Annotated in this window: 44 protein-coding genes and 1 tRNA gene (1 of these 45 running past the window's edge); 14 read left to right on the top strand and 31 right to left on the bottom strand. The window is 45.1% G+C overall.

Annotated features, from left to right (window positions below):
- Positions 1-458 carry the 5' end (the start) of a lysine--tRNA ligase gene (gene lysS, locus QUB04_RS11565; RefSeq protein ID WP_333284282.1) on the bottom strand. It extends 1,096 nt beyond the left edge of the window, so 458 of the gene's 1,554 nt are visible here — the first part of the coding sequence; it begins with the start codon at positions 456-458; its stop codon lies off the left edge, out of view.
- A gap of 540 nt (positions 459-998) precedes the next feature.
- Here lysS and tkt point away from each other — a divergent pair.
- From tkt to QUB04_RS11530, 7 genes are all read left to right on the top strand, one after another.
- Positions 999-3,014 carry a transketolase gene (gene tkt / locus QUB04_RS11560; RefSeq protein WP_333284280.1) on the top strand — a complete coding sequence of 672 codons (2,016 nt, stop codon included), beginning with the start codon at positions 999-1,001 and terminating at the stop codon, positions 3,012-3,014.
- A gap of 31 nt (positions 3,015-3,045) precedes the next feature.
- A complete protein-coding gene (locus tag QUB04_RS11555) occupies positions 3,046-3,180 on the top strand; it encodes a hypothetical protein (RefSeq protein ID WP_333284278.1) in 135 nt (44 codons plus the stop codon).
- 669 nt (positions 3,181-3,849) lie between these two features.
- Entirely contained in the window at positions 3,850-6,648 is a 2,799-nt protein-coding gene (locus QUB04_RS11550) for a PAS domain S-box protein (RefSeq protein ID WP_333284276.1), read from the top strand.
- 48 nt (positions 6,649-6,696) lie between these two features.
- Positions 6,697-7,143, top strand: coding sequence for a response regulator (locus QUB04_RS11545; protein ID WP_333284274.1), 447 nt, complete (start codon positions 6,697-6,699; stop codon positions 7,141-7,143).
- 306 nt (positions 7,144-7,449) lie between these two features.
- Positions 7,450-7,602: a hypothetical protein gene (locus QUB04_RS11540; protein ID WP_333155876.1), complete on the top strand. Its 153-nt coding sequence runs from the start codon at positions 7,450-7,452 to the stop codon at positions 7,600-7,602.
- 91 nt (positions 7,603-7,693) lie between these two features.
- Entirely contained in the window at positions 7,694-9,196 is a 1,503-nt protein-coding gene (locus tag QUB04_RS11535) for an ATP-binding protein (RefSeq protein ID WP_333284272.1), read from the top strand.
- Between the two features lie 124 nt (positions 9,197-9,320).
- Positions 9,321-10,409, top strand: a complete 1,089-nt coding sequence (locus QUB04_RS11530) for a response regulator (protein ID WP_333284271.1) — start codon at positions 9,321-9,323, stop codon at positions 10,407-10,409.
- 229 nt (positions 10,410-10,638) lie between these two features.
- On the opposite strand, the gene QUB04_RS11525 is transcribed toward QUB04_RS11530, so the two are convergent.
- The 4 genes from QUB04_RS11525 to QUB04_RS11510 all read right to left on the bottom strand — a co-directional run bounded on the left by QUB04_RS11525 (position 10,639) and on the right by QUB04_RS11510 (position 18,061).
- Positions 10,639-13,245 (bottom strand): PAS domain S-box protein, encoded by a 2,607-nt coding sequence (locus QUB04_RS11525; protein ID WP_333284269.1) that lies wholly within the window; start codon positions 13,243-13,245, stop codon positions 10,639-10,641.
- Entirely contained in the window at positions 13,242-13,637 is a 396-nt protein-coding gene (locus tag QUB04_RS11520) for a response regulator (RefSeq protein ID WP_333284267.1), read from the bottom strand. The genes QUB04_RS11525 and QUB04_RS11520 overlap by 4 nt, the downstream gene beginning before the upstream one ends.
- 127 nt (positions 13,638-13,764) lie before the next feature.
- Complete coding sequence (locus QUB04_RS11515) at positions 13,765-15,201, bottom strand: response regulator (protein WP_333284265.1); 1,437 nt, start codon at positions 15,199-15,201, stop codon at positions 13,765-13,767.
- Complete coding sequence (locus QUB04_RS11510; protein ID WP_333284263.1) at positions 15,194-18,061, bottom strand: ATP-binding protein; 2,868 nt, start codon at positions 18,059-18,061, stop codon at positions 15,194-15,196. The genes QUB04_RS11515 and QUB04_RS11510 overlap by 8 nt, the downstream gene beginning before the upstream one ends.
- Before the next feature lie 367 nt (positions 18,062-18,428).
- Between QUB04_RS11510 and QUB04_RS11505 the strand changes: the two genes are divergently transcribed.
- Positions 18,429-18,501 (top strand) — tRNA-Arg (locus tag QUB04_RS11505).
- A 66-nt stretch (positions 18,502-18,567) separates the two neighbouring features.
- Here the strand turns inward: QUB04_RS11505 and QUB04_RS11500 are convergent.
- The 18 genes from QUB04_RS11500 to QUB04_RS11415 form a co-directional block, all read right to left on the bottom strand.
- Entirely contained in the window at positions 18,568-18,852 is a 285-nt protein-coding gene (locus QUB04_RS11500) for a flagellar alpha dynein (RefSeq protein WP_333284260.1), read from the bottom strand.
- A 32-nt stretch (positions 18,853-18,884) separates the two neighbouring features.
- The gene (locus tag QUB04_RS11495; protein ID WP_333284258.1) at positions 18,885-19,208 is read right to left on the bottom strand and encodes a hypothetical protein; all 324 of its coding nucleotides are present in this window, start codon (positions 19,206-19,208) and stop codon (positions 18,885-18,887) included.
- Positions 19,209-19,347: 139 nt separating this feature from the next.
- Positions 19,348-22,089, bottom strand: coding sequence for a DUF3854 domain-containing protein (locus QUB04_RS11490; RefSeq protein ID WP_333284255.1), 2,742 nt, complete (start codon positions 22,087-22,089; stop codon positions 19,348-19,350).
- 636 nt (positions 22,090-22,725) lie between these two features.
- The gene (locus QUB04_RS11485; RefSeq protein ID WP_333284253.1) at positions 22,726-22,998 is read right to left on the bottom strand and encodes a hypothetical protein; all 273 of its coding nucleotides are present in this window, start codon (positions 22,996-22,998) and stop codon (positions 22,726-22,728) included.
- The gene (locus QUB04_RS11480; protein ID WP_333284251.1) at positions 22,991-23,578 is read right to left on the bottom strand and encodes a hypothetical protein; all 588 of its coding nucleotides are present in this window, start codon (positions 23,576-23,578) and stop codon (positions 22,991-22,993) included. Before QUB04_RS11480 ends, QUB04_RS11485 begins: the two co-directional genes overlap by 8 nt.
- Positions 23,569-23,832: a hypothetical protein gene (locus tag QUB04_RS11475; protein WP_333284249.1), complete on the bottom strand. Its 264-nt coding sequence runs from the start codon at positions 23,830-23,832 to the stop codon at positions 23,569-23,571. Before QUB04_RS11475 ends, QUB04_RS11480 begins: the two co-directional genes overlap by 10 nt.
- The gene (locus QUB04_RS11470; RefSeq protein ID WP_333284247.1) at positions 23,832-24,053 is read right to left on the bottom strand and encodes a hypothetical protein; all 222 of its coding nucleotides are present in this window, start codon (positions 24,051-24,053) and stop codon (positions 23,832-23,834) included. The genes QUB04_RS11475 and QUB04_RS11470 overlap by 1 nt, the downstream gene beginning before the upstream one ends.
- Positions 24,053-24,562: a hypothetical protein gene (locus tag QUB04_RS11465; protein ID WP_333284245.1), complete on the bottom strand. Its 510-nt coding sequence runs from the start codon at positions 24,560-24,562 to the stop codon at positions 24,053-24,055. Before QUB04_RS11465 ends, QUB04_RS11470 begins: the two co-directional genes overlap by 1 nt.
- The gene (locus QUB04_RS11460; RefSeq protein WP_333284243.1) at positions 24,559-25,044 is read right to left on the bottom strand and encodes a hypothetical protein; all 486 of its coding nucleotides are present in this window, start codon (positions 25,042-25,044) and stop codon (positions 24,559-24,561) included. The genes QUB04_RS11465 and QUB04_RS11460 overlap by 4 nt, the downstream gene beginning before the upstream one ends.
- A complete protein-coding gene (locus QUB04_RS11455) occupies positions 25,041-25,916 on the bottom strand; it encodes a BRO family protein (protein WP_333284241.1) in 876 nt (291 codons plus the stop codon). Before QUB04_RS11455 ends, QUB04_RS11460 begins: the two co-directional genes overlap by 4 nt.
- A gap of 230 nt (positions 25,917-26,146) precedes the next feature.
- On the bottom strand, positions 26,147-27,580 hold the full coding sequence (locus tag QUB04_RS11450; RefSeq protein ID WP_333284239.1) for a hypothetical protein: 1,434 nt from the start codon (positions 27,578-27,580) through the stop codon (positions 26,147-26,149).
- 388 nt (positions 27,581-27,968) lie between these two features.
- The gene (locus QUB04_RS11445) at positions 27,969-29,576 is read right to left on the bottom strand and encodes a diguanylate cyclase domain-containing protein (RefSeq protein WP_333284388.1); all 1,608 of its coding nucleotides are present in this window, start codon (positions 29,574-29,576) and stop codon (positions 27,969-27,971) included.
- Between the two features lie 14 nt (positions 29,577-29,590).
- Positions 29,591-30,478 (bottom strand): alpha/beta hydrolase, encoded by an 888-nt coding sequence (locus tag QUB04_RS11440; protein WP_333284237.1) that lies wholly within the window; start codon positions 30,476-30,478, stop codon positions 29,591-29,593.
- A gap of 251 nt (positions 30,479-30,729) precedes the next feature.
- Positions 30,730-31,002 (bottom strand): EAL domain-containing protein, encoded by a 273-nt coding sequence (locus tag QUB04_RS11435; RefSeq protein ID WP_333284235.1) that lies wholly within the window; start codon positions 31,000-31,002, stop codon positions 30,730-30,732.
- A 127-nt stretch (positions 31,003-31,129) separates the two neighbouring features.
- The gene (locus QUB04_RS11430; RefSeq protein WP_333145573.1) at positions 31,130-31,366 is read right to left on the bottom strand and encodes a hypothetical protein; all 237 of its coding nucleotides are present in this window, start codon (positions 31,364-31,366) and stop codon (positions 31,130-31,132) included.
- A 556-nt stretch (positions 31,367-31,922) separates the two neighbouring features.
- Positions 31,923-33,485, bottom strand: coding sequence for a circadian clock protein KaiC (gene kaiC / locus QUB04_RS11425; protein ID WP_333284233.1), 1,563 nt, complete (start codon positions 33,483-33,485; stop codon positions 31,923-31,925).
- 347 nt (positions 33,486-33,832) lie between these two features.
- Positions 33,833-34,147, bottom strand: coding sequence for a circadian clock protein KaiB (gene kaiB / locus QUB04_RS11420; RefSeq protein WP_006632119.1), 315 nt, complete (start codon positions 34,145-34,147; stop codon positions 33,833-33,835).
- Positions 34,148-34,335: 188 nt separating this feature from the next.
- A complete protein-coding gene (locus QUB04_RS11415; RefSeq protein WP_333284231.1) occupies positions 34,336-35,271 on the bottom strand; it encodes a circadian clock protein KaiA in 936 nt (311 codons plus the stop codon).
- 396 nt (positions 35,272-35,667) lie between these two features.
- Between QUB04_RS11415 and QUB04_RS11410 the strand changes: the two genes are divergently transcribed.
- The 3 genes from QUB04_RS11410 to QUB04_RS11400 all read left to right on the top strand — a co-directional run bounded on the left by QUB04_RS11410 (position 35,668) and on the right by QUB04_RS11400 (position 41,591).
- A complete protein-coding gene (locus tag QUB04_RS11410; protein WP_333284229.1) occupies positions 35,668-38,922 on the top strand; it encodes an ATP-binding protein in 3,255 nt (1,084 codons plus the stop codon).
- 358 nt (positions 38,923-39,280) lie between these two features.
- Positions 39,281-40,162: a tetratricopeptide repeat protein gene (locus QUB04_RS11405; RefSeq protein WP_445301046.1), complete on the top strand. Its 882-nt coding sequence runs from the start codon at positions 39,281-39,283 to the stop codon at positions 40,160-40,162.
- A 235-nt stretch (positions 40,163-40,397) separates the two neighbouring features.
- Positions 40,398-41,591 (top strand): glutathione S-transferase family protein, encoded by a 1,194-nt coding sequence (locus QUB04_RS11400; RefSeq protein ID WP_333284225.1) that lies wholly within the window; start codon positions 40,398-40,400, stop codon positions 41,589-41,591.
- Between the two features lie 147 nt (positions 41,592-41,738).
- Here the strand turns inward: QUB04_RS11400 and QUB04_RS11395 are convergent, their stop codons facing one another.
- From QUB04_RS11395 to QUB04_RS11360, 8 genes are all read right to left on the bottom strand, one after another.
- On the bottom strand, positions 41,739-43,268 hold the full coding sequence (locus tag QUB04_RS11395) for a restriction endonuclease subunit S (protein ID WP_333284223.1): 1,530 nt from the start codon (positions 43,266-43,268) through the stop codon (positions 41,739-41,741).
- Entirely contained in the window at positions 43,261-44,694 is a 1,434-nt protein-coding gene (locus QUB04_RS11390) for a class I SAM-dependent DNA methyltransferase (protein ID WP_333284221.1), read from the bottom strand. Before QUB04_RS11390 ends, QUB04_RS11395 begins: the two co-directional genes overlap by 8 nt.
- Positions 44,691-47,102, bottom strand: a complete 2,412-nt coding sequence (hsdR, locus tag QUB04_RS11385) for an EcoAI/FtnUII family type I restriction enzme subunit R (RefSeq protein WP_333284219.1) — start codon at positions 47,100-47,102, stop codon at positions 44,691-44,693. The genes QUB04_RS11390 and hsdR overlap by 4 nt, the downstream gene beginning before the upstream one ends.
- On the bottom strand, positions 47,095-47,292 hold the full coding sequence (locus QUB04_RS11380) for a hypothetical protein (RefSeq protein WP_333284217.1): 198 nt from the start codon (positions 47,290-47,292) through the stop codon (positions 47,095-47,097). Before QUB04_RS11380 ends, hsdR begins: the two co-directional genes overlap by 8 nt.
- Positions 47,293-47,434: 142 nt before the next feature.
- Positions 47,435-49,846 carry an EF-hand domain-containing protein gene (locus QUB04_RS11375; RefSeq protein WP_333284215.1) on the bottom strand — a complete coding sequence of 804 codons (2,412 nt, stop codon included), beginning with the start codon at positions 49,844-49,846 and terminating at the stop codon, positions 47,435-47,437.
- Between the two features lie 149 nt (positions 49,847-49,995).
- The gene (locus QUB04_RS11370; protein ID WP_333284213.1) at positions 49,996-50,637 is read right to left on the bottom strand and encodes an RNA ligase family protein; all 642 of its coding nucleotides are present in this window, start codon (positions 50,635-50,637) and stop codon (positions 49,996-49,998) included.
- 274 nt (positions 50,638-50,911) lie between these two features.
- Positions 50,912-53,305, bottom strand: a complete 2,394-nt coding sequence (locus tag QUB04_RS11365) for an EF-hand domain-containing protein (RefSeq protein WP_333284211.1) — start codon at positions 53,303-53,305, stop codon at positions 50,912-50,914.
- 787 nt (positions 53,306-54,092) lie between these two features.
- Entirely contained in the window at positions 54,093-55,337 is a 1,245-nt protein-coding gene (locus QUB04_RS11360; protein ID WP_333284209.1) for an HhoA/HhoB/HtrA family serine endopeptidase, read from the bottom strand.
- A gap of 283 nt (positions 55,338-55,620) precedes the next feature.
- Here QUB04_RS11360 and QUB04_RS11355 point away from each other — a divergent pair, with 283 nt between their 5' ends.
- From QUB04_RS11355 to QUB04_RS11345, 3 genes are all read left to right on the top strand, one after another.
- On the top strand, positions 55,621-55,974 hold the full coding sequence (locus QUB04_RS11355; protein ID WP_333145411.1) for a metal-sensitive transcriptional regulator: 354 nt from the start codon (positions 55,621-55,623) through the stop codon (positions 55,972-55,974).
- A gap of 350 nt (positions 55,975-56,324) precedes the next feature.
- Positions 56,325-56,432, top strand: coding sequence for a helix-turn-helix domain-containing protein (locus tag QUB04_RS11350; RefSeq protein WP_333284207.1), 108 nt, complete (start codon positions 56,325-56,327; stop codon positions 56,430-56,432).
- A gap of 106 nt (positions 56,433-56,538) precedes the next feature.
- The coding region (locus tag QUB04_RS11345) for a transposase (RefSeq protein ID WP_333284385.1) at positions 56,539-57,671 on the top strand (1,133 nt) is incomplete at its 3' end.

Here is a 57,671-nt window from a genome sequence, read left to right as displayed (position 1 = left end):
TAAGAATCGGGAAATTGAATAGTAGCTTTTGATAAAAGCTTTAATTCCCTCACTAAAATAGAAAGTTCTCCCCTGGGGGTGCGGCAGCCGATACCTTCGACGCCGACAAAATCGCCGACATCGAGCAATTTTTTAATTTGTTCAAAGCTCAAACCGACTTCGCCTGTGACGATTGCTTTCTCGATTTTGAGTTGAATCTTGTCTGTGGCGTCTTTTAAATCGATGAAACCAATTTTGCCGCTGTCTCGCTTGGAAGTGATGCGGCCGGCTAATCGCAGGGAAATTTCTTCGGGGTCACTTTCTCCGTTTGCGAGTTCTTTTCCCGGCTGACTAAATATTTCGCGAACTTGTTGGGCTGTGTGCGATCGCGCGTAGGATTCACTGGGATACGGTTCTATGCCTTGCGATCGCAGTTCGTCTACTTTTTGACTGCGGACTTCGGCTTCACTGAGAGTCATTAGTTATTGCCTGATTAAAATTACAAATATCTGACATCTTGCACTATTCTGGCGATCGTGCGATCGGGCGTTGCTCAAAGCAACGCCCCACAAGAAAATTCACTCTTTGTGGAACAGGCATCTTGCCTGTTCGCCATCGAGCTGCAAAATGTCAGAAACACCAAACTCTATCATAACTGGTCAACATAGACCAATTTGTCAGATAATCTAGACACACTGGCGATCGACAGATGCGGAAGGTCAGTAAGGTTTTAATCCTGACGGAAGTCTTCTATCCTCTCCATCCCTCCTACTCCCTCTCCCCAACAGTCAACAGTCAACAGTCAGCAGACAACAATTTGCGATCGACTGCACAAAGCGGCCGAAACATTAAAAAATTAAGTTGTCTGTCGATCGCAACAGGTGAGATGATATGTAGTGCAGCCTCACGGCAGTTCCACAGAAACTGAACAGCAGAAACGCGAGCGATCGAACTCGACTCATCGCTCCTCTGTCAGAATCGACCACACACACTCTCTCTTACATATAAAAACCAGAATTATGGCTGTTGCAACCCAATCACTCGAAGAACTCTGCATCAACTCTATCCGCTTTCTGGCCATCGATGCGGTAGAAAAAGCAAAATCAGGACACCCGGGACTGCCTATGGGCGCTGCCCCTATGGCCTTCGTGCTGTGGGATCGGTTCATGCGGTTCAACCCCAAAAACCCCAAGTGGTTTAATCGCGATCGCTTCGTCCTCTCCGCCGGCCACGGCTGTATGCTACAGTACGCCCTCATGTACTTGACCGGCTACGATAGCGTCACCCTCGACGACATCAAGCAATTTCGTCAGTGGGAATCCAAAACTCCTGGACACCCCGAAAACTTCGTCACCGAAGGCGTAGAAGTTACCACCGGCCCCCTCGGACAAGGAATTGCTAATGCCGTCGGTTTGGCAATGGCAGAAGCTCACCTCGCTGCCAAGTTTAACAAGCCCGACCATAAAATTGTTGACCACTACACCTATGTCATCATGGGTGACGGGTGCCACATGGAAGGCATTTCTGGCGAAGCTTGTTCTTTGGCCGGACACCTGGGACTCGGCAAATTAATTGCCTTGTACGATGACAATCACATTTCTATTGAAGGCGACACCAGCTTGGCCTTTACTGAAGATGTGGGCAAGCGTTTTGAAGCTTACAACTGGCACGTTATTACAGTAGACAATACCGCTCTAGACGAAGATACTAACCTAGAAGCAGTTCACAAAGCTATTGAAGAAGCCAAAAAAGTCACGGACAAACCGTCCATGATTAAAGTCCGCACAGTTATTGGTTACGGTTCTCCTAACAAGCGCAATTCTTACAGTTCTCACGGTGCTGCTTTGGGTACCGATGAAGTGAAAGCAACTCGCGATTTCTTGAAGTGGGAACACGCACCGTTTGAGATTCCTGATGATGCTTTGTCACACTTCCGCAAAGCAGTCGATCGCGGTGCTCAAGCTGAGCAAGAATGGCAGAAAGCTTTTGATGCTTATAAAGCAGCATATCCTGCAGAAGCTGCTGAATATGAGCGCAGCGTTGCCGGCAAACTTCCCGAAGGTTGGGATAAAGTTTTGCCGACATACAACCCGGAAGATAAGGCAGATTCGACTCGGAATCATTCTGGAAAATGTTTGAATGCTTTGGCAGGTGTTCTACCTGAATTGATCGGCGGTTCCGCTGACTTGGCATCTTCCAACATGACTTTGCTTAAGGGTGAAAAAGACTTCCAAAAAGGTCAGTACGAAGGACGTAACCTGCGCTTTGGTGTGCGGGAACACGGCATGGGTGCGATCGCCAACGGTATGCTGTTGCACGGCGGTTTAATTCCTTACTGCGCTACTTTCTTGGTATTTGCTGACTATATGCGGGGAGCAATTCGCCTCTCTGCACTCTCGGAAGCTGGAGTTATTTATGTAATGACTCACGACTCCGTAGCTTTGGGCGAAGACGGCCCCACTCACCAACCGGTAGAAACCATCGCTTCTCTGCGCGTAATTCCAGACTTGTTGGTAATGCGCCCTGCGGATGGTAACGAAACATCCGGCGCTTACAAAGTGGCAGTTGAAAGCCGCACTCGCCCAACTTTAATGGCTTTGTCGCGCCAAAACTTGCCCAATTTGGCTGGAAGTTCGATCGAAGGAACAGCCAAAGGCGCTTACATTTTGTCCGACGACGGCGGCACTCCCGACATCATTTTAATCGGCACCGGCGGCGAAACATACCTCTGCGTTGATGCCGCTGAAAAATTGCGCGCCGCAGGTAATAAAGTGCGCGTAGTTTCGATGCCTTGCTGGGAATTGTTCGACTTACAAGATGCCGCTTACCGCGAATCTGTACTGCCGAAAGCTGTTACTAAACGGTTGGCAGTTGAAGCAGCTTGTAGCTTCGGCTGGGGACGTTATTTGGGTTCCGAAGGCGACAGCATCAGCATCGACACATTCGGCGCTTCTGCACCGGGCCCCGTTGCTTTAGAAAAGTTTGGCTACACCGTTGATAATGTGGTAGCTAAGGCTCAGGCGCTGTTGGGCTAATAGCAGCAGCATAATTTTTGGTGGGGCGGGCTTGGAGCTCGCCCCATTTTTTATAGAAGAAGGAAGTTCGGCAACGGATTCGCTCGACGGATGTAACAGATGTAACGGATTGATGGAAGAAGGCTTTAGTTATTTAGAAGATAAGGAAGAAGAAAGGAAAAGCTAAAATCTAAAATCTCAAATCGGCATCTAGGGTTTCACTTGGTCATACCTCACATCTTGCACCATTGTCAGGAACAGGCAAGATGCCTGTTCCACAAGAAAATTCATCTCTTGTGGAACAGGCATCTTGCCTGTCCATAAAAGGATTGAGAATGGTGCAACATATGAGTTATACCTAACCTAGAGCTCGCTACAGCTCGCGAATCATTGAGAATTGCTATAGTGAACAAACCTGACGGTCAACAGAGTACAGTTAGACCGGAGGCTTCTTTTTCCTTTTTTTCAAAGGCTTTTTATAGTGAGGTAGTTCCACCCCCACTTGCTAATATAGTATCAGAGTATTTCCAGAGCATCAAGGGGTATAAAAGAATAATTGTCGGTTTCCGTACCTACACCCGACGAGCCTTTCATCCCAAAGAGTAATTTATTCGGGGTACTTCGCGCTGCGCTCAGATTAATCCCCTCTAAATATACCGAGGGACTTCCCGGCTGGTAGTTAAGACTTACCGAAGAAAAACCCGTTTCTACAACAATATTCGGTTTGGCAACGAGGCATTTATGAAGAAACCGGGTTTTTAGCCCCCCGTGCCTCCAGAACAGTATATTTTAGAGAGTTAAGATAAGTTATAAGTTATTGCCTTAAATTACTCCTTCCCCATTTGCCATTCCGTTTATGATTTGGAATTTTTTAAATCAGTTGTTATTCACCGGCAATTATATTCCTCAAGGCTACTGTTACCTTTGGCAGCGAGAGCTAGTCGCGCTCCACATAGTGTCAGACTCTATAATTGCCCTGGCCTACTATTCAATACCCCTCTCGTTAATTTATTATTTTATCGGTCAGCGAAAAGACTTGCCCTTCCGCAACATCTTTTGGCTGCTTGCAGCCTTTATTATCTCTTGCGGCACTACTCATATAATGGAAGTTTGGACGCTTTGGCATCCTGTTTATTGGGTTTCTGGCAGTCTGAAAATTATTACCGCCGCAATTTCTGGTTACACCGCATTTGCATTAATTCCTTTCGTTCCCCAAGCATTAACTCTCCTGAGTCCAACTCAATTAGGGATGATCGATTCAATACTGCAAAAAGAAATCATTGAACGTCGAGAAACGGAAGCTCGCTATCAAACTTTAACTGAAGCTTCGCCGGTGGGAATATTTTATGCAGATGCTGGAGGAGACTGCTTGTATGTCAACGAGCGCTGGTGTCAAATTTCGGGAATTACCTGTGATGAAGCTTTGGGCAAAGGGTGGTTGCAAGGCATTCATCCAGACGACCGCGATCGGGTTTTTTCTCAATGGTATAGCGCCGTGCAGCAGAAATTGCCGTTTAAATCTGAGTACCGCTTTCTAGACATTAATAACACTAAAATCAGTTGGATACTCGGTCAAATTGTCGGTCAAATCGGAGAAAATGGGGAGATAAAAAGTTATGTTGGTACTATTACTGATATTACAGAACGCAAGCAGGTAGAAGAGGAAAATCGACGGCTCAATGAAACTCTGGAGCATCGAGTTGCTGAGCGCACGGCTCAAATCGAAATTTCTAACCACAAATTGCAAAAAGAAATAGCTTACCGCGAAAAAATTGCGCTCACTTTGTTGGAATTGACGCAACTGCAAAATGCAATTCTTAATAGCGCTAACTACACAATTATTTCTACAGATCCCGACGGTACAATTAAAACATTTAATCGGGCGGCAGAGCAACTTTTAGGTTATTCGCTAGAAGAAGTGGTGGGGAAAGTCACGGTAGAAATAATTCACGATCCTCTGGAGGTCGCTCAAAGAGCTGAAGTTCTTTCTCAAGAATTGGGAGTGAAAATAGAGCCGGGAATTGAAGCCTTTGTTGCCTTGCCGCGCCGGAAAATCGCTGACGAAAATGAATGGACTTACATTCGCAAAGATGGTTCGCGGTTTCCGGTACTGCTGTCGGTGACTGCCTTATTTGATAGTAACGGAAATATTAACGGTTTTTTGGGTATCGGTCAGGATATTAGCGATCGCAAACAAGCTGAAAAAGAGCTGCGTGACCTCACCAATGCCATGCAAAATGCGGTGGAAGGCATTTCGCGGCTGGATATTGAGGGGCGCTACGTGAAGGTTAACCGAGCTTACGCTCATAAATGCGGTTACGAACCGGAACAAATGCTTGGCATGAAATGGCAGCTTACCGTACATCCGGGCGATGTTGAGATGATGCTCTCAGCTTATCAGGAAATGCTAATTTCTGGCAAAGTAGAAGTTGAAGCTAGAGGAGTCCGAAAAAATAGCTCGTTTTTTTATAAGCAATTAACGATGGTAAAAGCTTGCGACGCACAGGGGATATTTAACGGCCACCACTGTTTTATGAAAGATATCACTGAGCGCAAACTAACTGAAACTGCTTTGCAGGAAAGCGAATTCAAGTACAGGCAAATAGTTGAATTAGCAAAAGAAGGTATTTGGGTAATTGACAGAAATGGCCTCACGACTTACGTGAACAACGCAATGGCGCGAATGCTAGGCTATAGTGAAGTAGAAATGTTCGGGCGGTCGATTTTTGATTTCATGGACGCACCGGAAAAACCACAAGCTATTGATAATGTCGATCGGCGCAAGCAAGGTATTGCTGAACAACACGAATTTAAATTCAAAACCAAGGACGGCAAAGATATTTGGACTGATATGTCTACCAGTTCAGTCATGGACTCCCAGGGTAATCTGCTGTCTTGTTGCGCCTTGGTTTACAACATTACAAGCCGCAAAGAAGCAGAGCAGCAACTGCTGCAACTGACAGAAGATTTGAAGCGTTCCAACGAGGAATTAGAACAATTTGCTTATGTGGCTTCCCACGATTTGCAAGAACCGCTCCGAGCCATTACCAGTTACACTCAATTGCTGGCCCAGCGCTATCAAGGAAATTTGGACGATCGCGCAGATAAGTATATTCATTATATTGTCGATGGCGCCACCAGAATGCAGCAGCTAATTAACGATTTGTTGGCGTATTCGCGCCTGGGAACGAGGGGTCAGGAGTTTGAGCAGGCGGACTGCAAGGCTGTGGTTAAGCAAACTATGTGCAATTTGCAAATTGCGATCGCCGAAACAAAAGCTGTAATCACCTGCGACGCGATGCCAACTGTGATGGCGGATGAATTTCAACTGGTGCAATTATTCCAAAATTTGCTCGCCAACAGCATCAAATTTTGTCGCCAAGATATCCCGTTGATTCATATCGCTGCCTGCCGGCAAGAGAGCGAATGGGTGTTCAGTGTCCGCGATAACGGCATTGGCATCGATCCGCAGTATGCCGATCGCATTTTCATCATTTTTCAACGCCTGCACTCCCGCCGCCAATATTCCGGTACTGGTATAGGTTTGGCGATGTGCAAGCGCATTGTTGAACGCCACGGCGGGCGCATTTGGGTGGAATCTCAAGAGGGAAAAGGAGCGACGTTTTACTTCACTATTCCTATAATTAGTACCTGAAGCCTCAAAATTCAATTTTGTTTTTATACTTTAAAGGATACGCCGGTTATGAGCGATCGAAGCACTGTTAGACCTATAGAGATTCTGCTGATTGAGGATTCTCCCAGCGATGCCGATTTGGCAATAGAAGTCCTCAATCAGGGTAAAATATTGAATAACTTGCATTTTGTGGAGGATGGAGTCGAAGCAATCAAGTTTTTGCGCCGAAAAGAACCCTATCTCAGGGTACCTCGTCCCGATTTGATTTTGCTCGATTTGCATCTGCCGAAAAAAAGCGGTATTGAAGTGCTAGAAGAAATTAAAAGTGACCCAACCTTAAAATTAATTCCTGTAGTGATTCTCAGCACTTCAGCAGCTCCCGAAGATATTTTTAAGTCATACTCCCTCCACGCCAACTGTTACATAACCAAGCCAGTAGACTTCGTAGAATTTACTAAGGTAGTCAGGTTAATTGAGGACTTCTGGCTGGCAGTCGTCAAACTTCCTCTAAATTAAACGAACAAATGCTTTGCTTATGAGCGCTCTAAAAATTTTTAACCTATGGAAATTCTGCTGGTGGATGATTTGCTCAGCGAGGCTGAATGGACTTTATAAAAGCTGGCGATCAGCCAAGCTTTAACAATTTGCATAAGAGTAGAAGATATGGTATCAGGAATATAATTCTTGAATAAAGAAGGCTTGTCTGTTCGCGTTTTCCTCCTAATTTAATTCTGCTTAACTTAAGTTTGCCTCAAAAAACGGTGATAAATATGGATAAAAATCTACTCAGCACTCAAGTTAAAAATGATTCCGGTGGTAATTATGACAACCTCAGCAGCCGATGAAGAGATGCTCAAGTTTTATGCCCTGTCAGCCCGGTGCTACATCACTAAGCCTATCGATTTTAGTCAAGTCGCTAAGCTGGTGAGATGGATTGAGGATTGGTGGCTGGTGGTGGTGACAGTTCCCAAATAATAATTTTCAAGTTGAAAATGGTAAGGGAAAGCAAAAAAGTTTAACCTAAAATTGGTAGAGTAAAAATTTTACAGTCAAAAACGTCTAAGCTATGTGGATTAAGATTCTGTTAGTAGAAGACAATCCTGCTGATGCTGATTTGCTTGCAGAACTGTTAGAAGTATCTGTGGGCGTCCAGTGGGAACTGGTGTCTGTTGAGTTCCTGCATGAGGCGATCGCCCAACTGTGTAAACAACCCTTTGATGTAGTTTTGCTCGACCTTTCTTTGCCAGACAGCCGCGGTTTGGAAACGCTAACTCGCCTGCGGGAAGTTGCTCCTGATGTGCCAATGGTGGTAATGACAGGCTTGGACGATGAGGCGATCGCCCTAGAATCAGTTCGCTTGGGAGCTCAAGACTATATTGTTAAAGGTCAAATTACTACTCAATTATTAGTGCGGACGATCCGCTACGCGATCGAACGATCTCAAACATTTCAAATGCTGCGGGAAAGCGAGCGCCGCTTTCGGGCGATTTTTGACTCGTCGTTTCAGCTAACGAAGCTGCTGACTCCCGAAGGAATTGTGCTGGAAGTGAACGAGACAGCCCTTGATTTTGCCGGATTGCGATCGGAGGGTATTGTGGGCCGCCCGATTTGGGAAATGGCGATTTGGGCCCAGTCGCCACAGGTTTCCGAACAATTGCAATCGGCGATCGGCAAAGCAAGTCGTGGCGAGTTTTTCCGCAGCGAAATCGACTTGTTAGGCAAAAGTGGCCAAATTATGACAGTTGATTTCTCACTGAAACCTGTTAAAAATGAAACAGGACAAGTTTTGCTGCTGATTGCCGAAGCCCGTGACATTAGCGATCGCAAACGAGCAGAAGCGGAAATTCTCAAAGCCCTGGCACGAGAAAAGGAACTTTCACAACTGCGAGCTAAATTTGTCACAATGGTTTCCCACGAGTTCCGCACACCTTTGACAACCATCCAATTTTCGGCGGGATTGCTGCAAGATTACAGCTCTCAGTGGCCCCAAGAGAAAAAATCTACTCATTTTGTGCGGATTCAATTAGCAATTAAACGCATGACAGAGTTATTAGAAGATATCCTCGTAATTGGCAAAATCGAAGCCAATACCTTGCAGTTTCAACCGGTTTCCTTAAACCTCGAAAAATTTTGCCGTCAACTGGTAGAAGAGCAGCAGCTCAACGACAGCAACCAACACCCGATCGCCTTTCAATATGAAGGCGACAACTGCGATGCTCAAATGGATGAAAAACTGCTGCAGCAAATCTTGGGAAATGTCCTCTCAAATGCCATCAAATATTCCCCCGTCGGCAGTACAGTTTCCTTGCACCTCAACTGTCAAAACAAAGACGCTGTTTTCCAAGTTCAAGACCAGGGCATCGGCATTCCCCAAGCCGATCGAGAGCGGATATTAGAAACTTTTTACCGAGCTACAAATGTCGGCACTATTTCGGGAACCGGTCTCGGTTTAGCAATTGTGAAGAGGGCTGTGGAACTTCACGGCGGCCAACTTGCGATCGACAGCCAAGAAGGAAAAGGCACAACTTTCACTATTACCTTGCCTCTAATTTGCCCTCCCAGTCAATAACAACTGAATTATCAACTATATATATCCGCGATTTAACGATTAATTAAGCGCATAACCAACAAACTTATCAAGTGTCTGAACCCAGATTTTTCCAACCAACTACTAACTAAAAGGAGCTATCACCGTGGCTAAGATTTTGGTAATAGAAGACGAAGAAGCGATTAGAGAAAATATTTTAGAGTTGCTGGAAGCCGAGAATTTTGAAGGAATAGGAGCAATTAATGGCAAAGTCGGCATCAAATTGGCGATCGAAAAAATCCCGGATTTAATTTTGTGCGACATGATGATGCCGGAAGTAGACGGTCACGGCGTCATCAAAGCTTTGCGCTCCGAACCCTTGACTGCCACAATTCCGTTTATTTTCCTCACAGCCAAAGCCGATAAAGTTGACGTTCGCACGGGCATGGAACTGGGAGCGGACGATTACATTACTAAGCCCTGTACGCCGCAAGAACTGCTAAAAGCCATTGCTATTAGACTTGAAAAACAAAAAACAATTAGCCGACAATCTCAAAAGACGCTAGACGAATTACGCACTAATATTAGTATGTCACTGCCCCACGAATTGCGGACTCCTTTGAATGCAATTCTGGGTTTTTCTGAGCTAATTCTGTCAGAATATCAGGTCTTAGAGGAATCAGATATCTTAGAGATGATCGGTCAAATTCAAACTTCGGGTCATCGCTTGTATCGGCTAATTCAGAACTTTTTGCTGTATGCAGAACTGGAGATAGCAGCCACAAATCCCGAACGGCTCAAGGAGATGCGAAACAGCGAATTTAGCTGTGTAAAATCTTTGCTGAGTCAAAAAGCGCGACAGCAAGCAAAACACGCGAATAGAACAGACGATTTACAATTAAACTTGCAAGATTCGTCGGTTGCTATTGATTCTGTCAGACTCGCAAAAATTGTTGAAGAACTATTGGACAATGCCTTCAAATTTTCTTTAGAAGGAACGCCTGTTTTATTAAGCAGTTTGGTCGAAAATCAGACTTTTATTCTGTCTGTCAAAGACCAAGGCCGCGGCCTGACTGCCGATCAGATTGCACAGCTAGAAGCTTACAGGCAGTTCGATCGCAAACTTTACCAACAAGCAGGTTTGGGATTGGGCCTGGCTATTGTTCAACGCCTTGTAGAATTGCACGGAGGAGAATTTAAAATAGAAAGTTTGCCGCAGCAAGAAACCATAGTTTGCGTTTCCCTGCCTGTCTAAACAATGATTATTCAGTTTCCAAAAAGAATACAACTGTAGGCAAACTCCCAACCCTTATGGAATAAATCATTGCCAATTCTCAAATCTAAACTCTAATATCATGTCCGGTCGATTACCCAAATCAGGTAGGGGCGGGTTCACCAACAATATCTGCCAATAATTGACCATCTCAAAAACCCGCCCGGCCGGGATATTATGGTCAATCGATCGGACATGATATAAAATGGTATTATGCAGGAGCGATCGCTCCTTTCAGACACCGCTGCATATAAATTTGAGCTACCTTATCATTAGGGTTGATTTCCAAGCAGGCCGAAAACAATCTTATAGCTTCGCCCCAGTTGTCACTATAGTAGAGTACCAAAGCTTGCTCAAAGATTGTCTTTGTCTCTAACTTTTTCTGTCGTAACTCTGGCGGATCGGCGGCAAACACTTCATAAACTGTTACCATCCGCGATTTGCCTTTAACTGATACGCGATCGATCAACCTCAAATCATAAATATCGTTCAAGTGTATAAAAGTATTGTGAGTAATTAACATCGAAACTCCATACTCTTTCGTCAAAGTTTCCACGCGGGAGGCTAAGTTTACCGCATCGCTAATCACCGTGCTGTCCATCCGACTTTGGCCGCCAACCGTGCCTAACATCAAAGAACCCGTATTGATTCCTATGCCAATTTGCAGCGGCGGGCGATCGGGTCGATTGCGACTCATATTATACTCGTTAAGCTGTTCTAGCATAGCAATTCCAGCTTTCACAGCATCGTCCGCACTGCCATCAAACAGCGCCATAATCGCATCGCCAATGTATTTATCAATAAAACCAAAATTCCCAGTAATTGCCGGTTCCATTCGCGACAAATAACCATTAATAAATTGAAAATTTTCTTCAGGGCTCATCGTTTCAGAAAGAGAAGTGAAATCGCGAATATCTGAAAACAGCACCGACATTTCTTTCTGTACCTGATCGCCTAATTTTACTTCCAGAATACTTTCATATCCCAGAAAGTGGAGAAATTCGTGCGGTACAAACCGCCCGTAAGCATCTGTTAATTTTTCTTCCGCTGCTAAAGCTTTTTCCAAATCGTCTGTGAATTGGCGGCGCTCGGTTTCTACCTCTAGACGTTCCGTGATGTCTTGAAAAGCGGCGAGCGCGTAAACTATGTTTTTCCGTTCGTCGTAGATTGGAGTCGCCCAAACCTCGATCGGCACAATCCGATCCGACCCACGAATTTCTAGATCGTCCATACGCACAAATTCTCCCCGCAACGCCCGAACAATCGGTTGGCTATCCCTCGGGTACAATTGATTAGTTCGAGCGTCGTAAAAATGATAAGCTTCAGGAAATTGGTCAGTATCCCCATCAAAAATTAAACCTTGGGCTAGTATCCTTTCGCCCCAAGAATTCATGTAAAAAGGTTGACCGTTACCCTCCACAACAAATATTCCCACCGGCATCGCTTCCAGGAATTGAGTCAATCGGCTTTCGTTTTCTGACAGTGCCTCGTTTAACTTTTCTTCGGCTGCCAAAGCTTTTTCTAAATCAGTAGTAAACCTGATTCGTTCCACTTCCACCTCTCTTTGCAAACTAATATCCTTAGCAAAACCCTGGTAGTAAAGCACTTCACCGTTAGCATCATAAACTGTGCGCGCATACTCAGAAATCCAGATAATGCTGCCATCTCGACAGTAAACCTGAGACTCAAACTCACACAGAGTACCGTGCTGTTTCATGAGCGCCAGAAACTGTTGACGGCGGTTCGGTTCCACGTACAATTGCTGCTGAATATCATGAATACTTTCTATCAGTTCGGACGGGGAATCGTAGCCGTACATTTCCGCCAGAGCAGGATTCGCACTGATAAATAGTCCGTCCGGCGTCGTCTGAAAAATACCTTCGAGAGCATTTTCAAATAGGCCGCGATACTTCTCTTCAGCTTGAATTAGCGCCGCTTCAGCTTCCTTGCGTTCAGTTATGTCACTAAAAGCAATAATCGCAGAGGAAATGTCGCCTGTAGAATCATAAATTGGAGTTGCCCAACTCTCTACAGGAATAATCTTGTCGCCAGTCCGAATTTCTACAGCCTCAGTCCGCACATTTTCGCCCCGAAGCGCCCGCATTATTGGCAATTCTTCCACGGGCCATCTTTGATTAGTTCCGGTTTTATAGAATTGATAAATTGCTGCATTCTGCTCCGAATTAATAGGCGGCACACTGCCTTTGCCAAATACCTCCCGTGCCTTCTGATTTGCGTAAAAAGATTGACCGTTCGCATCAAGCACGCACACCCCTAACGGCATAGCTTCCAGGTATTGCGTCAACCGACTTTCGTTTTCGTGGAGTTGGGCAATCAGGATCGCTTGCTGGCGATTTAATTTTGCCAGCTCCTGATTCATCTCTTGAAGTTCTCTTTGTTTTTCAGCTAATTGTTTATCTTGAAAATATCTGTATATTGCCTCAGTCACAGTTAATTTTAAGTCATCACCTTGCCAAGGCTTAGATATGTATCGGTACAATTTAGCATAGTTAATAGCATTGGTTACCGCCTCCAAATCAGCCTGCCCCGTCAGCATAATCTTGAGAGTGTTCGGCGAGATGGCATGAACGTTTCTTAAGAGTTCATCTCCTTTCATATTAGGCATGATATGGTCGGAAATAACCACAGGAACTTCATACTGTTCTGCTAAAAGTTCTGCCAGCAGCTCTAAAGCTTCTTCGCCGCTTTGGGCCGTTTCAATTAAATATTTATCTTCAAAGGCTTTTAGCAGGTCTATTTCCAGACTATCGAGTATAGTCTGCTCATCATCGACACAAATAATGACTGGTTTTTTCATAAATTTGCTAGACCAGACTTAATCGCTGCAATTAATTCTTGACTTTGCCAAGGTTTTTGTATAAAAGCATGAAGATTGGCTTGAATTTTGGCTCGTTCGATTGCTTCTTTGTCTGCTTGCCCCGTCAGCATCACTTTCACAATTTGCGGATATTTGTGATGGATTTTAATCAGCAACTCATCTCCTTTCATTCCGGGCATCAACCAATCAGAGACAATCACTAGAATCTTAACCTCAGCTTCATATAGCTCTTCAATAATCTCCAGGGCTTCGGCAGCACTTTCAGCAAATTCGCAAAGATATTTACCGTTAAATGCCTGTTGCAGTTCAATTTCCAGACTTTCCAACACCCCTAATTCATCGTCAACACACAAAATTGCTGGTTTAGACATCGCTAGTTTCCTTCTTTAGTTTGGGAGGGTGAACCCCGATGGGTAAGCACACCGTTTTCCAACTTCTACATTCCGCGCGGGTAGACGGCAAATTTTTAGCCCCCGACTTCACTCAGGGGCGCTTTACCTACTCTGTTACATTAATCGGCAAAGATACTGTAAATGCAGTTTTACCGGGTACGGACTCCACATCAATTTGACCCTGATGTTTTTCAATTATTTTTTTGACAATATCCAGTCCCAACCCGCTGCCTTCTCCCGCAGGTTTTGTAGTAAAAAACGGCTCAAAAATTTTCGGAATAATCTCCGGTTGAATCCCCTTACCGCTGTCAATAATTTTTACCAAGACGCTGGTATCTTGCTGTACCGCGTCAATTGTTAAAGTTCCGTGATTGTCCATCGCTTGTAAGGCATTGTGAATTAAATTTGTCCAAACTTGATTGAGTTCATCGGGATAACACAGTACCGCCGGCAATTGAGCTTGATAGTTTCTGACAACTTCCACACCCTGCTTGATTTGGTTTTGATAAAGAGTTAATACAGTTTCAATTCCCTCCGTAATATTCACCTGTATTTTTTCTCCATTTACATCGTAACGCGCATAATTTTTCAGAGCAAAGACGACTTTTGCGGCCCGTTCAGTAGCGGTAGCGATGGTTCGGGCGCTTCTGTGAATGCTAGCAAAGTCGTAGGCCGTTTTTATAATATTTTCGCTGTCAGGGTCTTTGAGCAACGGCAAGAATTCTTGCAGATTTTCCTGCAATCCGATATTGACTAAAATGCTAGCAAGGCTGTCAGCATTTTCAATCCCTTCCGACTCTAGTTGCTGCTTCACGCCTTTTTTCAATCCCCGTTTTTCTCGCGTAGATAAAGAGTAAGTTTGTTTGCTGGAACTGTACATCAAACTCACGAAATCCTGCTGGCGTTCGGTTGATAGTTCTTTAAAAAAAACTGGCAAACTTTCAAGATTATTATCCAAAAAGCTGGTAATATTTCCAATAGACGATCGAATCGCCCCCAATGGCGTATTAATTTCGTGAGCAATGCCCGCAATCAGTTGCCCTAATGCCGCCATTTTTTCTGATTGCACTAATTGATTCTGAGTAGCTTGCAGTTGGTGTAAAGTAACTGTAAGTTCATTGTTTTTCTGTTGGAGTTTTTTTCGCAACTGGCAGATTGCTAAATGGGTTTCTACCCTCACTAGAACCTCTTCCACCTGAAAGGGCTTGGTAATATAATCTACCCCGCCCACAGCAAATGCTTTGACCTTATCTAGTACGTCATTAACCGCGCTAATAAAAATCACCGGGATGTCGCAAGTTCGTTGATCGGCTTTGATTTTTTCGCAAACTTCATATCCATTCATTTCGGGCATCATAATATCCAGCAAAATCAAATCGGGAGGCATACCTTTTGCCGCCGAAAGCGCTAAATCGCCGCTAGGTACGGGGCGCACTTTATAGCCCTTGCCATTCAAAATTCCGGCTAGCAGCCGCAAATTAGCTGGGGTGTCGTCAACTACTAAAATATTACCGCGATCGGTGCTAGGAATGTCGTTATTCATGGGATATTGCTTCCGAGATTAAATTTAAAACTTTGTCGTACTCAAAATTTTCTATACAATTTGCGATCGCACCGGCCGTTACTGCATCCTTTAATCGAATTTGCTCGATCGAGCTATCAATTAAATCCATATCTGCATTGAGTATCGCTAGCTTTAAACCAGCTACCAGTGCATCAGGCAATTTCACGAAATCAGCCGCACTCATTGCGCGATCGCCCTCTTTGATTGCCGATAAATTAGTTTGACCAGGCTCTTCATAAATATAGCGCACTCCGATATGTTTGTGCATAGCATCAAAAATATCGGCTTCCCGGAAAGGCTTCCTCATAAAAGCATCGCAGCCCGCCGATAAAATAACTGCCCGTTCTTCCTCCAAAACACTCGCTGTCAGCGCAATAATCGCAGTAGCTTCACCTTTAATAGTGCTTTTAATGTATTTCGTAGCTTCGTAGCCGTCCATCACAGGCATTCTGATGTCCATCCAAATTAGATGCGGTTCCCAACTCTCCCAAATCTCAATAGCTTCTTGACCGTTATTAGCTTCTTTTAGTTCAAAACCCAGAGACTGGAGGATTTTAATTAACAATTGGCGATTTAGCGGTTTGTCGTCTACTATCAAAATTCGATAGGTGTTTTGGTTTGGTGCCAGGGCAATAACATTGCGGGTCGGTTTTGCGCTTTCAATATCAGGCGCATTGACCCCACTAACTTGAATGTCAAACTTAAAATTAGTTCCCTTGCCAACAGCAGAAGAGACGCTCATTTCGCCGCCCATTAATTCCACAAATTTGCGGCTGATTGGCAATCCCAAGCCTGTACCTTCTTGCGAATCTTTACCTGTCTTAGTTTGCACGAAAGCTTCAAAAATATCATCTAATTCATTGGTAGCAATACCGGGGCCAGTATCTTCGACTTCAAAATGGAGGAAGAAGGAAGAGGCAGAAGCCACCTCGTCATTTTGGGGTACAAAAATCTGATTTTCCGACTGACTAACTTGAGATATCTTAAGACCATTACTTGGGGTAATTTCTGTATTTGTTGATGGTTCAGGATCATCAACTTTTCCCCCTTCTGCCTGCTGATTTATGCCTGACGACTGCTTGCTAACTCGGACCCATACACCGCCCTTCTCGGTAAATTTAAGAGAGTTATTGAGCAGATTAATTAAGATTTGCCGCAATTTCAACTCGTCAGTTTCTACGTATTGTGGCACTTCGAGACTGCGCTCAAAAACTAACTGCAACTGCTTGTCAGCAGCTTTGATTTTAAACATATCTTCCAAGTCGTTTAGCAGGCGATAGAGGTCGAATTTTTTGGGATTTAGGGTGGTGCGCCCCGATTCAATTTTAGATAAATCTAGCACGTTATTAATCAGGGTGAGCAGGTGTTCTCCGCTGCTGCTAATTATGCTAATATTTTCTTGATGTTCTGGGGATAGAGTTTGGCTGCGAGTCATCAGTTGGGAAAAGCCGAGAATTGCATTGAGAGGCGATCGCAATTCGTGGCTCATATTAGCAAGAAATGTGCTTTTAGCTTGGTTCGCTACTTCCGCTTTGTCTTTAGCTATAGCCAATTCTGCCGTCCGCTCTTGCACTCGCTGTTCTAAAGTTTCAAAAGATTGTTGCAGTTGTTGAGCCATGCTGTTAAATGACTTGGCTAATTCCCCCAATTCATCAGAACGTTCGCTTTCTACTGTTTTGTCCCATTCACCTTTAGCAATACTTTTGGCGGCTGTATTTAAGCTCAAAATAGGATTTGTCACCCACTGAGAAGTCAGAATGCCGATCGCCACAGCTACTCCTAAAGCTGCGAAACAAAGCAAAACCGCTGTGTGGGTATTGGCATCGATTTCTTTGGTAAAATCTGCTTCGGGAACAACTACGACAATCAGCCAGTCTAAACCTTTGCCGTCTTGGAACGGCAGGACTTTTAAAAATTGTCGCTTGTCATCTATTTCAAAGCTCAATAACTCTGGTCTTTTAATTTGGTCTAATTTTTTAAACTTTGCAGTCAAATATTTAGCTGTCGCTTGAGTAAAATGGTTGCTGCTTTCTTCCATTTTAAACAATTGTCTTTCATTACCTTTAGTACGAAACGGTTTTTCTGTTGTGGAAGTTGCTAACAAAGTACCCTGGCGATCGACAATAAATGTTTGACCGGATTTGCCCACTTTGAGACTGTTGAGAAATCTTCCAATATGGTCGAGACGCAAAGCAGCAAATAATACTCCTTCTAGCTGATTTATGTCGCTGTATACGGGTTGGAGAGCACTGATAAGTAATGTCGGTTCTAGTAAGGAAACATAAACCGAACTCCAAGTGGGTTTGCCGACTTCTACGGCTTTTTTGTACGCAGGATGTTGCCGATTATCATAGTTTTTGGCAAGGGTGGTAACTGTAGTGCGATCGCCTCGCTCGTTCGTATTGTAAGAATTAAAATTTAACCCAGTAGATGTGTCTATCACATTCATCGTTCGGGAGCCGTTAGAAAGTTGTTCACCGGATCTATAATCTCCCTTCTCGTTGCCAACCGAGGTAAAATTGATATATGGATATAATTGTACTTGTCGCCAAAGATATTTCTCCCAAGCTGATAAGTTTTCCATCTTTAACAAGCCGAGCTTGACAGCATCCAGCTTGGTTTGATTGATTTGATGGGGAGTTGTCAGGTAAACTTGGAGGTTTTGCTCGACACGCAAACTCACCTCGCTCATTAACTGACTGGCAAGGTTATTAACTGCTTTTTGTCCGTTTCTAAAAGACAGATATCCGACGAGTCCCACGGCTCCCACTATTTGCAGTACAAATGGAACTATGAGAACAGTTCGCAGCGGTAATTTGTCTAAAATTTTAGAAACCATAAAATTGAGAGGTTGGATGAACTTAGTCTAGAACCGTATTTGCACAACCGGTCTTAACAGCAGCCGCCTTTATTTCCTGCCGATTAGCTAGGGGGAATTGATGCGGCCTATTTTAGCTGTGGTAGATGCTCGACGGCGATCGAATGTGAACCTAATGTTTGCTCGATTAAAGTCTATTATTTTACCCATTGTCGTATTATTGTCACCATTTAGGTAGAATTTGCAGTCTCTGGCTTCGAGAACTGCCTGATACCCGATCGCGCGGGCGAGTTTAACCCGCATGGCTCAAGCGGTTTGGAGACAGCTCAGGAAATTTGCGATCGCACTCGCCATTTTCCGCAAGACGTGTTATACTCTAGAAAGTCGAGGGCACGTAGCTCAGTGGATAGAGCATCAGGTTCCGGTCCTGAGGGTCGGGGGTTCAAATCCCTCCGTGCTCACTTTCTATGTCTTTTGCGGAGTAAGGGTTTCAGGTTAATTGTATTACCGACAGTCCTATTTTCCGCTCAAATTTCGCTCCCATCTGTTCCAAGTATCTCCAAAACTGCCTCCATATCTGCCAAGTTTGCGCCGGACTTTTTGCGCCGCGCTTTCAACTGGTTGAGCAAGTCGGCCGGCTCTGGAAATTTTGCGACGGTCGGAGCCGAGTTTTTATTTTCTTCCCGATCGCGCCGCGCTTCCTTGAGCTCTTGCTCCAGCATCTGAACCTTCAGCCCCAAATCGCCGTTGCGCTCGTGTAACTGATTCAGTTCCTTGTCCCATTCTGCAAGTTGCTTGTTGGCTGCTTTCAATTCCTGCCTGAGTGATTCATCGTTGCCGTCACTCAGGCACTCAATTTTCCCAGCCGTTCCTCAATGGCGGCCATCCGTTCCATCACCGGGTCAAGGCTTGAACTTACAACTTTGTCTACAATGTCTACAATGTCTGTAGACACGACGCTATCATTGCTTCGTGTAGACAAATCTGTAGACACTGTAGACGGCGCGTTAGTGTCGCTTGGTGTAGACAGCGTTGTAGACGTGCCTGATACTTCCTTAAGAATGCGTTGTGCAGCTTGACTCACCGACTCACCATCTAGTTTCTGAGCTTCTATCCAGTTCAGGAAGTGACCGGAAGCCCTGAACGATACGACTTGACTTTGACTCATTGTAGACACCTGTATACAGTATTTGTCTACAATAACTGATAGCTGTCTACACTGTCAACATATTGTAGACAAAACTTGTAGACACAAAAATCCCCCAGTTAAGGGGGATAGGATTGAGCCGTTAGTTGTCAGGCAGTGGCTAAATTTTCCGCAGGTCACAGAACAGCATTGAGATTATCCGGCCGCCCTTGTGTTTTTCTCGCTCTTGCCAGTCAACCTTGCAACTGATGCTCGTGTGAATCTCAACGATGCGGCCGTGCCAGTTATAGCTAGAGTCCTCTGGTTTGTTGCCAGCCACTTTGTCTCCGACCCTGAAGGCTTTGAGCGGGTCTGAACAGGGGATGCCTGTGAGTAACTCTGTCAGTTTTTGCTTGTCGGAGTCGGAAAGTTTAGAGAAAGAATTGCAAAAGTCTAAAATAGTTGGCAAAACTGCTTCACTTGCTTCACTTGTTCTGCTAGTAAGGGTTGTAGGTTCACTCATTGCTTCACTCGGTTTAGTGAGTGAAGCAGCAAGTGAAGCTGTATCCCTTTCACCGTGGGAGAGTGAAGCAAGTGAAGCAAAAGTCTGCACAATTCCAGACAAATAGAATTGCCCTTTAAGTGGATCAAGGCTGCCACCCTCCGTATGCCGTACTTTTTGAAGCTTAGGGAAAATCTCTGAAAACCTTGCAAACACTTGATTTATGGCTTTTACAGGCGTGTCGTATTTGTTGGGTAGGTCATGCCAAATCAGTTTATCCTTGCGCTCGCCATTGCCCGATTCAATTTCTAGTGTCCCCGTTTCTACGTACCACTCTTGGAGACGTTCCCACAAATCCTTGATGTAGACGCGGCCGCCAGCTTGTGCCTCAATGCCGGCGTCGCGGACGAACTGCCAAAGGTGGCGGCTTTCCTCCTGAGCCTTCTGCATCGCTTCCTTGGTTGCCTTGTAGTCGATACCCTCGGAAAGTAGCAGCGGCCACCGCTCCAACATCTTGTTGAGCATAGCGGGTGCAATCTGTTCCAAAATGAACTTTTCATCATCCTTGAAGCGCGGGTCAGCTTCTAATTGCCCCTCAGCAGCGATCGCGTTTTTGGCGTAGGTCTTTTCAAAATTCAGAATTCCGTACCGACCCTCGATCGCCTCGGTTCCTCCGGTGATGGATGGCAACTTATTGCAATTAGCAAAGAAAGTAGCAATCGGCTTGTATTCGTGGCTGTCCTTACCTTTGGGTTCAATGTCGATCGGGTCACCAGTAATGAACTGCTTAAGACTCTGAATATTGTCTAGGTCTACTTTTGCAGTGTTCTCTGAAGCCCAGTTACAGACACCCCCTAGCAGACCCGACAGATTAAACTTGCGGCCGGTGTCATAGGCTCTGAAGTCAGACAAAGACTTCCCAGTCATTCCATTTCCATAAACCGCAGCGAGCACGGCGCGCAAAGTGTCCTTACCATTGGAGCCTTCGCCGTGACAGAGCAAACCTTTTACCCCCCGCCCCGTCAACTTTGAGCGCACCAGTTTTAGGTTGAGTGCAGCAGCAGCCGTCCGCAGGAAAATTTCTCGCTGCGAGGGCTCCAAACATTCTAAAAGGCGATCGCAATCTGCCGGGTCAATAGTGGGGTCATATTTACACCCAACATAGGTGTAGATGTTGTTTGGATCATGTGGCTCTACCTTATAAGTGCCGTCAGGATTGACTTTGATTACCCCATTAAGGGTATTCAAGCCATCAGGATTAATCGTGTTTGGATCTACCGCAAACCCTGCAATTACCCAGTCATAGACCTGGTTAATGCTTGCAGAATTTGCATATTTCTTGCGAGGGACTGATCGAACCATCTCAACGTAGTTACTCAGATAATCCCGGATACGTCGCTTCTCTACCACTTCTAAGCGCAATTCGTAATGAGTGCCAGTGAATCGATAAAGTAGCCCCGCGATAGATACCCAGTGACCCTCAGAATAGAGATATTCCTCGGCTTTTAGTACAAAGTTTTGCTCTCCGACAGGCGCTGTATCTGGGATGTAGTCGCTTTCACTACCAGAAGATGACAAGGATACTACATTCTCATGTGTGCGCGGGTGAGGAGTTAGAGAATTATTAGGGTTTGTGTCATTTTTGCGATCGGCTTTCTTGAGCTGTTTCTCCCACTTGGCTAGAGTTGGCGCGCTTGCTACAGCCTCCTTGAATGCCTCACCACCGTTAGCTTTGATAAAATCATCCATCCCTTTAAACTTGGTATCCCAAACCGTGACGTGTACCTCGCAACCCTCTTGTTCCAGTAAGCGGCCAAACTTCAAAATGGCTGCACGGCAAGATGGGTTGGCCGCATAGTCGGAGTCAAAGTCGATGTAGTGGATGGTGTCGGGCTGTGCCCACTCCCTGACAAACCTTGCCAGTTTTCCGTCTTTACCCCAATTCCAAACACCCGTGAGTGCGATAACAGCTAGGTCAAGACTTAAACCAGCGCCGGACTTTTTGGCTCCCTCTGTCCAATGACGGGGGATGGATTTGTCAGCGTGAACTTTTGCCCAATAATCTTTATCGGGCATCGCTAGGAAGATTGCGTCGGGCTCCATGCCGCTACCTGTGAGGTATTTGCGCTCCTTGGAACCTTCGGGATGATGTGGTTTGTCGGGCTTGCCTTGGCCGTACCGCGTACCCATAAATACGCCTGTCCGCCAGTTAACGCCACGATACCACCAGCCCCCTGTTTTAATGGGTTCTTTGGGGCATACCCGCTCGTTGAGTTCTTTGACGGTCAGCGATTCGATGTTGAGACGTGCGATCGCTTCCGATACGGCTGAGCCTTCAACCCATTCAGTTAGGTGCTTCGGGATAAAAGGATTGAAATTTTGAGATGCAGAATTTGACCCGGTGGGGTAGGATGTAGTCATATGCCCTCCTTTGGGCGACGTGATCTAAAAGACTGCTGCGACCTGGGTACCAATCAGAAGCAGCGGTTTTTTAGTGGGTTAAAAAGTTTGGAGCCACGCATAAGCATGAGGTACCGCTCCGCAAAGTTAATAAGCGGACGCGGGTACACTGTCGGTATGGCTGACACCTATCAAGCCATTGCAGAATTTAGGGATGAGAAGAAGATTTTTCAAGAGTTGGATGAAACGCCTGACACACGCGGATAGGACTACAAACCTTACCCACGCCAACTCTTCCGCCTCAATATGCCCAACCCTGGGAAACCGCTCGCCCCAGAAATGCTTCAGAAACCACCGCAACCATACCCGCCACTCTCGGCGGATTTGTGCTTTTTCTTTTGGTGTTAGTGGGGGCAGGATGGGCATAGGGATATTTTACGGTGCTGGCTCACTTCGTCAAAATGGGCAACTTTTCGTCGCAACACTTCTTAACTTTTTGGAAACCTATTAGGTTTGCGTGCAAAAAACGCTTAAAAACGCCCCTAAATTAAGCCTTCTAAGTGATGGGTTTGCTCGGCTGATTGAATATTATCTCGCACGTTGGAAATTCGTGGCCGGGAGGCAGACCGTAACCAGCCCCTCCCTTTTTTTTGGCCGCTACCGATCGCCCTGACCACCCAAAACCGCATCCCACGGTCGAGGTTGTGGTTCCCCTGGTGTTGGCGGGGCTACTACCCCAAGCTGAGGCAATTGCAAGTCGTTGAGGTAGTAAGCGTACTGATTGTCCTCCCCTCGTTGCGGGTAAAACTTGCCGTTAGTTTTCCAAAAGAAATCTTTACCTCGCAAAACCGCCAATACTAACTCTATTTCTGACTTAGTACCAGTCAATCTTAGGGCTGCTGCTGTTGGTATATTCGGCTGTCTAGTCATCACCTTCCCCCTTCACAAACGGCATCAAGAATTCATACTCAGCCTTCGCGTCCCGGTAGGCTTGGCTACTGCCGGCTGACACTCCCCAAACTTCTTTAAGGATTTTATTTTTGCCGGTGATGCCTTTCGCGTGACATTGCAGAATTAATTCAATTTGTTCGCGCTGCCTAGTGGATAGATTCACCACTGCGAGTTCGCCAGAATTGCTAGAAGTATGATTCAGCAACAGTTCTAGTGATTCTTTTATCGAATTTAGTTCTGCCTCTTTTTCGTCGGTTCGTTCGTCTGTTGCCAGAATTTGTTCGGCTTCCTGCTGTCTTTGTTGCTGGGAAACGTAGGCTGATGTACTAATTTCATCAATTACATCAGCAGTAATGGCGCGAGTTTTGATTTCTTCAATTTCACTTTCTTCTGCCAATTTACGGGCAATATTTCCCGCAGTGATGGCACAGGCAACAGCGCCACACAATGACAGCCCCTGCATAGATTTGTGCCAGCCGATACGCTTATCAAGTGCAGTCAGAGGAGCCAACCATAAGGCTAATGCAGCCCCGCTCAATACCCACATCTTTAACTGCATAGAAATACCCCCGCGCCAATAACAGCCATTGCCAGCGCTGTCAGTAGTAAAGCCTGCAAGTTCGCCACGGAAATCTTGAGCCAGCCACTAACCGAAAAATCTAGGAGCCAACACAAACCCCATAAAATAAATGCTGCTGCTGCCAAAAATGCGATCGCTCTTTGCGACATCGGATGCAACGACGCTATCCACCCCAAAAGAGAGGAAGCGGCGCACCCGGCAATGAAATAGTTTGCCAAGCTTGCCGCTCTCATTAGTGTTTACCTCCTAACACGGCATCCCACGGGCGAGGCTGAGGGGTAGGTAAGGCGGGGGGACGGAAATTCTCCAAGGTATAGGAGCATCGGTTGCGCCCAAAAGGGGAATTTGATATTTCCACAAAGTGGGCCAGGTCAAAGGTAAAACCGTTAGCTCGTAAAGCTTCTACCAATTTCTTCACTTCTTTTTTGTTGCCGGAAAGCCACATATATTCCATTAGCTTGCGCCTCCCGTCAGTTTGGCTTTTATCGCATCAATCCGAGTACGCGCGTCGCTGTCAGCCTTATCAATCCCTAAACCCAGCCGCGCATAACCGGGTCGGAGGTTATGCAACTTTTTCGCCAAACCAGCGTTAGCGCGTATCTTGCCTAGCTCATTCTCAGCAACTGCGCCCTCATATTTGCGGTGTTCTTTGTGAACTGTTTTGTCAGCCACTTCAATCTTGCTCAAAGCTTTGTAAGCGCGTTTAGACTGCCGTGCACCGTCTGTTTTCTCCTTTGCCAAATCCTTCATTGCGTCCGCTTCTTCCTTTGTGAAATAGCGCGGTGCTGGCACAACTGGAACACTACGAACTGAGTCAAAGTTACCAGGATTGGACGGCGTTATAACGCTTGTGTCAGTGCTTGCCAGAACTTTTGATTTGTCAATAGCGTGTCCGCCGTCGTTGCTGGCAGTAAGTTTTCCAGCATCAGAATTGCCGCCAAAAAGGCGTAGTTGTAAGCTCATAATTTTGTCCCGATTTGAATGTTGATGCGAACTGGGGAGGGAAATAAATTCAAGGGATTGATTTGTCGCCACATAGACATTGCCAGCACAAACACTCCCGCCGATGCGAGTACAAGTGCGATGAGTTGAGAGAAGTCAACCCAGTCTAAAAAGCTGGTGGAATTCTGGCGGGTGAAACCGCACACAGGGAACGAACCGTCGTTAGTCCAATCTAGGGTGTCTACAGTGTCTATATTCACTGTGTCAAGCGGTTCAGATGTCGCCTCTACACTGTCTACGTTTATACTGTCTACAGTGTCTACATTCACTGTGTCAAGCGATTCACCGTCAACGAGGTACAGTTCTAGCAGCGCTTCCCACGTAGCAGTTTTAGAAAGCTTCCCGAACTGCTTGGCGTCTTCATTGGTGAAGCCACGGTCATAGGCGATCGCCTTTAATTGGTCAATGCGACGGTAGCTAACGATGGGTTTAGTCAGGGTCATACTTCGCCATCCCCAGTTAGCGCGGACTTCTGCACGTATCCAATTCCCGACAAGTAAGTACATCCATGTCGCGCGGTTGCACCACGTTCCGTGTACCGCTGTCTCCGAAGCTTGGGGAAAATCTCACAAAATCTCCGGTACACCTGGTTAATGGCTTTTACAGGGCAGTCGCGTTTGTTTGAGAGTTCACGCCAAGTTAACTTCTCTTTGCCCTTGACAGTCTCAACTTTCAGTACCCCAGTTTTGACGTACCAGTCGCGCAATTGCTGCCAGAGGTCAATAAGGTCAATTCGACTATCGGGTTGATATTCCAAACCGACTTCACGGACAAATTCCATCAAATGACTGGTGCTGCGCGGTGTCCACTTGGGCTGCTTCTTGTCCTTTGCCTTGGTTTTACCGAGGCTAGCTAGGGCTGTTGCCAGCATTTTTTGCTGTTCTGCCAGCATTTTTTGCTGTTCGTTGATGACATCAACTTGGCTCTGTGCAAGCTCTATGAACTGAGATAATTGGGGGTCAAAAACCTGTTCAGTGGAATGAGAATAGCTTCCTGTTCGACGGATGCTAGGTAGCACTTCCTCAAAAACCCAGACTCGGAACCGTTGAGCCGCTGGCTTGTCCGATCGGAAAATGAGCTCATAAAGACCTGGCTCTGTCACGGTGAGCATTTGTTGCTGACCTCCAAGGGTATGTATTGAACACATACCCTTCCAACTGTCAGGCATCTTCGCAACCCGACGGCTGAGGGTACTCTGGTCAATACCTAGAACAGCACCCACGTCAGCGGCTATCCACTCAGGGGTATCGGTTGAACCGATACCCTTTACCTTGATTTCTTGACCCTCAAAATCGAAAATTGATAGTTCAGTCATTGCAAAACCTCGCAAACTCAATCATTAAGAGTTGCGATCGTCCGCAAAGACAACCGTCTAAAAATGTCATAATTTATCGGCTCCAACCGTTGTACCTGAACGTTTGGGGAAGTCGTGGTTTGGCTAGCATTGCAAGTGCTCGTCAACCGCGCATCAATCTTCCTTAGTTACTCACGATTGCAGACTTACAGTTCCTTGTCAACATAGGGACTGTAAAGTTTTGTTTCAAATTATTCGGTGAGTAATTCCATCACTTCGTCGGGCGTAATGCCGTAAATAGCGGCTAGCAGCTTGATACTTTTTCCGTCACTTCCCAACTGTTTAAGCACCCCGATTGCACTACCCAAAGGAATAGCTTCCTTCGTAGACTGAGTTAATAAATCAATAGTTGTCTCAGTGTTAGCGCGACGCTTGTAAACAGTTTCATTCATCTGTGGTGAATGCCCCAGACTTTTAGCTCTTGTTTCCTGAGACATTCCAGCCATTTGACCACTGAGATTAGCGAGATGACGTAAAGCGTGGGTTTGAGTAAAACCTTTATTCCATCTTCTTAAAATATTTTGGGCGCGGTCACTATACAGTCCAGCAATTGTTTTCGGATTACTTGATAGCGTACCAATCTCAGGCAATTGACCTGACTTAATTTCTAAGCATTCTATCAAGTCGAGATGAGTAGGAGGAAGCATCGGCACACACAGTCGGTAGCCAGTTTTAGTCGTCGTATCGAGCAATGTCCTGTCACCCACTACAGCAATCATCTTTATATTGCTTGGCTCAATCAGTGCCGGGATAATAACGCCGTCCTTTGTTTTGAAAGGTTTGTCAATGTTCTGAATAGCAAACACTTCATGAACCCGAAAGCCATACACCATCTGCATTGAGAACACCCACAGCCACCGTTTGCGCGATTCCAGATGGTATCGCTTATCATCTGAGACACTGAGAACCTGAATGCGAAGCTTGAGAAAATCATCAACTGATAAGGTTTGAAGGTCTTCCCGAAATTCTGTTTGCGTACCGTCAATCTCTTTAAGTCTACCCAGTAACTCAGTATCGCCAATAGTCTCGGCTAGTTTTTTCATGGCACACAAGCAGTTCTTAAAGCATTTAGTTCCTTGCTTCTTAATGTGAACGACAGCCAAAATATCCCCTGAGTTTATAATCGCCTCCCTGGGTAACAGTTTAAAATATTGTCCGTAAACACATCCCCAAGAGCTTTGATGGCTAGCATTATTCCTGTCACGTTTTTGGCGGCGTTTAGTACGTCCCTCCCAGTATTCTTTCTCTACTTTTGCTATCGCCTCACCAAACGTCATCAAATCATTTTTGATAACATTTTTATCCAAAATAACATCATCATACCAGGCTAAAAATCGGCTCTCGCTAGAGAATGATTGCAAAGCGCTAGCAACTAGATGAGCTTTCCTCAGAGCATCTGTGATACCTTGCATCGTCAGGTAGCACCCACAAGTTTTGTTGACCCGCTTGTCACCTAACTTGAATTGCAGCGTTATATAACCACCGCTGGCTTTCCTGTCTCTTTTTAGCCCTACGCCCTTGGGGCATTCTTTCTGTGCTTGTTGAAAGTAGTCTAGAATCCGCTCGTAACCAACAAGGTAGTCTGCGGTGGTACTTGCAGTGACAGGATTAGATTTTTCGCTCATCTTTCGCTCCCTACTCTGATAGCGCTGAGTTTGACTGATTCACTCAGCCTACAGCAAGTCGCTCAGTGTTCGCTCAAATCAAAAACAGGACTTTCAGAGTGGGTGCAAAAAATGGCTAGAACGACGGAAACTCGTAATTCAAGAGCGAGGCTTTGATTCAAATCCCTCCGTGCTCATTTAAATTTATACAATGACCACGAATTTCTTGATGGTACCAGCCACGTGATTTATCCGTGGAATCAATCCAAAATCGCAAATCGAAAATCCTCAAGCCCCCGCATTTATCCGTGGGGTCGCCTCTAAAATCTAAAATCTAAAATCTAAAATCGATTGACTGACTTTGAGAGACCGGGGACAAATTTTTGTCCTCGGTATCAATTATTGTGATTTAAGCCCCAGTGTCAAAAATCGAGTCGCCGCTGTAGTCGCAGGTTGCGGACTGATTCCGCCCCTGTTCCTTAGCACGGTAGAGTGCACGATCGGCGATCGCAATCAAGTCAGCCGATGATAGTTCCGCAATCGGAATCAAGTTGGCGATACCCATACTAATAGTAACTACATCGCTCACATCAGAGGTTTTGTGAGGAATATGTAAAGCTTGAATAGCAGCGTGAATCCGTTGGGCCACCGAACTCGCTCCTTCAATATCTGTATTAGGCAAAATGATGGCAAATTCTTCCCCGCCGTAACGCGCCACCAAATCCGCCGGACGGTAGACCACTTCTTGCACAGTCTGAGCAAGTTTGAACAGACAATCATCCCCCATTTGATGACCGTAGCAATCATTATAACGTTTGAAATAATCCACATCAAATAACAAAAGAGAAATAGGTTTTTGTTCCCGGTATAGCCGCTGCCATTCATGCTCTAAGCGGTCATTAAAACAGCGGCGATTAGCAATTTGAGTTAATCCATCAATATTTACCACTTGTTCTAAGAGGTGAGTAGCGCGGGCTAGTTCTTCGTTAGAGAGTGCCAGTTGTTGATTAATTTCTCTCATGCGCGCTTGGGCCTGCTGCCTTTCTGCCAATTCCTTCTGCAACTTCTGAAAAATATCCGCTTGTTTAATTGCGATCGCTAACTGATTAGCAATCTGTTTAACAAGGTCAATTTCAAATTCTTCCCATTGCCGAGGAGCAGAACATTGATGAATACATAACAACCCCCACAAATCTTGTCCATTGAGCAACGGCGCAACTAAATTAGCCCGAACCGGAAATTGTTTCCAAAGAGCGCGGTAACAGTGTTGAAGGTCAATATTATTGATATCTTCAACTACCTGCATTCTCCATTCTTGATATGAATCAGGATATGGTTCACCACCACACGGGTCGTTAAATTGATTTTTGCTTACCAATTTACATCCTTCGCCTACGGATTCTGAAACAAACTCACCATATCCAAAATTACTATCAGGATCTAACTTAAATATGCCGACGCGCTCCGCATCAAGAAACAGGCGAATCTCCTGCGAAGCAATCTCAAAAATTGTAGACAAATCAAGAGATTGACGGATGTGTTGAGTAATCTCTTGAAGTAATATCGCCTTGTCGTACTGTTTCCGCAGGGCGATTTCCGCTTGCTTTTGGGCGAGAGTAGCTGCCTCGGCTGCTTTTTTTGCTTTAATAATTTCACCTTCGTACAGGATACGCTGGCGGATACAGATCAAGATGCAATCGTTGACGAAGCTTCCTCGCTTCTCCCGACGCACAGCGTTGATCAGCATGGGTATATCACTACCCTGCTTCGACCTTAATGAGAAGTAAATTTCCTCTACTTTACCGTGGAGCTTCAACAGGGGGAAGAAATGGGTTTGACAGAAAATCCGGCTGGCGATCGGCAGAATGGATTCCATTTTCTGTCCCCGCAGTTCATCGGTTTCGTGTCCGAGTAATTGCAGTAATGTGGCGTTGACCATTAGGATCGTACCATCGTCAGCAAACGAGAGGAATCCACAGGGTGACGTGTTTAGTAGCTCGTCTATCTGGTAGGTCATGTTTGCCATACAAATCAGGTAGTATGAGGTGCACTCAAATACTCCTTAATCATCTCGATCGTCTCTTGTGGATGACTCATGTGCGGGCAATGTCCCGTAGCTTTCATCAGCCGTAGCGTACTTTTAGGCAGGTGGCGGTGGAGATAATGCCCTACCTCGGTGGGAGCTACCATGTCATCAGTACATTGCAATATCAGTGAAGGTACTGAGGCCTTCGGTAAATCACTGCGATTGTCAGAGTAAAAAGTTACCTCGGCAAAGCGACTTGCAACCACCGGATCGGTGGAACAAAAACTTGCCTCAAGTTCCTCACTTAACTCTGGACGCTCCTCATTCTGCATCACCATTGGCGCCATAAAGCTTGCCCAACCAATGTAATTTTTCTCCATGATATCGAGGAGATCCTCAATATCTTTGCGCTCAAACCCTCCGTAATAATTTGGTAAATCATTCATGTAGCAGGGTGAAGGCCCTACGAAAATCAGGCGATTAAAGTAATTAGGAGCTTGAATTGAGGACAGAAGGCCGATCATACTGCTGACAGAATGGCCGACAAAAATCACATCAGTCAAGGCCAATTCTTCACAGATATCGAGGACATCCTGAACATAGCCAGTAAGGTCGCTGTACCGTTCAGGACTGTAGGCACTAATGTCAGACTGTCCCGAACCTACATAATCAAATAGGAGGATTTTGTAGTCCTTCTCGAAGGCCGATGTTACGAAACGCCACATATTTTGATCGCACCCAAATCCATGAGCAAACATCATGGTCTGGGTGCCTTGTCCAAACACTTTCATATTATTTCGTAAGAGAATTTTTTCAGTCATTTGAGCAACACGAGCATTAAATTGATTATAAGACTTTTGCGCGCTTTCATGAGGGAGGATTGCTGATTCCAAAGAGTGGTAGACAACAATTCAGGATGTCGGATTAATTGAGTGGCAACCTCAGCACTGACAGGCTGGCTAAACATATAACGGGAGCATCTCAATGAAAGCAGCCCTCCGCTAGAAATTGGAGTTAGGAGTCAGGAGTCAGGAGCCAGGAGAAAAGAGTCAGAAGGAAGAAGGAAGGAGCCAGAAGAAGTGTTTTTACAAATATGAGATGCTCCCCATATAACGCTGGCGGATTTCACAGCCGATGCTTGTAACTATTGCCATTGCGCTGGGGTTTCAATTCCTTCGGCAATTGCGATCGGATTTAAGCGATGTACCATTGCAACTAGGGCTTTGGCAATTGAGCGAGCGATCGGATCGCTGGCTAAATCGCACCCAAATAAGCGAGTAAATTTGAGCGACTTCACGGGAACCTTTTTCAGATTGTTAAAAGCAGCATAGCGAGTCCCAAAATCATCGACAAAAATCCCCATACCATGCTCCGATAATTGGCTCAAAAGATTGTAGGTAATCTCAACATTAAGCATCCTTGCCGTTCCCGTAATCTATAGCTAGAGATATTTCGGTTTCTTTTCGGTGCGCTCAACAATGCGATCGCTCTTAGCGATTAAAGTCGGTTGGGTGAGTTGACGTGCCGACAGATTCACCGCCATATTAGGAAGAATTAGTCCTGCTGCTAGCCACTGCTGATATTGCCAGCAAGCTTGCTCTAAAACCCATTTGCTCTTCGGGCAAAATCAATCCAGTTTTTTCGGCGATGGGAATACATCGATGGCGATGAATCCAACCTAGTTCAGGAGAATACCCTCCTACTATAACTTTAACACGAGCAAGGCTACCTCTTTGCCAATATAGCTGAGGTTGATAGTACAGCAAGTATTGGCTTTCCAAGCACAATTCCAGAGATTTGCGATCGCCAAGGTAATGATTTTTGATAATAAAATTAGTCTTAATATCTTTGTAAAGGCAATCCCCCGTGGTTCCGCTAATCTAGGGGTAGTAGGGATAGGCACGACGCGGCACTAAGCTGCTAGGCCAGAAAGATTTTCTGGTATGTTCTAGAATCGGATTGGGACAGAATTTGATGATTTTTGAGATGTCATTGAAATATACAATTTAGAGGCACAACAGCTTACCCCTAGATTTTCACCACAACCTATAGCGGTTCTCAAGCGTGGTGAGGTATGCCCACGGAGGCCTATGCCCACGGAGGCCTATGCCCTATGCCCATGAGTACCTCATATGAGAGCTCGAAAGGCTATATTTAGTGGGATTGCTACAGCAAAAGGCGCTGATGAAGAAGGCAATAAAAGCTCATATTTTAGCACTTAAAAACCTCCCAAACATTGTCGCGGTTGCTATAAATGTTCACAAAGTCCTCAAATTAAAAAAGTTGGGTTTCCTCGCTCAACCCAACCTACTTTTAACGACCAATCACTGCTAACTCTCAAATATCCTCATCGTCTTCACCTTGCACACCCTGGAGAATCCGCGATAGCTCACTCTTCTCATTAATCGTAATCCGACTAGGAGAACCGCTGATAATCCGTTCGTAACCACTGAACGAATCTTTAATTTGTGGCCCTCTTTCAGTAATTGTGTATTCTCGAATTCCTTTGTCGTGCCACGAACCGCGCATCTTAAACACATTAATTGCCCGCGACATTTCTCCTCGAATCTCTACATACTGCAGCATGATAATCGTGTCAGTAATCGTAGAAATATGGGAGTCCGTAATCGAATGAGCACCCATAAACTGGTCGCTTGTATTTGTGAAAAACCCGGTTATTTCTTCCTGCTTCGCAAAACCTGTCACTCCGATCACAAATTGCCTGAAAGCATTATTGCTGACACCCCTAGCTAACGCCGACAGCGAGTCTATAGCAATTCGAGAAGGTTTGAACTCAGCAATTTCTGATTTAATACTCTGCAAGTGGTCTTCCAAACCCGCCGATTCCGGGTAAGTGCACAGCAGCTTCAGCAGTCCTTTCTCTTCCATTTCCTCAAAATCAATGCCCCAAGAATAAGCATTGCGGAACAACTGAGCCCGCGACTCTTCATAGGCAAACAACAGCGCCCGATTGCCGTTCATACAAGCATTCTGCAAGAACTTGCTCACCAACAGCGTTTTGCCGGTTCCCGTTGCACCCGTAGCCAAAATAATTGAGTCTTTGAAGAAGCCGCCACCGCACATCTCGTCGAGAGTTTTATCGCCCGAAGAAACCCGCACGTTTGAAGACTTTTGAGTTAATCGCATCGCCCCCAATGGGAAAATATTAATTCCGTCATTAGTCATCGTAAAAGGATATTCGCCCTTCATGTGAGTTGTACCGCGCAACTTCAAAATTTCGATGGTGCGGCGGCGGCGTTCTCCTTCCAATACGTTGCGAACAATCACCACATTATCCGACACAAACTCTTCCACTCCAAACCGAGCCACCGGGCCGTATTCTTCCACCCGTTCCGTAGTCATAACTGTAGTTGCTCCTACTTGTTTGAGGCGGGCAACTAAGCGAAAAATTTCTCGGCGCACCACCGATGCAGCGTCGTACTGCTGAAATACGGCTGTCACCGAATCTATAGAAACCCGCTTGGCTTTGTATTTGCGAATGGCGTACTGAATTCGCTCGATTAAGGCTGATAAATCAAAATTTCCTACGATATCTTGACCTTCCGGGTCGGGGGAAGCGTCCAAAATAAATAGCTTGCCTTCCTCGATTAACTGTGCCAGATCCCAACCGAAACTGCAAGCATTTTTAATAATATCTGTCGGAGATTCTTCAAAAGTTACGAACACTCCCGCTTCGTCAAAATGGGTAATTCCGTTATAGAGAAATTGTACGGCAAATAAAGTTTTTCCCGTTCCTGACGTGCCGCTGACTAGGGTGGTTCTGCCGAGTGGCATTCCGCCGTGACTGATGTCATCGAAACCCTCAATCATCGTGCGAATTTTTTCAACTCCTGGCGTTACCAATCCTTTTCGTTGAACCGTTTGACTAATTTCATTCATGTCGATTTTTGTCAACTCTCAGTATTCTTTAGTTGTCACTCATTAACCGCGGATCATGAGTCTTTGTACCCAGCTTTTAGTTTTGGCTCTTGCTCAATAACTAATGACTGCTGACTGCTGACTAATGACCCCGCCCAAAAACCGATACCGTGCCACGTACTCCTGTCGTGGAAAGATAAAAATTTTAGACTTTTGTTCAACCTCCCAGATTCATCTGTTGAGTAAATCTAAAATCTAAAATCGTTCGACGATCGCGCGACTCGACGCTTCGACGCTCGCGCTCGCCGAACGTTTCCCGCCAAACCGAAGTCTCAAATCTAAAATCGACTGACTCTCACCTGATTATCTTATGAATTCAGGTCTTCTTCGCGAAGTTCTTCATAGAGCAAATCTAATCCTATCAGAACTTTCTCGCGATCGGACAAATCGCCAATAATTTTTCGCACCGGCGGCGGCAGGATTTTGGCGAGCGTCGGGGTTGCCAATATTTTGTCCTCTTCTGCTAGCTGAGGATTTTTGAGAACATCTATGACTTTCAGCGCGTAGACTCCTTGAAATTCTTGTTCTAGGATGTCCTTTAGGGTTTTCAAAGCTCGCACTGAGTTGGGAGTATTCCCCGCAACGTACAGCTTCAGAACGTAGGTTTTCTTCAGAGGACTCATGAACTTTTTTAAATGTTGAGTATTAGTTGTCAGATGTTAGTTGTAGTTGTTATTTGTCTTAAATCCGCTGTTCTTTGTTATTTTATAATAATTGCTGCCTCGCGCTCGCGCGGCCGTTGGTCGGCGCCTTTCTTTTTTGTTAGATTCTACCTTCTACCTTTTCTTTCTTAAATTAGGCCGAATCCCTGCTACATTCTACCTTGAGATGTTTCTTTCGGAATCGATCGCCGATACATCTCGCACATATGAGCGATCGCGTCAATCAGGGTCAAACGGTAATCAAGCAATATTTCCTCGCTGCGTCCTTCTAATTTTAGCTGTTTAGCAAACTCGTCCATCAATTCCATGTGAATTTCTACAATTTGAGTCACGGGAACGTCAGCAAAAAAAGCCAAATTCACAAATTCATCTATTTGATTGTTGACCGCAGCATCTTGAGAAAAATAATTCAAAACGATGCCGCGATAACTAGACTTGAGTTGCTCCAAAAACTTTTGTTTCTCTGGGCCCGACAGATTTCTCAAAAAAATCTGGGAATTTCTTTTATAATACACACCTAAGTATCCTAATCGCTCCCGTAATTTTTCCGCCAGCCGCCGCTGCTGTCGGCTGAGCAAACTTTGAGCCGTCAATTGGGCTGTCGCATCAACCGTTACGGATTGGTAATTGACAGGAACCGGAGTTGAAAGTTTCAGAAATTGTGCGATCGCCCGATCGATACCAGCAGCTATTTCGCTTGATCGAGCGATTGCCAGTTGCACCTCAGCAGGGTGATAAAAAAAAGCACAGCTTTCGTCTTGACTCTTGTTGGCGGTACTGGCTGCGGCCTCAAAACCATCTGAATATGGTGCTTCGGGTCTGCCATCTACCGGCGCGTGAGGCGAAAAAATTACAGCAGGCAAAAAGAGCGATCGTTCTTGCAGCTTGCCCAGAAGCGATCGCAGATCCCCATCCACCTCCAAAACCAAACAATCAAGGTGATAATTGTGCTTAAGGAACCCCAAAAGCTCCACTGCCGACTTAATGTGCGTTAAAGTATAGCGTTCGGCTCTCAAAAGCTCGATCGCAGAGGCTGCGATTTCCTCAGAGCGGACAAAAATACCGATAGACAGTTGAGGAAGCAAAGCTGTAGGTGCACCACCTAAGTTGCCTGAAAGTGCTGGATCGCTCAGAGTTGATATCTCCTTTACAAAAAACTTAACATTTTAACAATCATCTCAACATTTATTTTAACCAATCTTAACCGCAAAATAAGTGATGCGCTTCTACCAGAAGAAGAATCAAAGTCTACTCCGTGGTTTTTGTGTCAAGCACCCTGAGCGTGATTTCTGCAATTAAGCTTAAGCCTTAAAATAATTGCTAGTCGCCTCAAATCAGGTGTAGGCATCGGACTCCCCGGTCTCGGTGCGGATACCGAGCCTGATAGCGAACTGATATAAAACAAATAAGATACAGAAATTCGCAGCTACATTGAGCATCAAAAATATTACTGCTCTCGCGAGCAGACTCTCAGGTTTGTTATGCCAGTCACCACCCCCAGTCTCAAAAATTTTATCGAGCCAGTGCCGCTGTGCCTCCAAACGGCAGCGCTAGCATCGCTGCAGTCAATTTTCAGATCCTGCAACTGCGATCGAGTCGCAGTAGTCAACGAACAGTTACAGCCGCTGGGATTAGTGTACCTCCGCAGCCTTTGGGCTTGGGGAGCCGATCGCACAAACGACGGGCAGCAACCTTTGTCAGAAAGCTCGATCGCGATCGAACCAGTCAGGGCATTACCCGCCGCTATGAGCGTCAGCGAATTCTGGCAGTACCTGCAAACAGAGGAACAGAACACCCCAGCCCGGCCAAACCGTCAAACCGCAGGCATTTCCTCAAACAACCCGATCGCCCTCACAGATGCCAGCGGTCAATTTTTAGGAATGCTAGACAGCCTGAGCCTGCTGCAATTCGCCGCACTTAACAGCAGCTCTCTCAGCAGCCTCCCAGAGCAGGCAACAGCCGTCAAAGAAATCGAATTAAGGCCGGTTTCCGAAGCCATCGCCACGGCCCTAGGCGCTCAAGTGCGCTTTCTAGAAGCAGGATTGAAACCTTCGGAAAACCTGAACTCCCTAGTTGAACTGTTGGAAAAACTGCCCCTGCCCCTGAGATTGCAAACCCCTACCGCACAAATAGTCAGCCAAAACGCAGCGTGGCGGATGTTGCTGGGAGCAGGCCCAGAACCAGTTCCAGAACCAGCAGCAAATTTGGGTAAACACTCGCCCCGCAAACCAAGCAATTTAACAAGCGAATACAATAGCGTGCAGTTAGAGGCCATCACCAAAGAGTCCAGGAGCCTAGTAGGAGCAAGTAGATCGGACGATTCCCTGCGGGATAGCTTCGCCGCGCGTGATTCAACCGCAGCCGCCAGTTGCCCGCTGCCCCTGTACGCTGCCGCCTCCCCCTCAACATTAACCGCTGCAGCTTGGTGTCCTATGGCCGGCAAACCAGACACCTACATTTGCGAGTGCCCGGTACAAAAAGGTCAAGAACGGATCTGGCAATTTGTCAAACAGCCACTCTCAGACAAGCTAATTTTAGTAATGGGACAAGATGTCACCGAAGAACATTTAGTCGCCAAAGAACTAGCAGCGAAAAACGCAGATTTAATCCACCTCAACAGACTAAAAGACGAATTTTTATCCTGCATCAGCCACGAACTAAAAACCCCGCTCACCGCCGTCCTCGGTTTGTCCAGCCTCCTCAAAGATAAATTGATCGGAGAACTCAACGATCGCCAAACACGCTACGCCAAACTAATCCATAAAAGCGGGCGGCATTTGATGACAATAGTTAACGATATATTAGACTTGACCCGGATGGAAACCGGGCAGCTAGAACTAATTCCCGAACCTGTCGAAATAGCCTCAACCTGCCAAAGAGCCTTTGAACAAGCAAAACAACTGCAACAGCAAGAAGAAAAAAACCCTCCCAGCGCGAGCCAAACGGACGGTACAGCAAACGCAGAACCCTCCGCCCAAATAGAATTTACACTCGAAATAGAACAGGGACTGAGCCACTTAATTGCCGACGAACTGCGACTGCGGCAAATGCTGGTTAACCTCCTTTCCAACGCCCTAAAATTCACCGAACTCGGCGGCAAAATCGGATTGAAAGTAAATGTTTGGGAAGGCTGGATCGCATTCACAGTTTGGGACACTGGCATCGGCATCCCCGCCGACAAACAGCACCTGATATTTCAGAAATTCCAACAGCTAGAAAGCCCCCTCACCAGGCGCTTTCAAGGAACCGGACTGGGACTGGTACTGACTCAACGCCTAGCTAGGCTCCACGGCGGAGACGTTTCGTTTATTTCCTCCGAAAACCAAGGCTCTCAATTTACCCTGCTGCTGCCACCAAATCCTCCGGGAAACAGTAGCGAAGAAGTCCCGGCACCGGGAGCCGCTGAGGAAGAATTATTAAAACCCCAATATCCGACTCCGATCGCCAATTCTCGCTCTCGTTTAGTATTAATAGTCGAAGCAGTTCCCAAATATATCGAAGATTTAACCAACGTCCTCTCAGGTTTGGGCTACCAAGTAATAGTCGCCCGTTCCGGCACCGAAGCGCTGGAAAAAGCTCGCAGGTTCAGTCCCGAAGCGATTTTCCTCAACCCGCTGCTGCCGCTGCTGTCGGGTTGGGACGTGCTGACGCTGCTCAAGAGTGACCCGGATACCCGATCGATTCCGGCGATCGTCACGGCCACCAGAGGCGAAAAAGAACGGGCCAGTGTCAACAGGGCCGAAGGCTTTTTGAGCTTGCCGGTGGAAGAACCCGCTTTGCGGCGGCTGCTGACAGACTTGATCGGCCGTAATTCTAGTACGGGCAAAGTGAAGAGTTCTTTAACTGTGTTGTGGCTCAGCCCGCAAAACAGTTCGTCTCAAGGTTCCGCTTTACTGCTCAACCCCAACTACTGCCGGGTTTTAGAAGCAGACGACCTCGGCCAAGCAGAACTCGTGGCCCGAATTTGGCGGCCCGACGCGATCGTCTTGGATGGTACAAGTCAACTACAAAACCCCTTAGCTTTTATCGAACAGTTAAGTCGCTCTCGAAATTTGGGTTCTCTCCCCTTGGTGACTTTAGACCCCCGAACTACGCAACTGGCAAATCAAGTCAAAGGATTGTCGGTATTTCCCTGTTTAGCCACTAGCAGTCCCGACGACGGTGAAAATTCACCAACCGGGTTAATGCCAAGTGCTTTGTGGCAAGTAATTCAAGTTGCTGCGGGCATGAGTTGGAAGCCCAGCATTTTATTTGCCGACATTTCGACTTTACCCGATTTGCACTCCTCTTCTGGGGGGAACCCGACGGAAGAATTGGAACATGGCGATCGATCGACAAATGCCGAGATTCCCCTCCCCAATTCCCAGTTTTCTACTCCCAACTTTCAAGCTTTGATCCAGTACATCCACACCGCAGGATTTCGAGGGTCGATCGCTCAGAGCTGGACAGAAGTTTTGCAGCAGTTGCAATATCAAAGCGTTGACTTAGTTTTGCTGTGCTTGCGAGATGCCCCGTCAGAATCAACCGCTATGCTGCAGGCGCTATCCAACCTGCGCCAAATGGCAGTAAAACTGCCAATTTTAGTCTGGGATTATCGGTATGCCGTAAATTCGGAATCCGAGTCGATCGACTTTCTACTGCAAGAAGTATCTGCAAAAATTTTGCCTTCTTCCTTATCAGCAGCACAATTGTTAGATAAAATTCAACAGGCTTTATTAACTCACTCAAGCTCGTGAAAATGAAGGATTTACCAGGTTTGTAGTGCGGAATTAACTCGTTTATAAATCAGTAAAAATAAACTATTATTTATGACCTAAAACAGAATTTTGTAGAGCTTTAACTGACAACCGCGCAGCCTTATTTATTAACTGATTCAACTTTATAATAGCTCATAACTTAGCTTGTTTGTAGTGACCTTCTCAGTCGTCTCTAAAATAGTGAAGAAAAACGGCTATCCTGAGTGCAAACATAATTTGAGAAGTATTTAAATGAAAACCCAGAAGTGTTGCGAGTCAAGAAGCAATATCAAAACTCAAAAATATGAGTTATTATAGGCGATCGAGAAACCCTTATATTTTTTTCTGGGGCTGTACAGTGCCTAATCGCATTCCTTTAATATCTCTGCTACTCGCACTCGGTTTGTGGACAATGCCCGAGCCTGCTGTTGGACAGGCACTCCTGCCTTACACCCTGCAAATCGACTCGGCCCAACTCGAACAAACGGCCTTGAGCCTTGCAGAAGAAGCCGTCCAGCTAGCCAGACTCCAGCAGTACCAACTAGCGGTACCCAGAGCCGAACTCGCCACACAGTTAGCCCCCAAAAATGCTCAAACTTGGACTTTGTTAGGCAGCTTGTACCTTCAAGTCGAGCAGTTTGACAAAGGCATTGAAGCTTTAGGGCAAGCTCAATCTCTGTCGCCAGAAAATCCATCAATTAAATTTGTCTTGGGAGAAGCTTACTTTCGGAAATCGAATTACGAGAAAGCAGTTGAATATTTGCAAGCAGGGTTGAAACTAAAACCAGACACTCCAGGTGCATTATTTGATTTAGGCAATGCTTTTTATAAGCTAAAGCAGTTTGATCAGGCGATCGCCCAATACGAAAAAGCCTTTGCTTTAGAAAAAAACCTGTGGCCTGCTGTCAACAATATCGGATTAGTCAAATACGAAATGGGAGATGTTGATAGCGCCATCAAACGCTGGCAAGAAGCGATCGCGATCGACGACAAAGCAGCCGAAGCAATGCTAGCTCTAGCAGTAGCACTCTACGGCAAAGGCGACAAAGCAAAAGGCTTAGCGATGGGAGAAGCAGCTCTAAAACTCGACAAACGGTATGCTACCGTAGAATATCTCAAAGAAAACCTCTGGGGCGATCGTTTGATCGCAGATACCCAAAAGTTGCTAGCCACTCCTGAAATGAAAGCAGCACTGGCTAAAATTCAAGACGCCCCACCCCCTCCCCAAATGTCGCCTTAATTGTAGTTAAGTTTGTAGTGAGGACTTCAGTCCTCAAAGCCTTTTTTAACGGAGAACCAACTATCTTATTCACGACTAAGACCAAAAAATAGTTGAATGCGCTATCGGTAGGGGTAAGGTGCGCGCACAGCGCACCCTACAGATAGAGTTGGTGCGTAAGTTCTATTATTGCCACGAAGAAGTCGCTCTCTTCAATTCTCCAATCTAAAATCTAAAATCTAAAATCTAAAATCGCATGACCCCCCTAAGCTGGACAGAATTAGAAGCCCTCACAGACTTTGAAGTCGATCGCGTCAACGGGCCAACCAACGCCCAATCCCGCTTGCGCCTCTTCGGTAAAACCGAATCCGATGTGCGAGTCACTCTGTACCGCGATAACCATGCTTGGTGTCCCTACTGCCAAAAAATCTGGCTGTGGCTGGAAGAAAAACAAATTCCCTACCGTATTGACAAAGTTACCATGTTCTGCTATGGGGAAAAGGAAAGTTGGTACAAGCGGAAAGTGCCATCGGGAATGCTACCGGCGATCGAACTAGACGGCCGCATCATCACCGAAAGCGATGATATCTTAATCGCCCTCGAACGAGTCTATGGCCCCTTGGGTTTGGGCATGGAAAACCCCGCAGTAATACCCCTGCGGCGGTTAGAGCGACTGCTATTTAGAGGCTGGTGCTCTTGGCTGTGCTACCCAGCAAGTTCAGCCAAAGTAGAACAGCACAACCGCAACCAATTTATCAGCGTCGTCGCCCAGGTAGAAAAGGCTCTCGCTAGCACTCCGGGGCCTTATTTCCTCGATGAATTTGGCACTGCGGATGTCATCTTTACGCCCTACGTCGAACGCATGAATGCCAGTCTTTACTACTACAAAGGCTACTCGATGCGGGAAGAAAACCCGCGCTTTGCTGACTGGTTTGCGGCGATGGAAACCCGCCCTACCTATCGCGGCACTCAAAGCGACTTTCACACCCACGTCCACGATTTACCGCCTCAGATGGGCGGGTGTTATGAAAACGGCGAACCGCAGATGTTACTCAATAAAGCCCGCGTGGATAATGGGCCTTGGGCTGGACTGCCGGATGTGATGTATCCAGAACCGGAAACCTCCCGCGCTGAAGCACTTCACCGCGTCATTAAGCACCACCGCAACATCGTTCGAGTTAATCCTGCTGATGACAACTTATTTGATGAGGCTTTGCGTTGTGCTTTAACTTTGATGATGACTGGCGAAGTTTGTACGCCGCCGGCTGGTTCTGATGCGGCTTTGCGGTATTTGCGCGATCGGGTGAATGTGCCGCGCGATATGTCCATCTACGCCGCCAAGCGATTGAGGGAAGCGTTGGAGGAAACGGCGGCTTTGGTGGGTGATGGCCAAGGTTCTCCGATTCTGCTGAAGCATCGGCGAGATCAAGATCCGGCTAATTTTGTGTAGGGGGCGATCGCGTGTTAAATTAACTTTTGGTAGCATGGTTAGTGATTACTTTTGCCAGCGCGATCGCATCCAAACACAAAATAATAGAGTCAATTTTGTTTGAGAATACGATTATTGAAGATATATTTTTGGGGTAACAGTTGGGGGCTATTCAAATGCTTCTCTTAACACTGTTTGCATCAAGTCTTCTGCTAGTTGTTTTCGGTGTTTGATTTGTGCTTCTAATTGGTCTATTATTTTCATTAAATAATTTACTTTTTCTACTATTGCTTTTTGTTCTGCAAGGGGGGGAAGGGGAGTTAACAGGCTTTTAATATTATCGCGAGTCACATTTTTCATTGATGGACTTGAACCTTTTGCTACGCTTGCATAATAGCTTCTAGCCAATTCTCCATTGTTAAAATAGTTAAAATATTCTTTCGATAAATCTTCTGGAAATCTAACTCTAAGAGTCTTATCGTTAAGTAGCAATTTATCTCGAACATCTCCTACAATTACACTTTTTCCTACAAGTTCGCTTGTATTTGCACGAGTCATAATAAAGTCATCTTTTTTAATTTCTTTATCTTTAAATGGCGGCACGCCTGGTTTTAATTCTTTATTTTCATCTTCTAAAAAAATATCCCATGATATTGCGCTCATTTTAATAACACCCCATTTTTCTAATGGTGCTGGATTACTAAGACTATCTGGACTTTTTCCAGCTTCGATATCTATTATTACATTACCAAAACTTGTCCAAACCCAACTATCAGGTAAAGAAAACGGGATTTCATCGGGTAAAATTTCGGGGAGAGGTTTTTCTTTTTTGAGTTTTCCATCAGCTATTAATTGTTGTTTTTCCGCTTTGATTTGGGTGAGGAGTGCGGCTGCATCGGTGTCTGGATTCCCTTTTTGAATTGGGTTTTGTTTACGCCATTCTGCTGTTAATTTACCTGAAATAGCTTCTTGTAAAATCGCCTGTTTTAGTTGGGAAATTATATTTGATTGCTTTTCATTTTCTATAATAATTGACTTTAAATTTTTATGTGAAATATTTATTTTTTGAAAATCGGATTGAACTTGTTTTAAAACAGAAATTTGTACAGCTTTATCTTTTTTATATTCTACAATTTTATCCTGAATTTCTTTAGGACATGATGGGAATATTATAGTTGTCATTTTATTTGCATTTACATTAGGCTGTGCAGTTCCATTTTTTAAATCAAGAATTTGATTCCAAAACAAATAGGAATTTAAAAACAAATAAATATATTCTGGATTGTAATCTTCAGAGATAGAAAGCCGGATCAAGTAACTTGCAAAAATGCTAGTTTCTTTTATTTCTTGAATTAACGTTGTTTTTCCCGTAGTCCCGCCTGTTCGAGTAATTAATATATCTTTCTCGTTTAATCTATATTTTTCAATTTCATTACAATCACAAAAAGGAACTGTATCCCAGTCAATACCATCTTCTTTAATATCGGTGATTCTTAATAATCTACAATTTCCTGAATTTTGGGCTGAAGCAGAAAAACCATATTGTGTTTTTGATAACGCTTTTTTTAGAGGTAGAGGTTGATTATATTCATTGAAAATAGCCCTCATTAGAATAGTGTTTTCTAATTGATTTAATTCTTCATTATCAGTTTTTATGAACGTCAGTTTGCAAAATTGAAAATTGAGAGTTTTAACCATTAATTCCTTCCTTCTTTAAAATCTCTAATAATTGATCGCTCTTTCTAAAAGAATCATGCAACATTTCCAACAACTCAACCGAACTATAACCCCTTTCAAGTTCCGAAATATGGGAATTTTTGACATCTATATTAAAACCATTTTTCTCTAAATCCTCAATACTCACCCGCCATGCTTGCGGATTTTCCTCTCGCTTATGCCACCATTGTTTTAAAGATTTAAACTCATTTTTATTAATCGGTTTCGTCTTAGAATACGCCTTCACTCCTTCGGGTAATTGATGTTCCCAATACCAGATTTCCTTTGTCGGTTTCCCTTTAGTAAAAAATAACAAATTTGTCGCCACAGACGCATAAGGTTGAAACACCGAATTAGGTAAACGGACAATAGTATGGAGATTACAAGACTCTAATAAATGCTGACGAATCCGCGCCTTTACCCCATCCCCCGTTAACGATCCATCCGGTAAAACAATAGCAGCCCGTCCGCCATTATGTAAATACCGCACCATCAACAATAAAAACAAATCTGCGCTTTCTGTAGTACGATAACTCATCGGAAAATTATCCTGTACCCCATCAGTCACCGAAGCCCCAAAAGGAGGGTTAGCTAAAATTACATCAACCCGATCTTTATCACCAATAGAAGTATATTCCCGATTTAAACTATCAGTATATTCAATATTCGGAACTTCGATTTCATGGAGAAATAAATTTGTCACCGCTAACATAAAGGGTAAAGGCTTAAATTCCATCCCCTTAATCGTTTTTTCTAATGTTACTAAATCCCGTACATCATCCAAACCTTGCAGACGTAAATGATTAATCGCACAGGTCAAAAAACCACCCGTACCACAAGCAGGATCGAGTACAAATTCTCCTAACTGGGGATTAACCATTTCTGTCATAAATTCAGTTAAAGCGCGAGGCGTGTAAAACTCACCATAAGCGCCCGCAGTCTGAAGTTCCCGCAAAATAGTTTCGTAAATATCACCGAATAAATGACGATCTTCCGAACTTTCAAAATCAATTTCATTGAGACTATTCAACACCTGACGAATAATAGTCCCATTTTTCATGTAATTATTCGTACCCTCAAAAATCTCTCGCACGATCATCGCCCGTTTATTCCCGGTGCTAATATCAAGGGATTTCAAAGTCGGAAACAATTTTTGATCGATAAAATTCCGTAACTCATCCCCCGTCATTCCTTCCTTATCCGCCGCCCAATTACACCAGCGCAACCTTTCAGGAATAGGGGAAACAAAATCATCCCTAAGCAATTCTAACTCTGAATCACTAGCATCAAGAATTTTGAGAAATAGTAACCAGCCCAACTGTTCGATCCGTTGTCCATCGCCAGACACCCCCGGATCTCTCCGCATAAAATTACGCAGACTTTTAATATTACCGCCCAGATTTTTCATGCTGCTACTTGATACAATTCAGACATCAATTCCCGCAAAGCTGAAACATATTGAGGTTTACCCCCAAATCGTTTAACGATCTCCCCTGGAGATCCAAATTGCTTAAGCGGTTCTAATTTTAGCACAGAAAGCTCCTCTATATTCTCGATCCCATCGGTAGCATATTTTTCTAAAAGAGCCTCTAAAACCGCTCGCGCCTGTGACTCATATTTAGTAAAATAATCTCGTTTTTTGACATTTTCTGCCCGTTCCCTGCGAGTTAAGGGGGGACAATCCCAAGCAATATGACAAATCACATCGAATAAGTCCAAATCTTTTTTAATATCCCTCTGTAAATTCTCAACAATAATATCATGTTCTCGCAGTTCTGCGATCAAAGCACTTTTTTTATCCGCTTCATTCCAACGGGCTAAAAATTGATCTAAACTGCTAAATTCTCGCAGCAATTTCTGTTTAGTATAATCTTTTAAACTCGTTGTCACCAAATCCCCATTATCATTGAGATATTGAATCCGCTCATTTAAAATGGTCACATCTACCCCAGCAATATAAACTTTTCCCTGTTTTTCTGTAGTAATTTCACCACCAGAAATAATTGTCGGTTTTAGATTTTCAGGAAGATCATTATTTTGATCGAAATTAATTATTTCGCCCGTCTCCTGATCAATAATTTCCTCGGTGGGATCGCCGATAATATTCTCTGGTGTAAATTCCTCATCATCCCGTATTTCCTTAATCATCACCGGATCACCATCAAATGCTCGATCCGAAAACAGATCCGTCACATTTCTAAAATCCATAATCGTGAAAAATCGCTTATCAAATTGTTCATTAATCCTTGTTCCACGTCCAATAATTTGTTTAAATTCGGTCATAGAACGAATATTAGAATCCAGTACAATCAATTTACAGGTTTGAGCATCAACCCCCGTCGTCATTAACTTAGAAGTTGTCGCAATCACCGGATAACGTTCTTCGGGATTAATAAAGTTATCTAATTCCAGTTTCCCTTCCTTATCTTCTCCAGTAATTCGCATCACATATTTATAATTTTCCCTGACCAAATCTCCTGCTTCATTGGTGATCGCTTGTCGCATTCTCTCCGCGTGTTCTACATCAACACAAAAAATAATTGTTTTTGAGTAAACATCTGTTTGTCGCAAAAAATCCATCACTCTTTTTGCCACAGCTTGTGTCCGTTCATCAATGACTAAATTCCGGTCAAAATCCTTGGAATTATAAATCCGATCCTCGACTAAATCCCCTGATTTATCTAGCTTACTCGCTTCGGGGCGATATCCTTCTAAATCGACATTTAAACCGACTCGAATCACCTTATAGGGTGCGAGAAAACCATCATCAATTCCTTGTTTTAGAGAATAAGTATAAATCGGATCGGCAAAATATTCTATATTAGAAACTTCCTTAGTTTCCTTTGGGGTTGCCGTTAATCCGATTTGAGTTGCCGAACTAAAATACTCTAAAATATCTCGCCATTTACTATCATCAGCAGCGCTACCTCGATGACATTCATCAACTATAACTAAATCAAAAAAATCTCGGCTAAATTCTCGATAAGCATCAGCATCTTCATCATCATAATTAACCAAACCCTGATACAAGGATAAATAGATTTCAAACGCGGTGTCAATTACTTTCTTTTTAATCACTGTCATTTTATTTTTAAAATGCTTAAAATCACCCCGTTTTGTCTGACTAATTAAAGATGTGCGATCGGCTAAAAATAAAATTCGTTTTTTGATGCCATTTTTCCATAGCCGATAAATAATCTGGAAAGCGGTATAAGTCTTACCCGAACCAGTTGCCATCACCAATAGTAAACGATTCTGACCTTTGGCGATCGCTTCTACAGCCCGATTAATCGCGATCTGCTGATAATAGCGCGGCTGGCGACCTTGAGAATCAAAAAAGTAATCAAAGCTGGCTATTTCTTCGGCTTCTGTGGTTTCAATCTGCTTAAATTTCTTGTATTTTTGCCAAAGCTGATCAGGACTCGGAAAATTATCAAGGCTTAATTCTCGCTCAATCAAACTAGAAAAGCCCGATTTATCATGCTCTAAAAAACCATCCCCATTAGAACTAAAAGCCACAGGTAAATCTAAAATATCTGCATAGTTTAAAGCCTGCTGCATACCAGCACCAAGAGGATAAATATTTTTTTTAGCTTCAATAACAGCAATCGGTATATTCGGTTTATAATAAAGAATGTAATCAGCCTTTTTACCCTTACCCCTTTGGGTTAGATTCCCTTTAACATAAATTCGACCATCAGTAAAATAAACCTGTTCTCGGACTTGCTTGCTAATATCCCACCCCGCTAGAACTAAAGCAGGTAAAATATACTGTGTACAAATATCCTGTTCTGAAAGCTCTCGTTTATTAGTCATCTTTTATGTCACCGATCTTAACTATAGGAGGAAGAATTTCTACTGCTTGAAAAGGATTTAATACCAATAAATCTAAATCACCCGTAACAATTACATTGGCATTACCACTAACAGGCAACTCTAAAAACTTATTAGCATTGTCACCTCCCTGGCAACCGCCAAGAGGGTCAGGACGTTCTAGATCGCTCAAACAATTGCCTGGAATTGCATTTTCACATCGACTTCTTCCTTCTACTATAAATCTACTCAGAATGTTAATCACCTAATTTGTCTAATTTTTTATGATCGGTAAAAAGTTAAGCTTAAAAACTTAACTTTTTACTCACTAATATCTAAGCAACCTCTACGAACACACCGCTGCGAGCAAACTCCTCTTCTTCTGGACTAAAGACTGGAGCTTGATCCACAAGGTCAGGGTCAAAGTAATATGTCTCTTGTAGGAATTGTCCCGTGACGATCGCCTCCTCCAACTCCTTGATGTAATCTTGGGCAACTAAACAGGCCTCCTTGATGCCTTCCTCATCCCTCTTATCCAACAGCTTTTGCAAAGTTGCTCTCACCCCTGTCAGTCGTGCCGCGGGCTTGAGCATACCGTAGAGACGGTACATCCGATCGGTGGCAATGCTAATGTGTTTGAGGGCTTTGGCTCGTGCTAGCTCAGAGTCAATGCTAGGCCAATAACGAGTGGTATAAAATGCTTTCTCATCCTTGTGATACCACTCCTCCGATCGCGCAATTGATGAGGAGACAGTATTGTGCAACTTCCAGAAGAATAAGCGCAGGGAAGCGCCATCTACTACGGTGGACAGCTTTGCCTCCATTGATACCTCAAAGTCATTCAGACGCGGGTCGCGCCCAAGCACGAGGTACTCTACAGGGTACATTTCCACCTCTTTATTCTGCACAACGTAGGCGTTGAGGTGGTGGCGGCAGTAGGGGCAGGGATACATAGTGGCAAACAGCTTGAAAAAGTCCTTGAAGATTGCCACCAGAGTTTTTTGCTGTTGGGGGGTCTTGGTAGAGACGATTTCAGCCGTAGTGTGGAAGAAACGCCACACCGCAGGGCCAATATAGTAAGGGAAGCTGACGCGCATTTGTGAATTCTTTATTTCACTGCGATCGATATAAACGTCAATGAACGATACATATTGCGAGAGTTCGCCAGACTCGCGCCCAAACTCCAAGCGTTCGCGCCGTTTCTGTACCCCGTTCAGGTAGTTGTGGGTCAATCGCCATGCCTGTTTGAGCATTAGCTTCTGTTTTGGAGCGCATTTGGGAAAGCCTTCTGCAACATCCGCCCCATAGCGCCCAAATTCCCCTGACGCCTTGGTAGCTTCGTACCACTGGTTTAAAGCCACTTCGTCAGGAACCGTGTTGAAAGGGATGTCTGCTGCTGTGCTGACGCTAAAGGCAGCCAACAGCTTCGGCATAAAGTCTTCATACCAATAGGCGACTGGCATCATCGCACCATCGATTTCTTCTGAGGCATCCGAGAGGATGACGCGGTTCCACTTCTTCAGGTACTCTTTGGGATCTCCCTCAGATTTGGCTGGTGGCGGTGCCATTTCCTCACTCAGTTCCATTTTTCTCAATCGGTTGAGTTCGTTGATGGCAAGCACACCCTCGGCGATGTCACGCAAGTTGAGACTTTTCTTTTTGATGGTGATGGCAAACTCGACTCCCGCCGCAAACTTTTCCTTGGCGGAGGCAGACTTACCCCGCGCTTCCAACATGGCTTTTTGTTCTGCCAACATTTCTGGAGTTTTTTCTATAGTCTTCCAGTTTTTGATGCGATCTTGCAGTCGGGCATATTCATCTTCGAGCGATTTAACTACTGCATCCAGTAAAGGGTTACACGCCGACTCTACTACACCCAATCCTTTATAAAGCCCGATCGCACTCCTGACAAATTGCACAAAATCAGCGATTCTGTATGGCAAGTTTCTCACGCGCAGGTGAGTCTCGTGGTTGGCGGAAAAACTCTCGCGGAAGCTGCGGTAGGCTGCTCCCTGGATCAGACGAAACAAACCAATCTGCATCTGCAAGCGGGACGTACCGCGCTTCTTCTGGGCTTGTGGGTGTTGCGCGAGTAGTTCTTTTAGCCGCGCTATTTCTGGATTGCTATCGGTGGGTGCTTCTTCTAGATTAGGTTCAATAGTGGCAGAAGCTGCCTCGTTGATAGCAGTTGCTGTACTTGCGATCGCAGCCGCTGTACTATCTGAAACCTCGGTTGTCTGTGTGCTGACAATCGGAACCGGCGAGTCTTGATATCCTGTTGTGATCTCGGACTCATCCGGTACAAGTTTGCAGAATTCCTTAAAGTCAATTGAGGCATCGCCGTCATGGTCTACCTCTTTGATGATCTCATCGAGTTCTTGCTCTGTCAGCCCAAACTGGCTCATCACACCCTGCATCTCGTCTCTGGTGATTTGACCGCTCCCGTTTTCATCAAATACACTAAATGCCATTTTGAGACGACTCTGGCGATCGCCTTGGTGGGATACCATCAGCATTTTGAATTCATCAAAATCGATACTGCCCGACAAGTCTACGTCTACTTCCTTGATCATGTCGCGCAGCTCGGTTTCGTTAGGACTCTGGCCGAGCGATCGCATCACTTGACCCAGTTCTTCTGATGAGATAGCACCGCTCCCGTCCGCGTCAAATACTTTAAAAGCTTCCCATAACTTTGCCACATCTTCTTCAGTTATGGCTTTTTTTTCAAGCTGCACAGATGTCATCACTAAATCCTCCCTGATTTTTTATTGGCTGTCTATTGATTATGACCAATATACTTTAATTCCTGATGAGTTACGCAACGGTATTATCAAATCCAAGGGGGTTGCCGATTTCTCCCACTTTGGCTTGTGACCGTCGATCTATCAGTTTGATATTACTCCCAGTAATTTTCCCAATCATCCTTAAAAGCTTGCTGCAATCTCTGCATATACGCATCAGTCTTAATCTTCACCATCCACAGATTATTAGCATTGCGGCCTCCCTTGCACACAACACCTTCATCTACACCGTATTTCCCCTTGCGAACATCGTCCATAAACTTGCCCGTCAGTTTGCCGCGATAAATCACTCGCGCAATATTTAATTTACCAAAATCCTGAATAAACCGATCGGGAACAACCATACCGCCCTCAGTTTCCACATCAAAAAGCACCAGTTGTTTGCGATCGTCCTTTTTGTGCCTTCCCGCAAACGAGTTAGCACCAAAAAACTCTGTAAACACAGTAATTTCAGGGCAGTGATACAGTTCGTTCTCTCGAAATATAGACTCTAAGGGACTAGCAAAGTCTCTTTTAAATATTTCCGGTGCTTCTTCTAAACCTGGATGTGCAGCATTAAATTCTGCAATTCCCATCTCATCCAAATCAAATCTACTGCGGCGCGTACCAAAAGCATACCAACCAAGTTCAACTTCCCAAACCCAATGCAAATTAGTGCCATCGTACTTCTCAAAAGCTACACATTGTTCGTGAGGGCAATTTTTACTATCTGGAATTTTGGGATAGGCAAGAAGCATGATATCGATTCTGGTTGCACCGTCCGTGCTTGTTGACTGTTGACTGTTGACTGTTGACTGTTGACTGTTGACTGTTGACTGTTGACTGTTGGCTGTTGACTGTTGACTGTTGACTGTTGAATGTTGACTGTTGGCTGTTGACTGTTGGCTGTTGACTGTTGACTGTTGGCTGTTGACTGTTGACTGATGACTAATGACTGTTGACTAAAGACTAATGACTAATGACTAATGACTAATGACTAATGACTAATGACTAATGACTAATGACGGATATTCAAGTAGCCTCAACGAACACACCGCTGCGAGCAAACTCCTCTTCTTCAGGAGTGAAGACAGGAGGTTCATCCACAAGGTCAGGGTCAAAGTAATATGTCTCTTGTAGGAATTGTCCGGTGACGATCGCCTCGTCCAACTCCTGGATGTAATCTTGAGCAACTAAGCATACCTCCTTGATGCCTTCCTCATCCCTCTTATCCAACAGCTTATGCAATATTGCTCTCACCCCTGTCAGTCGTGCTGCGGGCTTGAGTATAGTGTAGAGGCGGTACATTCGATCGGTGGCAATGCTGATTTGTTTGAGGGCTTTGGCTCGTGCTAGCTCAGACTCAATGCTGGGCCAATAACGGGTGGTGTAGAATGCTTCCTCATCCTTTTGATACCACTCCTCCGATCGCGCAATTGATGAGGAGACAGTGTTGTGCAACTTCCAGAAGAATAAGCGCAGAGAAGGGCCATCTACTACCGTGGAAAGCTTTGCCTCCATTGATACCTCAAAGCTATTCAGACGCGGGTCGCGCCCAAGCACGAGGTACTCCACAGGGTAAATTTCCACCTCTTTATTCTGCACGACGTAGGCGTTGAGGTGGTGGCGGCAGTAGGGGCAGGGATACATACTGGCAAACAGGTTGAAGAAGTGCTTGAAGATGACAACCAGAGTTTTTTGCTGTTCTGGCGTCTTGGTAGAGACTATCTCAGCCGTAGTGTGCAAGAAACGCCACACCGCAGGGCCAATATAGTAAGGGAAACTGACCCGCATTTGTGAATTCTTTACTTCAGTGCGATCGATATACACATCGATAAACGCCACATATTGCGAGAGTTCCCCAGACTCGCGCCCAGACTCTAAGCGTTCGCGCCGTTTCTGTATCCCATTGAGGTAGTGGTGCGTCAAGCGCCATGCCTGTTGAAGCATCAGCTTCTGTTTTGGAGCGCATTTGGGAAAGTTTTCTGCAACATCCGCCCCATAACGCCCAAATTCCCCTGACGTTTTAGTCGCTTCGTACCACTCGTTTAAAGCTGCTTCGTCAGGCACCGTGTTGAAGGGAATGTCTGCTGCGCTAATGACGCTGAAGGCAGCCAGCAACTTCGGCATAAAGTCTTCATACCAATATGCTACTGGCATCATCGCACCATCTATTTCCTCTGATGCCTCCGAGAGGATGACGCGGTTCCACTTCTTCAGGTACTCCTTGGGATCTCCCTCGGATTTGGCTGGTGGCGCTGCCATGCTCTCACTCAGCTCGATGTTTCGCAGTCGGTTGAGTTCGTTGATGGCAAGCACACCCTCGGCAATGTCACGCAAGTTGGGACTATCCTTTTTGATGGTCATTGCCAACTCGACTGCCGCCCCAAACTTCTCCTTGGCGGTGGCAGACTTATCCCGCGCCTGCAACATGGCTTGTTCTTGGGCCAACATTTCAGGAGTTTTTTCTATGGTTTTCCAGTTCTTGATGCGATGCTCTAGTCGGGCATATTCATCTTCGAGCGATTTAACTACAGCATCCAGTAGAGGGTAGCACGCCGACTCTGCTACACCCAATCCTTTATAAAGGGCGATCGCACTCCTGACAAATCGCACAAAATCAGCAATTTTGTATGGCAAGTCTCTCACGCACAGGTGAGTCTCGTGGTTGGCACAGAAACTCTCGCGGAAGCTGCGGTAGGCTGCTCCCTGGATCAGACGAAACAAACCAATCTGCATCTCCAAGCGGGACGTACCGCGCTTCTTCTGGGCTTGTGGGTGTTGGGCGAGTAGTTCTTTTAGGCGCGCTATTTCTCGATTGCAAGCGGTGCGTGGTTCTTGTAGATCTTCTAGATTAGGTTCAATAGTGGCAGAAGCTGACTCGTTGACAGCCGTGGCTATACTTTCGATCGCAGCCGCAGCCTCTGTACTATCTGAAATTTCGGTTATCTGTGCACTGACAACCGGAATCGGCGATTCTTGATCTCCTGTTGCGATCTCTGGCTCATCGGGTATTAGTGTGCAGAATTCCTCAAAGTCAATTAAGGCATTGCCGTCATGGTCTGCCTCTTCGATGATCTCATCGAGCTCTGGCTCTGTCAGCCCAAACGGGTTCATCACATCCTGCATCTCGTTTTTAGTGATTTGACCGCTACCGTTTTCATCAAATACACTAAATGACATTTTGAGACGACTCTGGCGATCGCCTTGCTGGGACATCATCAGGATTTTGAATTCCTCAAAATCGATACTGCCCGACGAGTCTAAGTCCACTTCCTCGATCATTTCGCGCAGCTCGGTTTCGTTAGCACTCTGTCCTAGCGATCGCATCACTTGACCGAGTTCTTCTGATGAAATAGCACCGCTGGCGTCCGCGTCCAATACTTTGAACACTTCCCATAACTTTGCCTCCTCTTCTTCAGTCATGGCTTTTTTTTCAAACTCCACAGAGGTCATACTAAATTCTCCCTAATTTTTTATTTTATGTCTATTAATTATGGCTAATATAAGTAGGTGATCGCAAAAAAACAATAATATTTTGTAAGCTTTTCTAGGGGCTGGCTTAGCCTAGAATATATACTAAGAGAGATGTGAGCAGTGCAAAACTCTGCCTATCATGTAATGTTTATTTGAACCCACTTACTTTAATTCCTGATGAATTACGAAACTGTTACAAATGATACTATAACTCTGCATAGTTGCCAGGGTTATCGCAATGATTGGGCGTTTTAGTTGGTAAATTAAAGAGTTAGAAAGCGATCCGTATTTAAGTCAATCAAGAGTTTTTCTGGTTGAAATTTGACAGTTGACTGTGGGTCGATAAACTCAAAATTGCGCTGATAGATCGAAGATACATATGATTGCCACTTGACTCGACTTTGTGATTCCGATGAAGCGCGGATTTGAGCTGAAGCGGTTAGAGTGCGCTCTAGACTGAAGGGCGAGATCCTTTTACATCAGGATTTGAGTTAAAAGTAGGCGCAATATTCGGTCATAGTTGAGTGAATTTAAATCATCTATAGCGGTTCTCAAAAAAGTGAGGTATGCCCTATGCCCTATCCCCTATGTCCTATGCCCTAGGCCGGATAGTACCTCATCTTTCTGAAAAAGGCTATATGATAGCAATCCTATTTCATTGGTTAACAATTTTTATGCCCAGCACGCGATCGAGTCGAAGAGGGGGTTTTAACGATTTCCCCCCTTCCCGTTCTAGTTAAAAATCTCTCAGTTGAGCAGTTTGAACCGGAACTTCTTTAATCTGGGCACCGCGGCGCACCTTCAGTTTTAGAATTTGACCGATTTGGCTGTTTTCCACCAAATTTTGCAACTGTTCGGGTTCAGTCACTCCCTCGCCGTCAATTTGAACGATGACATCCCCCTTGCGAATCCCTGCTTCCTCAGCAGGCGTATTTGGCACAACTCGCATCACTAACACCCCTTTCACTTCCGGCACGATTAAAGGAGCATTGGGGTCAGAATTATTCTCTCTGGCCATTTCAGGAGTCAAAGCAATCATCTGAATCCCTAAAAACGGATGGCTGACTTTTTCTCCCTTGGCTAACTGCGCGTAGATGGCTTTGGCTTTGTCGATCGGAATCGCAAACCCAATACCCATTGCATCAGCTCGAATCGCCGTGTTGATGCCAATCACTTCTCCTCTGCTGTTTAACAGGGGGCCACCGGAATTGCCGGGATTGATGGCGGCGTCGGTTTGAATGAAATCAAGGCGCTTGTCGGGAATGCCGACGGCTGCACTGGAGCGTTTGAGGGTGCTGATGATGCCTAAAGTGACGGTGTTGTCAAATCCCAGGGGGTTCCCCACGGCGATCGCCCAATCTCCCACTTTCACCGCGTCGGAATCTCCCAAGGTGGCAGTCGGCAGGTTTAATTGCTTGGTATTAATTTTGACAACAGCCAAATCTGTTACTTCGTCAGTACCTTGCACTTCTCCTGGAAATGTCCTGCCGTCGTTTAAGGTGACAGTCACTCGATCGGCTTTGTCAACTACGTGAGCATTGGTTAAAACAATCCCGCTTTTGTCAATGATGAAGCCGGAACCTTGACCGCGTAAGCGTTCTTGTCTGGGGGTCAGGCTGCGTAAATCTTCTCCCAAAAATCTACGGAAGAATGGGTCTTCCATTAAGGGGTCGAGGTTGCGACTGACGGTGCGCTCGGTATCAATACGAACAACTGCCGGCCCGACTCGATCGACAGCCGCCGTTACAAAACTGCCGGTATCCCCTGGGAGTTCCGAACCCCGCAGTGCTAACAGTTGCGGATTCGCAGCGGTGGCTGGGAAACTCTGGAACTGTAAGTTGGGCGGATTGCTGCCATCAGCGGCTGCAGCGGGTGCAGCATTGATTGCTAACGCACTCAGGGCGATCGTCATTCCTAAAATTAGGGCGAACCAACGATCACCGGTTCGAGGGGCGGGGCGAAAAAACTTAAATAGTCGCATAGCGTCAATCTTTGTTAGTCTGGGTTAGTCTGGTAAGGGTGTGCGATCGTGCGGACTCAATAATCTGTCACCATAAAGATCCTAAATATATTTTGACAGTTACAATACATGAGTCACTAGCCCGCACCAACTCAACATATTCTGAATTCTAACTTTTAAATTTCCCTCGTAATACCAGTTTCAAAAAAAGAATGCAACTCTAGGCCCCTGGGCCCAACCATTACCAAATCACTCATTCCCAATCTAAAATCTAAAATCTAAAATCTAAAATGGTATAACCCCAATGATTCTATCTGATACTTCTACTGACAAATCCTTGCCCTCAAATTCCCACCACCATCACGACGCTGAATCAGCCCACCCTCACCATCACGATGAAGAATCGAGGCGGCGGCTGGTAAATCGCTTGTCTCGGATTGAGGGACACGTCCGCGGCATTAAAACAATGGTGCAAGAAAACCGTCCCTGTCCCGAAGTTCTCGTGCAAGTTGCTGCAGTTCGAGGCGCGCTCGATCGCGTAGCGAGAATCATTCTTGACGAACACTTAACTGAGTGCATCGCCAGAGCCGCGAAAGAAGGCAATATTGATACCGAAATTGAAGAGTTGAAAGCGGCTTTGGATCGGTTTTTGCCTTAGCCGTTGCCAATTTTTAAATCGATATAACAAAACCTGCAAATTAGACAAAACTTGCAAGTTATGATTTCTGGCCAATTTTTTAACTACCAGCCGGGAAGTCCCTCGGTATATTTAGAGGGGACATATCTGAGCGCTGCGCCCCGTACCCCGAATAAATTACGCCCGCGTGATGGAAGGCTCGTCGGATGGAGGGACGGAAGCCGACAATTAAACTTGGCTACTATGAATCAATCTTCGGGAGCATCTTGATTTTCAATGTACTTCCAAGTGTTGAAATGGTAATTTTTGGTGTTGCATTTTGGACGTACACAAACTATACTATGCAAAGGTCGAAAAAAGGAAGTTTAAAAATGCAACTCACTTACAAATACCGCCTCAAACCCACCAAAGCCCAACTAGCAACAATTGTGGCTCATTTAGAACTCGGTCGCCGACAGTACAACTACCGACGGGCGTGAAAGATTTAGGTGGTGGGAAGCCACGAGAACGCCTATCAATGCCTGTCCATTAGTTGTTTCGATAATCCCTGTTGAGGAGATTTATCAAAACATTCCTTTGACGAGAGTGCAGACTAGGGATGGTAGAAAAAAGGATGAATTAGGCAATCCTTTGACCAGGAAAGGTGATGTTTTCTCGAACATTGAAGGCGGATATGTACAGTGGCAGACGATACAATTGGCTGACCTGAAAAACACAAAAAAGCTATTTCCTGATTATAAAGTGTTAGATTCTCAGGTCTTGCAAGATGTCGTTAACAGAGTGGAAACTTCCTTTTCAAACTTTACTACGCCCGACAAAAATGGCAATCGTAGAGGCAAGCCCAAGTTCAAGGGGCTTCACTACTACAAATCTTTCACATACCCTCAACTAGATAATTTACATATCGTTAAGGATGAGCAAAATAGGATTTGTATCGACCTCGCAAAAATAGGTCAAGTACCGATGGTTTTTCATCGTCCAATACCAACAGGGTTCAAAGTTAAGACGGGGAGTGTCATCAGAAAAGCGGATGGGTGGTATATTTCCTTGACGTTAGAAGATAAGACAGTTCCCGTAACGGTTGCAGAAATTCAACCGACTGATGAAAATACTGTGGGTATCGACCTGGGAATTACTAATTACGTTTATCTTTCTAATGGCGAAAGAGTAGAAAATCCTAGATTCTGGAGGAAGTCGGCTGAAAAATTAGCAAAGCTTCAAGCGAAACTAGCTAAAAAAGTCAAAGGTTCTAAGCCTTGGAAAATTATCAAGGACAGGATTTCTAAACTCCACCAGTTTGTAGCTAGAGCTAGATTAGATTTTCAGTTCAAAATAGCACAGCAGCTCTTCGGCAAATGTGATGTTTTAGTTATTGAAGACTTGAGTGTCAAAAATCTGACTAGACGTGCCAAGCCTAAGACTGATATTGAGAATGGTAATTTGGTTTATTTGCCCAACGGTCAGTCAGCTAAGAGCGGCTTGAATAAATCAATGCTTGATGCTGCTCACGGGCAGTTCGCTAGCGCCCTAAAATATGTCGCCTGGAAATTGGGTAAAAGCGTTTTGCTTATCGATCCAAAAGGAACTTCTCAGCATTGCTGGAACTGCCTCAATAAAGTCCCGAAAGAATTATCGGAACGCTGGCATTCTTGTCAGTGCCGAGAATCTTTGGATCGGGATGAAAACTCAGCTAAACTCATCAGAAAAATTGGCTTGAG

This window comes from Microcoleus sp. D2_18a_B4 (assembly GCF_036702475.1).
Taxonomy (GTDB): domain Bacteria; phylum Cyanobacteriota; class Cyanobacteriia; order Cyanobacteriales; family Microcoleaceae; genus Microcoleus.
Note: the sequence above shows the minus strand (reverse complement) of the source record. Positions and strands in the feature narration are given on the sequence as shown.

Excerpts from the sequence above, each read along its gene's own strand:
- tkt (WP_333284280.1), top strand. The coding sequence starts at position 999 with ATGGCTGTTGCAACCCAATCACTCGAAGAACTCTGCATCAACTCTATC.
- QUB04_RS11550 (WP_333284276.1), top strand. The coding sequence starts at position 3,850 with ATGATTTGGAATTTTTTAAATCAGTTGTTATTCACCGGCAATTATATT.
- QUB04_RS11545 (WP_333284274.1), top strand. The coding sequence starts at position 6,697 with ATGAGCGATCGAAGCACTGTTAGACCTATAGAGATTCTGCTGATTGAG.
- QUB04_RS11540 (WP_333155876.1), top strand. The coding sequence starts at position 7,450 with ATGACAACCTCAGCAGCCGATGAAGAGATGCTCAAGTTTTATGCCCTG.
- QUB04_RS11535 (WP_333284272.1), top strand. The coding sequence starts at position 7,694 with ATGTGGATTAAGATTCTGTTAGTAGAAGACAATCCTGCTGATGCTGAT.
- QUB04_RS11525 (WP_333284269.1), bottom strand. The coding sequence starts at position 13,245 with ATGAAAAAACCAGTCATTATTTGTGTCGATGATGAGCAGACTATACTC.
- QUB04_RS11520 (WP_333284267.1), bottom strand. The coding sequence starts at position 13,637 with ATGTCTAAACCAGCAATTTTGTGTGTTGACGATGAATTAGGGGTGTTG.
- QUB04_RS11515 (WP_333284265.1), bottom strand. The coding sequence starts at position 15,201 with ATGAATAACGACATTCCTAGCACCGATCGCGGTAATATTTTAGTAGTT.
- QUB04_RS11510 (WP_333284263.1), bottom strand. The coding sequence starts at position 18,061 with ATGGTTTCTAAAATTTTAGACAAATTACCGCTGCGAACTGTTCTCATA.
- QUB04_RS11495 (WP_333284258.1), bottom strand. The coding sequence starts at position 19,208 with ATGAGTCAAAGTCAAGTCGTATCGTTCAGGGCTTCCGGTCACTTCCTG.
- QUB04_RS11490 (WP_333284255.1), bottom strand. The coding sequence starts at position 22,089 with ATGACTACATCCTACCCCACCGGGTCAAATTCTGCATCTCAAAATTTC.
- QUB04_RS11485 (WP_333284253.1), bottom strand. The coding sequence starts at position 22,998 with ATGACTAGACAGCCGAATATACCAACAGCAGCAGCCCTAAGATTGACT.
- QUB04_RS11480 (WP_333284251.1), bottom strand. The coding sequence starts at position 23,578 with ATGCAGTTAAAGATGTGGGTATTGAGCGGGGCTGCATTAGCCTTATGG.
- QUB04_RS11475 (WP_333284249.1), bottom strand. The coding sequence starts at position 23,832 with ATGAGAGCGGCAAGCTTGGCAAACTATTTCATTGCCGGGTGCGCCGCT.
- QUB04_RS11470 (WP_333284247.1), bottom strand. The coding sequence starts at position 24,053 with ATGGAATATATGTGGCTTTCCGGCAACAAAAAAGAAGTGAAGAAATTG.
- QUB04_RS11465 (WP_333284245.1), bottom strand. The coding sequence starts at position 24,562 with ATGAGCTTACAACTACGCCTTTTTGGCGGCAATTCTGATGCTGGAAAA.
- QUB04_RS11460 (WP_333284243.1), bottom strand. The coding sequence starts at position 25,044 with ATGACCCTGACTAAACCCATCGTTAGCTACCGTCGCATTGACCAATTA.
- QUB04_RS11455 (WP_333284241.1), bottom strand. The coding sequence starts at position 25,916 with ATGACTGAACTATCAATTTTCGATTTTGAGGGTCAAGAAATCAAGGTA.
- QUB04_RS11450 (WP_333284239.1), bottom strand. The coding sequence starts at position 27,580 with ATGAGCGAAAAATCTAATCCTGTCACTGCAAGTACCACCGCAGACTAC.
- QUB04_RS11445 (WP_333284388.1), bottom strand. The coding sequence starts at position 29,576 with ATGACCTACCAGATAGACGAGCTACTAAACACGTCACCCTGTGGATTC.
- QUB04_RS11435 (WP_333284235.1), bottom strand. The coding sequence starts at position 31,002 with ATGCTTAATGTTGAGATTACCTACAATCTTTTGAGCCAATTATCGGAG.
- kaiC (WP_333284233.1), bottom strand. The coding sequence starts at position 33,485 with ATGAATGAAATTAGTCAAACGGTTCAACGAAAAGGATTGGTAACGCCA.
- kaiB (WP_006632119.1), bottom strand. The coding sequence starts at position 34,147 with ATGAGTCCTCTGAAGAAAACCTACGTTCTGAAGCTGTACGTTGCGGGG.
- QUB04_RS11410 (WP_333284229.1), top strand. The coding sequence starts at position 35,668 with ATGCCAGTCACCACCCCCAGTCTCAAAAATTTTATCGAGCCAGTGCCG.
- QUB04_RS11400 (WP_333284225.1), top strand. The coding sequence starts at position 40,398 with ATGACCCCCCTAAGCTGGACAGAATTAGAAGCCCTCACAGACTTTGAA.
- QUB04_RS11395 (WP_333284223.1), bottom strand. The coding sequence starts at position 43,268 with ATGGTTAAAACTCTCAATTTTCAATTTTGCAAACTGACGTTCATAAAA.
- QUB04_RS11390 (WP_333284221.1), bottom strand. The coding sequence starts at position 44,694 with ATGAAAAATCTGGGCGGTAATATTAAAAGTCTGCGTAATTTTATGCGG.
- hsdR (WP_333284219.1), bottom strand. The coding sequence starts at position 47,102 with ATGACTAATAAACGAGAGCTTTCAGAACAGGATATTTGTACACAGTAT.
- QUB04_RS11370 (WP_333284213.1), bottom strand. The coding sequence starts at position 50,637 with ATGCTTCTTGCCTATCCCAAAATTCCAGATAGTAAAAATTGCCCTCAC.
- QUB04_RS11365 (WP_333284211.1), bottom strand. The coding sequence starts at position 53,305 with ATGACTGAAGAAGAGGAGGCAAAGTTATGGGAAGTGTTCAAAGTATTG.
- QUB04_RS11360 (WP_333284209.1), bottom strand. The coding sequence starts at position 55,337 with ATGCGACTATTTAAGTTTTTTCGCCCCGCCCCTCGAACCGGTGATCGT.
- QUB04_RS11355 (WP_333145411.1), top strand. The coding sequence starts at position 55,621 with ATGATTCTATCTGATACTTCTACTGACAAATCCTTGCCCTCAAATTCC.
- QUB04_RS11350 (WP_333284207.1), top strand. The coding sequence starts at position 56,325 with ATGCAACTCACTTACAAATACCGCCTCAAACCCACCAAAGCCCAACTA.